The sequence below is a fragment of the Streptomyces sp. NPDC030143 genome (assembly GCF_055573695.1).
On record NZ_JBVIAY010000013.1, the window covers coordinates 1 to 56,691 of the forward strand.

45 protein-coding genes and 5 pseudogenes (1 of these 50 only partly in view) are annotated in these 56,691 nt (G+C 72.1%); 19 read left to right on the top strand and 31 right to left on the bottom strand.

Annotation, left to right across the window (positions count from 1 at the left end; translation table 11 throughout):
* Positions 1-142: 142 nt before the first annotated feature.
* The 9 genes from ACZ4YY_RS22105 to ACZ4YY_RS22145 all read right to left on the bottom strand — a co-directional run bounded on the left by ACZ4YY_RS22105 (position 143) and on the right by ACZ4YY_RS22145 (position 9,659).
* Positions 143-1,033: a VOC family protein gene (locus ACZ4YY_RS22105; protein ID WP_468292717.1), complete on the bottom strand. Its 891-nt coding sequence runs from the start codon at positions 1,031-1,033 to the stop codon at positions 143-145.
* Between the two features lie 3 nt (positions 1,034-1,036).
* Positions 1,037-2,395: a hypothetical protein gene (locus tag ACZ4YY_RS22110; protein WP_468292720.1), complete on the bottom strand. Its 1,359-nt coding sequence runs from the start codon at positions 2,393-2,395 to the stop codon at positions 1,037-1,039.
* Positions 2,392-3,468, bottom strand: a complete 1,077-nt coding sequence (locus tag ACZ4YY_RS22115; protein ID WP_468292723.1) for an NAD(P)/FAD-dependent oxidoreductase — start codon at positions 3,466-3,468, stop codon at positions 2,392-2,394. The genes ACZ4YY_RS22110 and ACZ4YY_RS22115 overlap by 4 nt, the downstream gene beginning before the upstream one ends.
* Entirely contained in the window at positions 3,465-4,796 is a 1,332-nt protein-coding gene (locus ACZ4YY_RS22120; RefSeq protein ID WP_468292726.1) for a SidA/IucD/PvdA family monooxygenase, read from the bottom strand. The genes ACZ4YY_RS22115 and ACZ4YY_RS22120 overlap by 4 nt, the downstream gene beginning before the upstream one ends.
* Positions 4,797-4,932: 136 nt before the next feature.
* Positions 4,933-5,310: an aspartate 1-decarboxylase gene (gene panD, locus ACZ4YY_RS22125; protein ID WP_468292728.1), complete on the bottom strand. Its 378-nt coding sequence runs from the start codon at positions 5,308-5,310 to the stop codon at positions 4,933-4,935.
* A 45-nt stretch (positions 5,311-5,355) separates the two neighbouring features.
* Complete coding sequence (locus ACZ4YY_RS22130) at positions 5,356-6,963, bottom strand: class I tRNA ligase family protein (RefSeq protein WP_468292731.1); 1,608 nt, start codon at positions 6,961-6,963, stop codon at positions 5,356-5,358.
* A 16-nt stretch (positions 6,964-6,979) separates the two neighbouring features.
* On the bottom strand, positions 6,980-7,318 hold the full coding sequence (locus ACZ4YY_RS22135; protein ID WP_468292734.1) for a cupin domain-containing protein: 339 nt from the start codon (positions 7,316-7,318) through the stop codon (positions 6,980-6,982).
* A gap of 76 nt (positions 7,319-7,394) precedes the next feature.
* On the bottom strand, positions 7,395-8,639 hold the full coding sequence (locus ACZ4YY_RS22140; RefSeq protein WP_468292737.1) for an FAD-dependent oxidoreductase: 1,245 nt from the start codon (positions 8,637-8,639) through the stop codon (positions 7,395-7,397).
* A 429-nt stretch (positions 8,640-9,068) separates the two neighbouring features.
* The gene (locus ACZ4YY_RS22145; RefSeq protein WP_468292740.1) at positions 9,069-9,659 is read right to left on the bottom strand and encodes a TetR family transcriptional regulator; all 591 of its coding nucleotides are present in this window, start codon (positions 9,657-9,659) and stop codon (positions 9,069-9,071) included.
* Between the two features lie 499 nt (positions 9,660-10,158).
* Between ACZ4YY_RS22145 and ACZ4YY_RS22150 the strand changes: the two are divergent.
* Positions 10,159-11,325: pseudogene (locus ACZ4YY_RS22150) on the top strand (IS701 family transposase); the annotation flags it as partial.
* Between the two features lie 142 nt (positions 11,326-11,467).
* On the opposite strand, the gene ACZ4YY_RS22155 reads toward ACZ4YY_RS22150, so the two are convergent.
* Together ACZ4YY_RS22155 and ACZ4YY_RS22160 are read right to left on the bottom strand one after the other, a co-directional pair.
* Positions 11,468-12,223, bottom strand: a complete 756-nt coding sequence (locus ACZ4YY_RS22155; protein ID WP_468293223.1) for an SDR family NAD(P)-dependent oxidoreductase — start codon at positions 12,221-12,223, stop codon at positions 11,468-11,470.
* Between the two features lie 57 nt (positions 12,224-12,280).
* Positions 12,281-12,925: a ScbR family autoregulator-binding transcription factor gene (locus tag ACZ4YY_RS22160; RefSeq protein ID WP_468292742.1), complete on the bottom strand. Its 645-nt coding sequence runs from the start codon at positions 12,923-12,925 to the stop codon at positions 12,281-12,283.
* A gap of 108 nt (positions 12,926-13,033) precedes the next feature.
* Here ACZ4YY_RS22160 and ACZ4YY_RS22165 point away from each other — a divergent pair, with 108 nt between their 5' ends.
* Complete coding sequence (locus ACZ4YY_RS22165; RefSeq protein ID WP_468292745.1) at positions 13,034-14,053, top strand: ScbA/BarX family gamma-butyrolactone biosynthesis protein; 1,020 nt, start codon at positions 13,034-13,036, stop codon at positions 14,051-14,053.
* A 240-nt stretch (positions 14,054-14,293) separates the two neighbouring features.
* Here ACZ4YY_RS22165 and ACZ4YY_RS22170 read toward each other — a convergent pair whose 3' ends face one another.
* Positions 14,294-15,808, bottom strand: coding sequence for an MFS transporter (locus tag ACZ4YY_RS22170; protein WP_468292748.1), 1,515 nt, complete (start codon positions 15,806-15,808; stop codon positions 14,294-14,296).
* 210 nt (positions 15,809-16,018) lie between these two features.
* Here ACZ4YY_RS22170 and ppk2 point away from each other — a divergent pair, with 210 nt between their 5' ends.
* Both ppk2 and ACZ4YY_RS22180 read left to right on the top strand, forming a co-directional pair.
* The gene (ppk2, locus tag ACZ4YY_RS22175) at positions 16,019-16,822 is read left to right on the top strand and encodes a polyphosphate kinase 2 (RefSeq protein WP_468292750.1); all 804 of its coding nucleotides are present in this window, start codon (positions 16,019-16,021) and stop codon (positions 16,820-16,822) included.
* 118 nt (positions 16,823-16,940) lie between these two features.
* Complete coding sequence (locus ACZ4YY_RS22180) at positions 16,941-18,287, top strand: phosphoribosyltransferase family protein (RefSeq protein WP_468292753.1); 1,347 nt, start codon at positions 16,941-16,943, stop codon at positions 18,285-18,287.
* Positions 18,288-18,696: 409 nt separating this feature from the next.
* Here the strand turns inward: ACZ4YY_RS22180 and pntB are convergent, their stop codons facing one another.
* Positions 18,697-20,133, bottom strand: coding sequence for a Re/Si-specific NAD(P)(+) transhydrogenase subunit beta (gene pntB, locus ACZ4YY_RS22185; protein WP_468292755.1), 1,437 nt, complete (start codon positions 20,131-20,133; stop codon positions 18,697-18,699).
* A gap of 6 nt (positions 20,134-20,139) precedes the next feature.
* The gene (locus tag ACZ4YY_RS22190; RefSeq protein ID WP_468292758.1) at positions 20,140-21,705 is read right to left on the bottom strand and encodes a Re/Si-specific NAD(P)(+) transhydrogenase subunit alpha; all 1,566 of its coding nucleotides are present in this window, start codon (positions 21,703-21,705) and stop codon (positions 20,140-20,142) included.
* Positions 21,706-21,893: 188 nt separating this feature from the next.
* Here ACZ4YY_RS22190 and ACZ4YY_RS22195 point away from each other — a divergent pair, with 188 nt between their 5' ends.
* From ACZ4YY_RS22195 to hypE, 8 genes are all read left to right on the top strand, one after another.
* The gene (locus ACZ4YY_RS22195) at positions 21,894-22,988 is read left to right on the top strand and encodes a hypothetical protein (RefSeq protein WP_468292761.1); all 1,095 of its coding nucleotides are present in this window, start codon (positions 21,894-21,896) and stop codon (positions 22,986-22,988) included.
* Positions 22,989-23,206: 218 nt separating this feature from the next.
* Positions 23,207-24,952 (top strand): hydrogenase maturation protein, encoded by a 1,746-nt coding sequence (locus tag ACZ4YY_RS22200; protein ID WP_468292764.1) that lies wholly within the window; start codon positions 23,207-23,209, stop codon positions 24,950-24,952.
* Complete coding sequence (locus ACZ4YY_RS22205; protein ID WP_468292767.1) at positions 24,949-25,536, top strand: hydrogenase maturation protease; 588 nt, start codon at positions 24,949-24,951, stop codon at positions 25,534-25,536. The genes ACZ4YY_RS22200 and ACZ4YY_RS22205 overlap by 4 nt, the downstream gene beginning before the upstream one ends.
* A 51-nt stretch (positions 25,537-25,587) precedes the next feature.
* Positions 25,588-26,361, top strand: coding sequence for a hydrogenase nickel incorporation protein HypB (gene hypB / locus ACZ4YY_RS22210; RefSeq protein ID WP_468292770.1), 774 nt, complete (start codon positions 25,588-25,590; stop codon positions 26,359-26,361).
* Positions 26,358-28,691 carry a carbamoyltransferase HypF gene (gene hypF, locus ACZ4YY_RS22215; protein ID WP_468292772.1) on the top strand — a complete coding sequence of 778 codons (2,334 nt, stop codon included), beginning with the start codon at positions 26,358-26,360 and terminating at the stop codon, positions 28,689-28,691. The genes hypB and hypF overlap by 4 nt, the downstream gene beginning before the upstream one ends.
* A gap of 3 nt (positions 28,692-28,694) precedes the next feature.
* Positions 28,695-29,015, top strand: a complete 321-nt coding sequence (locus ACZ4YY_RS22220) for a HypC/HybG/HupF family hydrogenase formation chaperone (protein WP_468292775.1) — start codon at positions 28,695-28,697, stop codon at positions 29,013-29,015.
* Positions 29,012-30,154 carry a hydrogenase formation protein HypD gene (hypD, locus tag ACZ4YY_RS22225; protein ID WP_468292778.1) on the top strand — a complete coding sequence of 381 codons (1,143 nt, stop codon included), beginning with the start codon at positions 29,012-29,014 and terminating at the stop codon, positions 30,152-30,154. The genes ACZ4YY_RS22220 and hypD overlap by 4 nt, the downstream gene beginning before the upstream one ends.
* Complete coding sequence (gene hypE, locus ACZ4YY_RS22230; RefSeq protein ID WP_468292780.1) at positions 30,147-31,217, top strand: hydrogenase expression/formation protein HypE; 1,071 nt, start codon at positions 30,147-30,149, stop codon at positions 31,215-31,217. Before hypD ends, hypE begins: the two co-directional genes overlap by 8 nt.
* Before the next feature lie 125 nt (positions 31,218-31,342).
* Here hypE and hypA read toward each other — a convergent pair whose 3' ends face one another.
* From hypA to ACZ4YY_RS22270, 8 genes are all read right to left on the bottom strand, one after another.
* Positions 31,343-31,699 (bottom strand): hydrogenase maturation nickel metallochaperone HypA, encoded by a 357-nt coding sequence (gene hypA / locus ACZ4YY_RS22235; RefSeq protein ID WP_468292783.1) that lies wholly within the window; start codon positions 31,697-31,699, stop codon positions 31,343-31,345.
* Positions 31,700-31,706: 7 nt separating this feature from the next.
* On the bottom strand, positions 31,707-31,907 hold the full coding sequence (locus ACZ4YY_RS22240; RefSeq protein WP_468292785.1) for a hypothetical protein: 201 nt from the start codon (positions 31,905-31,907) through the stop codon (positions 31,707-31,709).
* 43 nt (positions 31,908-31,950) lie between these two features.
* Positions 31,951-32,157, bottom strand: a complete 207-nt coding sequence (locus ACZ4YY_RS22245; protein ID WP_468292788.1) for a hypothetical protein — start codon at positions 32,155-32,157, stop codon at positions 31,951-31,953.
* A gap of 42 nt (positions 32,158-32,199) precedes the next feature.
* Positions 32,200-32,796: a DUF5947 family protein gene (locus ACZ4YY_RS22250; RefSeq protein ID WP_468292791.1), complete on the bottom strand. Its 597-nt coding sequence runs from the start codon at positions 32,794-32,796 to the stop codon at positions 32,200-32,202.
* Positions 32,793-33,341, bottom strand: coding sequence for a NifU family protein (locus ACZ4YY_RS22255; RefSeq protein ID WP_468292794.1), 549 nt, complete (start codon positions 33,339-33,341; stop codon positions 32,793-32,795). The genes ACZ4YY_RS22250 and ACZ4YY_RS22255 overlap by 4 nt, the downstream gene beginning before the upstream one ends.
* Entirely contained in the window at positions 33,334-35,127 is a 1,794-nt protein-coding gene (locus tag ACZ4YY_RS22260; RefSeq protein ID WP_468292797.1) for a nickel-dependent hydrogenase large subunit, read from the bottom strand. Before ACZ4YY_RS22260 ends, ACZ4YY_RS22255 begins: the two co-directional genes overlap by 8 nt.
* 67 nt (positions 35,128-35,194) lie before the next feature.
* Positions 35,195-36,283, bottom strand: a complete 1,089-nt coding sequence (locus ACZ4YY_RS22265) for an NADH-quinone oxidoreductase subunit B family protein (RefSeq protein WP_468292799.1) — start codon at positions 36,281-36,283, stop codon at positions 35,195-35,197.
* 1 nt (position 36,284) lies between these two features.
* Positions 36,285-37,940: a hypothetical protein gene (locus ACZ4YY_RS22270; RefSeq protein ID WP_468292801.1), complete on the bottom strand. Its 1,656-nt coding sequence runs from the start codon at positions 37,938-37,940 to the stop codon at positions 36,285-36,287.
* 561 nt (positions 37,941-38,501) lie between these two features.
* On the opposite strand from ACZ4YY_RS22270, the gene ACZ4YY_RS22275 reads away from it, so the two are divergent.
* Positions 38,502-39,689, top strand: a complete 1,188-nt coding sequence (locus ACZ4YY_RS22275; protein ID WP_468292803.1) for a cytochrome P450 — start codon at positions 38,502-38,504, stop codon at positions 39,687-39,689.
* A 199-nt stretch (positions 39,690-39,888) separates the two neighbouring features.
* On the opposite strand, the gene ACZ4YY_RS22280 is transcribed toward ACZ4YY_RS22275, so the two are convergent.
* The gene (locus ACZ4YY_RS22280; protein ID WP_468293226.1) at positions 39,889-41,073 is read right to left on the bottom strand and encodes a serine hydrolase domain-containing protein; all 1,185 of its coding nucleotides are present in this window, start codon (positions 41,071-41,073) and stop codon (positions 39,889-39,891) included.
* 189 nt (positions 41,074-41,262) lie between these two features.
* Between ACZ4YY_RS22280 and ACZ4YY_RS22285 the strand changes: the two genes are divergently transcribed.
* Together ACZ4YY_RS22285 and katG are read left to right on the top strand one after the other, a co-directional pair.
* Positions 41,263-44,208 (top strand): AfsR/SARP family transcriptional regulator, encoded by a 2,946-nt coding sequence (locus ACZ4YY_RS22285; protein ID WP_468292806.1) that lies wholly within the window; start codon positions 41,263-41,265, stop codon positions 44,206-44,208.
* 357 nt (positions 44,209-44,565) lie between these two features.
* On the top strand, positions 44,566-46,755 hold the full coding sequence (katG, locus tag ACZ4YY_RS22290; RefSeq protein ID WP_468293229.1) for a catalase/peroxidase HPI: 2,190 nt from the start codon (positions 44,566-44,568) through the stop codon (positions 46,753-46,755).
* A 199-nt stretch (positions 46,756-46,954) separates the two neighbouring features.
* On the opposite strand, the gene ACZ4YY_RS22295 is transcribed toward katG, so the two are convergent.
* The 3 genes and pseudogenes from ACZ4YY_RS22295 to ACZ4YY_RS22305 form a co-directional block, all read right to left on the bottom strand.
* Positions 46,955-48,388 (bottom strand): MFS transporter, encoded by a 1,434-nt coding sequence (locus ACZ4YY_RS22295; RefSeq protein WP_468292809.1) that lies wholly within the window; start codon positions 48,386-48,388, stop codon positions 46,955-46,957.
* A gap of 312 nt (positions 48,389-48,700) precedes the next feature.
* Positions 48,701-49,057 (bottom strand): annotated as a pseudogene (locus ACZ4YY_RS22300) (MFS transporter); the annotation flags it as partial.
* A 92-nt stretch (positions 49,058-49,149) separates the two neighbouring features.
* Positions 49,150-50,027: pseudogene (locus ACZ4YY_RS22305) on the bottom strand (pyridoxal-phosphate dependent enzyme); the annotation flags it as partial.
* Positions 50,028-50,327: 300 nt separating this feature from the next.
* Here ACZ4YY_RS22305 and ACZ4YY_RS22310 point away from each other — a divergent pair.
* Positions 50,328-50,630, top strand: coding sequence for a hypothetical protein (locus ACZ4YY_RS22310; protein WP_468292812.1), 303 nt, complete (start codon positions 50,328-50,330; stop codon positions 50,628-50,630).
* 96 nt (positions 50,631-50,726) lie between these two features.
* Entirely contained in the window at positions 50,727-51,038 is a 312-nt protein-coding gene (locus ACZ4YY_RS22315; RefSeq protein ID WP_468292815.1) for an ArsR/SmtB family transcription factor, read from the top strand.
* A 323-nt stretch (positions 51,039-51,361) separates the two neighbouring features.
* Here ACZ4YY_RS22315 and ACZ4YY_RS22320 read toward each other — a convergent pair.
* Together ACZ4YY_RS22320 and ACZ4YY_RS22325 are read right to left on the bottom strand one after the other, a co-directional pair.
* Positions 51,362-51,532 (bottom strand): annotated as a pseudogene (locus ACZ4YY_RS22320) (RICIN domain-containing protein); the annotation flags it as partial.
* Positions 51,533-51,548: 16 nt separating this feature from the next.
* Entirely contained in the window at positions 51,549-52,109 is a 561-nt protein-coding gene (locus tag ACZ4YY_RS22325) for a CGNR zinc finger domain-containing protein (protein WP_468292817.1), read from the bottom strand.
* A 203-nt stretch (positions 52,110-52,312) separates the two neighbouring features.
* Here ACZ4YY_RS22325 and ACZ4YY_RS22330 point away from each other — a divergent pair, with 203 nt between their 5' ends.
* Positions 52,313-52,936 carry a LysE family translocator gene (locus tag ACZ4YY_RS22330; protein WP_468292820.1) on the top strand — a complete coding sequence of 208 codons (624 nt, stop codon included), beginning with the start codon at positions 52,313-52,315 and terminating at the stop codon, positions 52,934-52,936.
* Here the strand turns inward: ACZ4YY_RS22330 and ACZ4YY_RS22335 are convergent.
* Complete coding sequence (locus tag ACZ4YY_RS22335; protein WP_468292823.1) at positions 52,933-53,508, bottom strand: P-loop nucleotide/nucleoside kinase family protein; 576 nt, start codon at positions 53,506-53,508, stop codon at positions 52,933-52,935. The two genes, ACZ4YY_RS22330 and ACZ4YY_RS22335, sit on opposite strands and share 4 nt — an antisense overlap.
* Positions 53,509-53,661: 153 nt before the next feature.
* On the opposite strand from ACZ4YY_RS22335, the gene ACZ4YY_RS22340 reads away from it, so the two are divergent.
* Complete coding sequence (locus ACZ4YY_RS22340) at positions 53,662-53,964, top strand: RICIN domain-containing protein (RefSeq protein ID WP_468293232.1); 303 nt, start codon at positions 53,662-53,664, stop codon at positions 53,962-53,964.
* 60 nt (positions 53,965-54,024) lie between these two features.
* On the opposite strand, the pseudogene ACZ4YY_RS22345 reads toward ACZ4YY_RS22340, so the two are convergent.
* Together ACZ4YY_RS22345 and ACZ4YY_RS22350 are read right to left on the bottom strand one after the other, a co-directional pair.
* A pseudogene (locus tag ACZ4YY_RS22345) lies at positions 54,025-54,866 on the bottom strand (transposase); the annotation flags it as partial.
* Positions 54,867-55,173: 307 nt separating this feature from the next.
* On the bottom strand, positions 55,174-56,691 hold the 3' portion of the coding sequence (locus ACZ4YY_RS22350; protein WP_468292826.1) for a cellulase family glycosylhydrolase. 237 nt of this gene lie beyond the right edge of the window; only the last 1,518 of its 1,755 coding nucleotides appear in the window; its start codon lies off the right edge, out of view — the gene reads right to left on this strand; its stop codon occupies positions 55,174-55,176.

A 56,691-nucleotide genomic window follows, 5' to 3' on the forward strand; every position in this document is an offset into this window, starting at 1 on the left:
GGTGAACCGGTCCCCGGTGAGCTGCATCCCGTCACCCGAGTCACCCGCGAACCTGATGATCACCCGATCGAGACGACGAACATCCTTCGCCCCGCGGACCGGTCCCGGCGTCGGCCCCCCGGTCCCCGTGTCGTGCGTGAGGTCAGTCATGTCGCGCTCCCGTCGGCACCTGCCCGGGCAGGCTCATCTCGGGGTCGGGCACGTCGTCCGCGCTCCACACCTCGGCCGTCAGGTCCCCGGCGAGCAGGACGGTCTTCTGTGCGCGGGAGTCGTCGGCGGGCGAGGTTCCGCGGGCGGCCGGCAGATCGTTCGCCCAGGAAGGGCCGGCCGCGGGCACGATCAGGGCGACCCGGGGTTGCGGGGCGTCCGGCGCGATCGGTGCCGGCGAGCCCACGACCAGCAGGTTCCCCACGATCGCGGTCCGTGCCCTGCCCGGCCCGTCCGCCCCGGGAGCGACGACGGCGGTGGTCTGCAGCAGCGTCTCGTAGAGCCGGACGGCGGCCGGGAACTCCCCGGCCGCCACGGCACGGCGGGCGAGCAGCCGTACGCCGGTGGGGGCGAGGTCGTCGCGGGCCGCCGGGGGGCGGGGCGCTTCGCCGTCCCAGGGGCGGTGCTCGACCAGTTCGGCGAGGGTGCCGTCGGGGTGGCGGACCCGGGCCCGGGCGCCGGGCAGGATCGGCTCCGGCGGTTCGAGGACGGTGGTGCCGGTGGCGGAGAGCCGCTCCAGCTGGGCGGAGAGCGACGGCACGATGAGGGAGTAGGACGTACGGCGCTGGATCGGGGTGAAGGCGCGGGCGCTCGCGATGAGCAGGAGGTCGCCGACGGCCGCCAGCTCCAGGCCGCCGAAGTCGGGGATGGGCATGCGCAGGTCGGCCGGTGTGCCCGACAGGCGCTCGTAGAAGGCGATGTGCTCGTCGAGGTCGGCCACGTCGATCAGGGAACGGGCCAGCAGCCGGGGCCGGGCGAGCCGGGAGGAGTCCGGGATCGTACGGAACCAGCGTTCGGGATGGGCGGGTCGCTGGGGCGCGGGCATCGTTCAGCCTCTCTTCGCTTCGTGGACCGTGGTGGACCACCACGGCCGTGCGGTCAGCCCCCACGCCGCGAACTCCTCGACGACCAGGCGGTGCAGGGAGTCGGCGTCGCCGAAGTGGGTGGGCATGCCGGTGACGGTCACGGACATCTGCCGCCCCACGCGGAACAGGCACAGTGAGGCCCGCAGCCGTGCCCTGTCCGGCATCAGGCCGGGCACGTTCATGGTGCGTACGGCCATGGAGTCGGCGGTGCGGCCGGCGAAGCGGGCGACGCGGTCCGGTGCGTCCCCGAAGTTGGACGCCACCGCGTCGGTCTGCTGGGCCCCGGGGTTCTTCAGGGCGGCGGCCTGCCGGCCGGGCAGGAGGTGCCACAGGGGTTCGGGCACGAGGGTGGCGTCGTGGGCGCCGGAGTCCCTCAACAGCTCCTTCGTCGCCTGCCGGGTGCGGTGCAGGTCCCCGTGGTGCGCCGGACCGTCGGGCAGGAGCAGCGGTACGACGACCAGGGCGTTGGCCCGTTCGTCGCCGGCGGGGCGGCGCAGGTTCATCGGGATGCCCACGCGGACGGCCTCGCCGTCGGGGCGCGGGACCCGGGAGCGGACGAGGTTGGCGGCGACCTCCAGGAACAGGCTGTTGACCGTGCCGCCGTGGCGACGGGCCTGCTCCTGCCATGCGGCCGCGTCCACCGTGACCAGGGCCGTGCTGAAGAACTGCGGTCCCGTGCCGGGCGGCCCGGGCGGCTCGGCCGGCCCGTCGGGCGGCCGGGTGCCGGCGCGGCGCAGCGCGGCGCTCAGCTGTGCGCGTCGTCGCGGGTCACGGGCCAGGCGCAGGGACCAGCCGGCCGTCTCGAGAAGGGCCCGGGCCGTCTGGCCGAGCGCCTCGGCCAGGTCGCTGTGGAGCGGCCCGCGCGGTGGGCGGGCCGGGGTGTGGGCGGCGACGGCGTTGAGCAGGCCCACTCCGTCGCTGCGGAAGTGCGGCACGGTCAGGGAGACCAGGCAGCCGTCGTGGTAGGGGGCGGCGGCCAGCCGCCACAGGGCCGGGGAGTCGCCGGCCGGCAGCGCCTTGACCTGGGTGTCGATCCACTGGGGTGCGGTGGTGTCGGTCAGCGGCCGCTGGTCGAGGTGCAGGGGGTGGGCGTTGGGGGCGGGCGTCCAGGTGCGGCGGGCGCCGGGAAGCGTCGCACGGACGGCGCGCCGACTGAGCAGCCCGCTGTCGAGACGCCGCCACTCGTCCTCCAGCGCCCGCGCGGGCACCGGCCCGGGCAGCCGCCACAGCACCTGCACGACGCGGGAGGAGCCCAGGGACACGGCGGCCTGGTGCAGCATCTCGTCGGTGGAGTTCAGGCGCCAGGTGGTCGCGTCGTTCATCGGTTCAGCACCTCGAGGAGCCGGGCGGCCGCGTCGGCGCCGGCGGCCGGAGCGAGTTTGAAGCCGCCTCCGTTCCAGCCGACGGCGGTGACCAGTCCGGCGGGGTCCGGCCAGGTCCGCACGGCGGCCGGCCCGTCGGGGGCGAAGGCGTCGTGGGCGGTGACCCCGCCGACCAGGGGTGCGTCGGCGAGCGCCGGACAGCGGTCCCTGACGACCGTGCGGACGCGGTCCGCCTCGGCGGGTGAGACGCCGTCGCGCACGGTGGCGGGGACGTCGGTGCGGTCGGAGACGACCCCGGCCAGCACGGTGTCGTAGGCACCCCATGGGCGCAGCCACGCCCCGGTGGTGCGGTCGACGACCGTGGGCAGGTCGACGGGGCCGGCGGTGCGGAACAGGCAGTAGCCGACGGCCCTGGTGCGCAGCGGCAGGGACACGCCCGCCGACGCGGCCGGTGCGGTGCTGCCGGTTCCCGCGGCGAGCAGGACGGCGTCGGCGTACACGGGGCCGGTGGAGGTGCGCACTCCGTGCACGTGTGAGGAGGAGTGCAGGACGTGGGTGACGCGGGCGGTGCGCAGGTGCAGCCGCGGGCCCGCGTCGCGGCGGATCGCCCGGGCCACGTCCGCGGCCGGGAGCCATCCGGCGTGCGGTTCGAGGACGCCGAGGAGGTGGTCGGGCACGGTGAGGCGGGGGAAGCGCCGGGTGATCTCGCGCGGTGTGAGGACGTCGGCCTCGTGGCCGTGGGCCTCCAGCGTCTTCAGTGCCCCGGCGGCGTCGGCGAGTTGCCCGTGGTCGACGAGGGTCAGGCTGCCCTGGGCGTGCAGGGCGGGCCAGGTGCCGTGCCAGCCGCGTGCCTGGTAGCGGGTGAGGCTCTCGGCGGCCCAGGCGGCGTGGGTGCCGCCGGGGTCGAAGGCGCGCACCAGGCCGCCGGAGGCGCCGGTGGCCCCGCCGGCCCCCGCGGCGTCGTCCACGACGACCACGGTGGCGCCGTGGGCGGTGAGCCGTTCGGCGGCGGCCAGGCCGATGATCCCCCCGCCCACGACCACGACGTCCGCCGCGGCGCGGGGCGCGGTCACCGCAGGGCCCGTTCGGGCGTGGGCTGCGGCGCCCGGTCGGGCAGCAGAAGGGATTCGGCGATGTCGAAGGCCCGTACGGACAGCATGGCGAGGGCGCCCGCGTCGCCCATGCCGTGACTGGCCTCGCACAGGCCGTTGAGGTACAGCTTCAGCGGCCGCGGGCTGGACTCCGGGGTCTTGAGTTCGATCCCGTAGTCGCGTCCCACGGCGGGGACGCCCTCGTCGTCCAGCGGGAGGCGGTGGGCGACGCCTTCGAGCAGCGGGTGGTAGGGCTCGTCACCCGGGCCGGTGCCGAAGTCCTTGAAGCCGGTGGCCAGGATGACGACGTCCACGTCGAGGCTGTCGTGGGTGAGGTGGTTGATGTCGCGCACCGTCAGGCGGTGGGCGGAGCCGTTCGGTGCGGTGCCGACGTCGACGACCTCGGTGAAGGGCCGCATGAGCAGGCGGTCGGAGCCGATGAGCTCGTACTCGCGCTGGATGCCGACGAGCCGGTCGATGACGTCCTGGTCGCAGGCCGCGTAGTTGATGGAGCGCAGCTCGGTGCGGAGACGTTTCTTCGCCGCGGACGGCAGTGGGTGGAAGTAGTCGACGAACTCCGGCAGGAACACCTGGCGGCTGTAGGGGCTGGTGTCCTTCAGACGGAAGCCGATGCTGCGGTGGATCGAGACGACCTCGGTGACGTTGGGGCGTTCCAGCAGGTCGAGGACGATCTCGATGGCGCTCTGGCTGGCGCCCACGACGGCCACCCGCAGCTTCTGGTCTCCCAGGGCCCTGATCGAGGAGAGGTAGCGGCTGGAGTGGAAGACGGTCCCGCCCATGCCGGCGAGGAAGGGGGGCGGGACGCGGGGGGAGCGGCCGGTGCCGATGACGACGCTCTCGGCGAGGTAGCGCCGGCCCTGTCCGGTCTCGACGCAGAACAGTTCACCGCCGTCGTCGGAGTCCTGGAGGGAGAGCTGGGTGGCGCCCTGGCCGTAGTCCACCGAGGCGGGGAGGGAGTCGGCGACCCAGGTCAGGTAGTCGGCGTACTCGCGGCGCAGCGGGAACTTGGTGTTGAGGTGGAGGTAGTCGGTCAGCGCCCCGCGTGAGGCGAGGTACTTCACGAAGGTGTGGGGGCTGTCCTGGTTGCGCGGCATGACCAGGTCGCGGAAGGGGTTGTTCTGGATGTCCGCGCCGGGCAGCAGTTGCTCGTCCTGCCACTGGAAGCGGTTCGAGCGCTCGATGAAGTGGGCGTCGCCCAGACGGCCGAGCTCGTCGAGCATCACGGCCAGGGAGAGATTCGCCGGCCCGAATCCGATGCCCAATACGGGGTGGATCTGTTGTTTCGTCACTGGTCACGCATCCTCGACTTGTCGTGCATGCAGGAACGCAGGGAGGGACGCCGGTCACCTGCCGGGCGCCGGGGGATCCCGGCGCCCGGCTGTCACTGGTGCGGGCCGTGTCTGTCGGCCGCCTCGGCGGCGGGCGTCAGGAGCCCAGCAGAGTGGTCTCGGTGATCTCGTTCGCCTCGTTGACGTGGACGACGCGCGACTTGAAGCCGACGCGCTCCTCCTCGGTCAACTGGGTGTAGCTGATGATGATGACCTTGTCGCCGGGCTGGACGAGCCGGGCGGCGGCACCGTTGATGACGATCTGTCCGGCCGGCGGCTTCGGGGAGTCGTCCAGGATCGTGTAGGTCTCGAAACGGGCGCCGTTGTTGATGTTGACGATGTGCACCAGCTCGTGGACGCCGATCTCGGCCGCCTCGAGCAGTTCCGGGGAGATGGTGATCGAGCCGACGTAGTTGAGGTTGCTGTCGGTGACGGTCGCCCGGTGGATCTTCGAGTGCATGAACGTGCGCAGCATGGCGCGACTCCTTCTGAGTGGTGTGCGGGTTCGGGCTGGGGAGGGTTACTGCGGTGCGGGGGCGGCGTGGGCGACGACCAGGCCGGTGAAGGCTCCGGTGGGCCGGTCGTCGAGTTCGGCCAGCAGGGGTGGGGCGGCCGCGGTGGTGGAGGCGCCGAACGCGCCTGCCACCTGCTCGCTCAGGTCGGGGGTGACGGGCCAGGCCAGGATGCGCAGGGTCCACAGGAACTGCAGGGCGCCGCAGACGTCGCCGGGGTCGTCGACGTCGAGGTCGGCGCAGCGCAGGGCGAGGACCTCCAGGTGGAGGGCGAGCGCTTCGGCCGCCCTGCGGATGGAGAAGGTCTCCAGGCGGTAGGCGTCCTCGAACCGTCGGCGTGAGGCGTCCAGCGCCGTCGTCCACCAGGCGGAGGGCTCCGCGTCGACGCGGCGACCGGTCAGGGCGGCGCTGAGCGTCCGGCTGATGGTCTCCAGCGGAGTGTCGAAGCGGGTGGCCAGGGTGGCGGCGGCCACCGGTTCGCTGAACTCGGACTGCTGGAGTTCGGGGCTGGTCAGGCAGAGCACGAACCGGGTGCGGTCGCGTCCGGTGCTCTCCAGGAACTCCCCGGCCCAGCGCACGTCGCCCTTGCTGGTGGAGAACTTGCGGCCCTCCAGCAGGTAGTACTGGTTGGTGAGGGTGCGGGTGCGGGGCAGGTCCACGGGGAGGCCGTGGCGGGCGGCGAGCAGCGACAGCGTGACGTAGACGAAGGCGTTGTAGAAACCGTTGTCGATGCCGATGAACTGGACCAGTTCGTCGCAGCCGGCGGGGCGGCCCTCGCGGGCGCGGCGCAGCCAGTACAGGTGGCCCGTGTAGATCTCCGGCCAGGCGTTGATGGCCTGGGGCGGGCTGTCGGGTCCGTCCCAGTCCACCGTGATCCCCCAGGAGCCGGGGTAGGTGATCGGGATGTAGGGCAGCGGCCCGGGCCCGGTGAGGGTCTGGGTGACCACGCGGTCCAGGTCGGGGCGGAGCCGGACGTCCGAGGTCCGGTACCAGTGGGTGAGCAGGGACCGGTAGCGCTCCAGGTCCAGGACCCAGATGGCGACCGGGCGGCGGGGCAGCGCCGAGGCCGAGTCGGCCACGGCCAGCAGGGCGCCCGGCAGGTTGTACAGGCCGCACGCCTCGCAGACTCCGGCCCGGGCGTGCGCCAGACAGGTGGGGCAGCGCCCGGTGACGAAGGCCTCGGCCTTGTAGGTGCCGTCGGCCGCGTCGTAGGGCAGGTCCACCTCGCGGCGTTCGAAGGCACCGTGGCGCCACAGGTGGGTGAAGAAGTCCTTGACGAACGCGGTGTAGTCGGCGTCGGGCCGCTCGAACAGGTCGACGTCGACGCCGGCCAGTTCCAGGGTCTTGGTGACGCTGTCGAAGGCGTGCCGGATCAGGGACTCGGGCTCCGTGCCCATGCGTTCGGCGGTGGTGACGACGTAGGTCTGGTTGTCGTCGGTGCTGGTGCCGAAGGCCACGTCGTGCCCGTGGATCTTCTGGGAGCGGGCGCAGACGTCGCTGGCCAGTACGGGCCCGGAGAGGTGTCCGAGGTGGAGGTCGCCGTTGGGCGTGGGAGGGGAGAAGGTGACGTTGATGCGTCGCCGACCGGTTTCGGCGCCGTGCGGGGCGGCGGTCATGACAGGCCCTCCCCCTTCACCGGGCCGGCTGGAGCCAGTAGATGCTGACGAAGGTCAGCGGGTCGCTCTCACTGGTGTTGGTGACGATGTGGCGGGTGCCGTGCGGGATGTAGACGACGTCTCCCGGCACGATCTCGCGCTCCTCGTCGCCGACCCGGGTGCGGCCCTGGCCGCTGATGAAGATGAACGTCTCGTCGGTGTCGTGGCCGTGGGGGGTGCTGGACTCCTGGGGCCGGATGGAGCACAGGGTGCTGTTCCAGGGCGGGGTGACCACGCCGTCCCACGGGTAGAGCTGGCGGATGTCGCAGCCGTTCTTGCGGATCAGTTCGTCGTCGGCCGCGGTCTTGACGTGCATGCGGTTCCTCTCGGGTCGGGTCACCCGCTGGCGGGGCGATGTCTCTTGCGTCGGGGTGCGGGGTGCTCGGGGCGCGTCAGCCGAGGGCGAACAGGCGCTCGATGACCTCGGGTTCGAAGGATTCGGCGGGGACGTGGAAGGGCCCCTTGAAGGTGGCCAGCCGTGATCCGGCGAGCACCTCGTCGGTGGGCCACACCTCGGCGTACGCCTTGCGGCGGGCCATGCCCTGGGGGGTGAACGTCATGTTCATCGTGGTGCGCACCGAGCCGGAGACCAGCAGACGGTGCATGCGCAGCGCGCGCTCGCGGGCGTAGGGCTCGAAGAGCCCTGGGTTCCAGGTGCTGCCGGAGCGCAGGCAGTCACGCACCATCCGGGCGTCGCGCAGCGCGATCGACAGGCCCTGGCCGATGACCGGGTCGCTCCAGCCGGCCGCGTCGCCGACCAGCACCGCCCCCTCAGCGCAGGGCGCGTCGGCCCAGGCGTCGTTCATCGGGTAGAAGGCGCAGGTCGCGGCGGGCACGGCCGTGGCGAACATGTGGCTGTCGGGGATGCAGTCGAACTGGAAGGCCCGCAGGAACTCCGCCTGGCGGTCCGGGCCGCCGAAGCGGCCCTTCTGGGCGGTGTCGTGCAGCAGGTACAGGCGGGCGCGGCCGCCCTCGCGGGGGAAGACGAAGTACAGCAGGTCTCCCTCGGTGCCCACCGAGGTGACGTTGACGGGCCAGTCGTGCAGGTTGTCGACGAGCATGCCGCCGCCGAGGGAGTTCGGCGGGGTCTGGGTCAGGCCGATGCCCAGTTGGCGGCGCACGGTGGACATCCGCCCGTCGGCCCCGACCACCAGGCGGCAGGGGACCTCGTACTCGAGGTCGTTGTGCTCGTACCGCACGGCGGGGTGGGGGCCGCCGGTGACCAGCACGTCGCCGACCCCGCGCACGACGGTGGCGCCCGCCTCCTGGGCCGCGCGGGACAGCGCCTCGCACGCTTCGGGGTGTCCCACGTCGAGAACCCCCCGAATTCCGGGGAGCATTTCGTCCAGGTGCAACGCCCTGGCCCGTGCCGTTTCGTGGTCGACTATCTCGTCGAATCCTATGAAACGGTCGACATAGGTTCCACCGGCTTCCAGGAGGTGTTTTTCGAGGCCCAGCTGGAGGAGTTCCTCGACTCCCCAGCAATTGATGACCTCGCCTCTCACCTTGTCCCGGTAGACGGTCTGCCGTTCGAGGAGCAGTACGTCGAATCCGTCCCCCGCCAGGGCCGCTGCCAGCGAGGATCCGGCGATGCCGCCGCCGACGACCACTGCGTCAACGCGTTCAGGTCTCGTCATCAATCCTCCTGAGGAACCTTTGGGGATTTCATCCTTGCCACCGCGGAGAGATGGGGCGAGGTGGGTAAGTGACATCCTTCGCGCACTTTGGGTCATGCCGTTCACGAGCTGCGACAAACCCCGGCCGCGCGCAGAAAAAGCCTGCCCAACACAATGCGCCGGAAATGAATTCGGGGTGTGTTCGTCCCGCACGGGGTGCGATATCGCCGTGGCGTCGCGGTCCGCCCTCGCCGGCCGCGCGTCGCGGCCCCCGTGCCCGGGCGGACCGGACCCAGGTTCACCATCCGCGCGCCGCGGCCGCAATGCCGACATGCTGAAGTCGCACGGGGCGACGGACCGGGGTCCCGCCCCGCGTCCCCGGAGACAGGGAGACGCGGGCGAGGGCCGTACGGGACGGTTCGCGCGGCTGCCGGGGGACGCGGGCGGGGGTCACACGGGACGGTCGGCGCGGATGCCGCGCAGGGCTATCCGCCACAGCTGCCACAACTGCTCGGCGGCGTCCGGCTTGCGCGCCGTGCACAGGGCGACGCGGATGTTCGTCTCGGTGGCGGTGAGCAGACACGCCGCGAGACCGGCCAGCGCGGCGGGAGACGTCCCCTCACGCAACTGGCCGTCCCGCTCGGCCCGACGGGCGAGATCGCGGACGTCCTGGAGCCAGCAGGCCGACCAGCCGGGGTGGACGCCCGGCCGCTCACGCGCCAGACGGGCCGCCGACCGCACGGCGGTGTCGTCCTCCAGCAACCGGGCCAGACGCAGGGTCAGTTCGACCACCACCTCGAGCGGCGGCCGTGCGGTGCTCCTGACATGGCCGACGACGTCCCGCACGGTCGCGCATCCGACCTCGTGCACGGCATCGGCCAGTTGGCTCTTGGTGCCGAAGTGGAAGCTCAAGGCACCGGTGGTGATGCCCGCCTTCCGGGACACCTGCACCAGCGACGTGCCGGCGTAGCCGTGGCGGTCGAACTCCGCTGCGGCTGCCCGCACAAGAGCCTGCCGCGTCCGCGCTGCTCTTTCCTGCATCTGATGCTCCGTGGCGCTAGCTGCTCGTCGGCCGCGGCGGTGGGGTCAGCCGCCGCGCTCCAGGACTGCGGTCACGCAACGAGAGCCCTGGGGTCGCAGGGCTGCGGCGTCCCGGCGCGCACCAGTGACGCCGCAGCGGCGCAGCCGACGGGCTCGAGCGATCTCGCAGGCGGGACGCACAGCGTCGCGGTCGCGCGTTCGTCGCATCAAGTCCACGTTCTCGTCATCACACACCCCATGGCCTGTTATGGCCCGTGTTTGGTGCCCTTGGAGGCGCGTTGACCGCACTTCGTCCCGCGAGACGTTGTCCGGTTCCCCATCCACAAAACATAGTTGTTCCAATTATTCTATGGGGGCAGACTCACGACCGGCCTCCCCCGACCGGCCTCCCGACCGACCCTCCGACCGACCTCTCGCCCCACCCCACGACCGACCCCGACCCACCCCGTCGTTCGCCCCGACGTTCACCCGACGGCCCACCCCCCACGGAAGGATCCACATGCCCCCGGTCCACCCGACGACGCCCGAGGCGCCCTCCGTTCCCGCCGAGTTCCACTTGTTCACCGACCGGGTGTTCGCCCACCTGCCCCGCGCGGACCAGCGTCGTTGGGGCCAGGCCTACCTGCAGGGGTTACTGACGGCGCCGGGCAAGAAGACCGTCCGGCGCCTGGCCGCCGCCGTCACCGACTCGCCGACGGCCTCGCAGTCGCTCCAGCAGTTCATCAACTCCAGCCCCTGGGAGTGGGAGCCGGTGCGGCACGAGCTGGCCCGCTGGGTCGAGGAGCGGCTCCGGCCCCGCGCCTGGACGATCGCCACCACCGTCCTGCCCAAGCGGGGGGACCATTCCTGCGGAGTGCACCGGCGCTTCGTCCCCCGCCTCGGCCAGACCATCAACTGCCAGGTCGGCATCGGACTGTTCGCCACCGACGGCCGGTCCACCGTGCCGGTCGACTGGCGGCTGCACATTCCGGAGCACTGGACGCTGCCCCGGCTGCGCCGGCGGGCCCGCATCCCGCACGAGGCCCGGCCGCTGCCCATGTGGGCCGACGCCTACGACATGGTCGACCGGCTGCGCCGGTGCACCGACGTCAGTCCGGCCCCCCTGGTCGCCGATGTGCGCGACAGCAGACAGGGAGCCGGTCTCGTCCACCTCCTGTCCCGTCGGCCCCACGACTTCATGGCCACCGTCCCCGCGGACTTCCCCGTCCTGCCCCTGCCCTCCGCCGGCGACGGCGCGCCGGCCTCGCCGACCCCGCTGAGCGCCCAGCACAGCCTGTACCGGACCGGGACGCTGCACGCGCGGACCGTCGTCGGCGGTCTGTCGCACGGCGCGCACCGGCACGCGCGCATGCTGAGCACGCTGGTCCGGCTGCCCCAGGCGGGGACGTCCCGGCCCGGGACGGGGCGCGTCCACCGCCTGTTCGCCGACCCGCACCGCCCGGCCACGCTCTGGATCACCAACATGCTGCACCGGCAGCCGACGGAGCTGTCCGCGCTGGCCGAGCACCGGGCGGACACCGACGACGCGGTGCGCGAGCTGGAGCAGTGCTTCGGCATGCTGGACTTCGAGGGCCGCTCCTATCCGGGCTGGCACCACTACATGACGCTGGTGTCCGCGGCACACGCCTTCCGGGCGCTGGCCGGTTCACCGCCCCGCTCGCCTTCCCCGGTCGGGGGCGGCCGGGCGCACCCGGGCGCCGAACGCGACAGGCCGGCCTCCGTGGCGAGCGCGGTGCCGCGTGGCACCGCACACGCTCTGGCGGGCCACGGCCGACCGGCGTAGGGACGCCGCCCGGTCCGCCCCGGTGTCAGATGGCGCCCACCCCGCCGTCGACGGCGACCGCGGCTCCGGTGACGAACGACGCGAGATCACTGCACAGCCAGGCCGCGGCGTGCGCCACCTCCGCCGGCTCGCCGAGCCGCTGCTGGATGGCCCGCTGGGGGAACGGCCCGGCGGGTGACGCCTCGAGGTCGACGTTCTCCTCCATGAGCGGGGTCCTGGTACTGCCCACGACCAGGGCGTTGACGCGGACTCCAAGGCTTCCGTAGTCGGCCGCGGCCGCCTTGGTCAGTCCCAGTACGGCGTGCTTGGCCGCGACGTAGGGGGCGACCGCTCCGGTCGCGAACCGGCCCGCCGTACTGGAGGTGTTGACGATCGCCCCGCCCGTCCCCTGCTCCAGCATCACGGGTATCTGGTGGCGCAGGCAGTTCCAGACACCCCGCACGTTCACGTCCATGATCCGGTCGTAGATCGCGTCGGGCACCTCGTGCAGGGGCAGCCCGGCACTTCCCCAGCCCGCGTTGTTGAAGGCCGCGTCGAGACGGCCGAAGTGCCGCACCGTCTCGGTCACGACGTGCCGTACGTCGTCGTCCGAGGTCACGTCACCCGGTACCGCGAGCGCGCGCGCCCCGCCGGCCACGAGTTCCTCGGCCAACTGCTCGACCAGCCCGGCCCGGCGCGCCATCAGCACCACGTGCGCCCCCTGTTCGGCGAACACCCGCGCCGCGGCGGCGCCGATGCCACTGGACGCCCCCGTGATCATGATCGTCTTCTCCGCGAGCATCATGGACGAACTCCCCCGTCGTGTGGTGTCTGCCGGCACGACGTCACACCGTCGCGCTCAGCAGGGCCTGCCTCGTTCCTCGGTCACCTCGATCTTGCCCAGCGCACCCGGGGTGGCGACAGCGGGAAGCAGGACACGCCACATGTCCATGACGCGCTGGGGCAGGTCCTGTCGTCCCGACTCCAGGTAGGCGTGCATCTGCGCCCCGGTACAGGCGTTGACGATCAGTCGCGCCACGGCGTCCACGTCCGTCGCCGCACGCACCTCCCGTCGGCGTTGGCCGGCCGCCAGGCCCTCGGCCAGCACGTCGGTCCACTGCTGGTGCGAGTTCTCGCCCCGCTCCATGAAGAACTCCTGCTCCATGACCAGCCTGGCGCCAGCCAGCAGGAAGACGTTCTGCAGCATCTGGTAGGCCCAGCTCAGCGTCATGTCCACCACGTACTGCAGTCCCGTGGACTCCAGCGGAGGGTTCACCCGCTCGGGCTGCTGCTGGACGATCTCCCGGGCCAGTTCCTCCTTGTTCCTGAAGTGGAAGTACATCGCGCCCAGGGTGACCCCGGCCCTGTCGGTGATCTTCGTCAGGCTGGTCCTGGAGAAGCCCTGTTCGGCGAAGACCTCCGCCGCCGCCCGCAGCAGTTCGGCGCGCGTGCGCAGAGCCCTCTCCTGCCGTGGTGCGGTTCGCTCGCTCGCAGCCCGTGCCATGCGCTCCCTCGGCTCTCTCGACAGAAAAAATAATCATATCTATTTTTAGGTTCTGGATGTTTCCGGACGGGGACATCACGCGAACGACGACGTTCCCGAAAGGATCACATGGTCTCCGGTACCGCCACCCCGCCCTCCGAACTGGCCCCGTACGTGGGGAAGAAGAACACCGCGGAGGTCCTCGTCACGCGGTGGTTCCCGCACGACGGCACCACGCACATCGTGCTCGCGCGCTGGCCTCGAACCCACCCCTTCTACACATTGACAGCTCGGTCGCACGGTCCGCACCTCTTCACCGAGAGCGTCCGCCAGGCACTGGCCTTGTTAGCACGTACCGCGCTGGACGTCCCCGTGTCGTACCGTCTCGGCTGGGAACGGTTCGTCTCCGACGTGTCTCCGCACGCCCTGCACACTGACGCGGAGCCCACCCCGGTGACCCTTGTGGTCACGCACGAGCCCCTCGCCCGCCGAGGGCCGGGCGCCGTCCGCCTGAACGCGTCCGTCACCGCCCTGCGCGGTCAGACCCAACTGGGCACCGCCCGGGTGCGGTACACCGCCTTCCCCCCCGCCCTCTACGACCGTCTGCGCGGCCCCTACGCCGACGCCGACCGCGCGAGCGCGAACGCACTGCCCGTCCCGCCTCCCCTGGAACCCCGCGCGGCGGGGCGCCACCGGCCGGCCGACGTCGTGCTCGCGCCCGCGGACGGGCCGAAGTCGTGGCACCTCAGAGTCGACACCGCCCATCCCGTCCTGTTCGACCACCCGCACGACCATGTGCCCGGGATGGCGATACTCGAGGCGTGCAGCCAGGCCGCCACGGCCGCCGCCCAGCCCCGCCGTACCGTCATCACCGGCTTCGACACCACGTTCTCCCGTTATGTGGAGCTCGACCGGCCGTGCCGGATCACCGCCGAGGAGATCACCCCCGCCGGCGGCGGCCGGCACCAGGTCCGGGTCACCGGATCACAGGAGGACACCCCGGCCTTCTCCACCACCGTCTCCCTCCAGTACGCCGACACCGTCGCACACCCCGGCGTGGCGGTTCCGGCGGCCGGCGAGTCCGTCCGGCCGCTTCGCTACGCGCGCGCCGACAACCGGATGTTCCGCGTTCCCCGCCCCCAGGGCTGACCCCCGGGGGGCCCGTACCGCTGGGGTACCCCCGTACGTCGAGACCCGGACGTCCGGCCGTCACCGCCGAGGACGTCGCGAACCGAGACCTGACCGAGCGTCACGGCCCGTGCGACCGGCGCTCCCTGCACGGACCGCGCCGGGCGCCCTCCATGACGGGGGCCCGGTGCCTGCTCCGGCACCGGGCCCGTCGCCGCGCCCTCCCCGTCCCCACGGGCGGGCGCGGTCATCACATGCCGCTCACATGTGGACCGTGGGGGCGGCCTCGGCGTCGACCGCCGGGACACCGCGCCGGTAGAGCAGCAGCGTGATCAGCGCGCCGGCCGCGAAGAAGGCGGCCGACCACCAGTAGGCGGTGGAGTAGGACTCCAGCGCGGCCCGCGCCTGGACGGCCTTGCTGGTGACGTCCCTGCCGTGGAGGTAGGACGTCGCCGCGCCGGCGGCGAGGGTGTTGAGCAGGGCCGTGCCGATGGAACCGCCGATCTGCTGCATGGTGTTGACGGAGGCGGAGGCGACCCCGGCGTCGTCTGCGGCGACGCCCGCGGTGGCGAGGCTCATGGCCGGGGCCATGACCAGGCCGAGGCCGAGACCGGTGATCAGCATGGCGGGCAGGACGTCCGCCGCGTAGGTGCTGTCGAGGTCGAGGGCGGTCAGCCACACCATGCCGACGGCGCCGAGAGCCATGCCGAGCGGGACGACCGTCCTCGGTCCGACGCGGGGCGTCAGCAGGCTGGTGGCGAGGGTGGCGGCCACCATGAGGACGCCGACCATCGGCAGGAAGGCCAGTCCGGTCTCGACGGCGGAGAAGCCGAGGTGGAGCTGGAGGTAGTAGGTGAGGAAGAGGAACACTCCGAACATTCCGGCACTGGAGATCAGCATGGCCGCGAAGGACGCGCCCCGGTCGCGGTCCAGCAGCACGCGCAGCGGCAGCAGCGGGTGCGCGGTCCTGGTCTGCCACCAGGTGAACCCCGCGAGCAGAACGGCGCCGGCGGCCAGGAATCCCCAGGAGCGCGGCGAGCTCCAGTCGTGCGACTCGGCCATGGAGAAGCCGTAGACGAGGGAGAAGAGACCGGCGGTGACCAGGACGGCGCCGGGGAGGTCGAGCCTGGCCCCGGGCCGGCGGGCGGTCCCCTTCAGCAGCAGCCGGCCGCCGACGAGGGGGACGACCGCGAGGGCGAGGTTGACGTAGAGGGTCCAGCGCCAGTCCAGGTACTCGGTGAGCACGCCACCCAGCAGCAGACCGACGGCCGCGCCTGACCCGGCGATCGCACCGAAGATGCCGAAGGCCTTGGCGCGTTCCCTGGCGTCGGTGAACGTGGTGGTCAGCAGGGAGAGCGCGGCGGGTGCGAGCAGCGCGCCGAAGAGACCCTGGAGGGCACGGCCCGCGACCAGGACCTCGAAGCCGGGGGCGGCACCGGCCACGGCAGAGGCGGCTGCGAAGCCGCCGACGCCCACGAGGAAGGTGACCTTGCGTCCGAAGAGGTCGGCGATCCGGCCGCCGAGCAGCAGCAGACTGCCGAAGGCGAGTGAGTAGGCGGTGACGATCCAGGTGCGGTCGCCGTCGGAGAAGCCGAGGTCCGCCTGGGCGGACGGGAGGGCGATGTTCACGATGGTCGCGTCCAGCGTGACCATCAGCTGGGCGATTCCGATCATGGCGAGAATCCACCACCGGTGACGGGGCCCGGTCTCCTCGGGCCGGGCGCCGGTCTTCGTGCTGGGCGACGCCGAGTCCGGCGATGCGGCTGTCTGGGCCATGGGCCTGCTCCCGTGGGTGTGCGCGCTGGTGCGAGGAACGACAGTTCTTGAAACGAAACCGTTTCGTACCGGAAGGGTAGGCGCACCACTCAACGAAACGCAATAGTTTCGCTGACCGGGTCGCGGGGGCGGCACGCCGTGCGCGGCGACCGGCCGCACAGTACGGTGCTGGAACGGATGCCCGGTGACGCCGTGGAGCGGAGGGGCCGCATGGCGGACAAGAAGGCGGCGGGACTGCCCCGCAAGACCTATGAGAAGGAACTGCTGCGCCTGCAGACGGAGTTGGTGAAGCTCCAGGAGTGGGTGCGCGCGGAGGGCGCCCGGCTGGTCGTCGTCTTCGAGGGGCGGGACGCGGCCGGCAAGGGCGGCACCGTCCAACGGGTCGCCGAGCACCTCAACCCGCGCGTCGCACGGATCACGGCCCTGCCCAGGCCCACCGAGCGCGAACGCACCCAGTGGTACTTCCAGCGGTACGTCGAGCACCTGCCGGCGGCCGGGGAGATCACGCTGTTCGACCGGTCCTGGTACAACCGGGCCGGCGTCGAACACGTGATGGGCTTCTGCACGCAGGAGGAGCACCGGCTCTTCCTGCGCCAGTGCCCGATCTTCGAGCGGATGCTGGTCGAGGACGGGATCCTGCTGCGCAAGTACTGGTTCTCGGTGAGCGACACCGAACAGCAGGAGCGCTTCCGGCGCCGGCTGGAGGATCCGCTGCGCCGCTGGAAGCTGTCTCCCATGGACCTCGAGTCGATCACGCACTGGGAGGCGTACTCGCGGGCCAAGGACGAGATGATGGTGCACACCGACATCGCCGAGGCGCCCTGGTACGTCGTCGAGAGCGACGACAAACGCCGCGCGCGGCTGAACATGATCGCCCACCTGCTGGACTCCGTGCCCTACCGAGAGGTGCCGCCGCCGGTCCTGGAGCTGCCGGCCCGGCCGCCGTCGACCGGCTACCAGCGACCCCCGCGCGACCTGCAGACGTATGTCCCCGACCACGCGGCGCGTCTGTGACGGACGCGGCCCGGGCGGAGTCGGCGCCGTGTGGCGGCGGCGTTCCGACGCCGGATGCGGTGCAATGGCAGTGGCGGCGTGCCGCCCTGGCGCCGCCGCCGGCCGAGGAGGTGGGCGTATGCGCTTCGAGAACCGGACGGACGCCGGTCGGCGCCTGGCCCGTCGCCTCGCGGGCCTGCGCGGCCGGGACGTGGTCGTGCTCGGGCTGCCCCGGGGCGGGGTCCCCGTGGCCCGGGAGGTGGCGCGCGAACTCGGTGCGCCGCTGGACGTGCTCGTGGTGCGCAAACTGGGCGTGCCCGGGCATCCGGAGCTGGGTTTCGGTGCCGTCGGCGAACAGGAGGTGCGCGTCCTCAACCAGGACGTGCTCGACGAGACCCGAGTGACCCCGGCGGAGCGGGAGACCGTCGAGCGGGCCGAGCGGACGGAGCTGGAGCGACGGGTGCGCCGCTATCGCCACGGGCGTCCGCCCGTCTCCCTGGACGGCCGGGCCGTCGTGGTCGTCGACGACGGACTGGCCACCGGAGCGACCGCCGAAGCCGCCTGTCACGTGGCCAGGGCGCGGGGCGCGGCCACGGTCCTCCTCGCCGTCCCCGTGGGACCGGAACAGAGTCTGCCGCGGCTGCGTCGGGTGGCGGACGAGGTGATCTGTCTGCTGCCGCTGCGGTACCTGGGATCCGTCGGCGCCTGGTACGACGACTTCTCCCAGACCGGCGACGCGGAGGTGGCCGCCCTGCTGGCCGAGGCCGGGGACCCGGGCGGGGCCGGCCCCGCCCCGCCGGGCGATGACGGGCGCGCACCCGGCCGGTCCTCGCCGACCCGGGAGGTGGAGGTGCCCGCCGGTCCGGTACGGCTGGCCGCAACCCTCACCCTGCCGGCCGCCGCGAGGGCCGTGGTGGCCTTCGCCCACGGCAGCGGCAGCGGACGGCACAGTCCGCGCAACCAGTACGTGGCGTCCGCCCTCCACCCCGCCGAGCTGGGCACCCTGCTGCTCGACCTGCTGTCCGAGGAGGAGGCGCGCGACCGGCACAACGTCTTCGACGCGTTGCTGCTGGCCCGGCGGCTGACGGCGGCGGCGCGCTGGCTGCGGGCGGACACCGGCCTGCCGGTGTGCTACTTCGGGGCGAGCACGGGCGCGGCGGCCGCCCTGGAGGCGGCGGCCGCCGACGAGGGCATCCGCGCCGTCGTCTCCCGGGGCGGCCGGCCGGATCTGGCCCGCCCCGCGGCACTGGCACAGGTCATGGCTCCGACGCTGCTCGTCGTCGGCGGTCTCGACACCCGGGTTCTCGGCCTCAACCGGCTCGCCGCCGACTGGATGCGCTGCGAGCACCGCGTCGCCGTGGTGCCCGGAGCCGGCCACCTCTTCACGGAACCGGGCACGCTGGAGACCGCCGCCGACCTGGCCCGGGCATGGTTCGTCGCCCACCTCGAACGGCCGCGGACGGCGCCGCCGACCCGCACGGCCTGAGACCCGCGCCGGCCGACCGAGGGCGGATCGTGCGGAGGACGGGAGCGGGACGACGAGACCGCCCCTGGTCGGGTCGCCCTCCTCCCGCACGGCGCTGTCCGCACCGGCGTCCCCGGCCGACCGGACCACGGAGGACGGGGCGCTGACCCGCGGGGGCCCGGGTGATCGCCACCGGCGTGACCGCGGCCAGGAGCCCGTCGGGGAGTGCGCGTCGGCGCTCACCGGCGAGCGGTGCGTCCACCGGATCGTCACCGGCCTCGCCGTCCCCGACGTCACGCAGGAGGACCTCGCGCCGACGGAGTGCGCGCCGGGCGGGAGCGCCGAAGACGTCTCCGTCTCCGCCCGTGCCGACGCGCCGCTGCTCGTCAGCGCCCTCCGGCGCCGAGGACGGCCGGCGGATCTGGCGTGGTCAGCGGCTCGTGCCGCCCACCATGGCCGGGGCCGGTGCGTCGGTGGCGTCGAGGGCGCGCAGGATGTCCTCGACCCGCTGCCTGGCGTCGCCGAAGAGCATCCTGGTGTTCTCGCGGAAGAACAGCGGGTTCTGCACACCCGCGTACCCGGCCGCCATGGACCGCTTGAAGACGACGACGTCGGCCGCCTCCCACACGTGCAGCACCGGCATCCCCGCGATGGGGCTGGCCGGATCCTCCGCGGCGGCCGGGTTGACGGTGTCGTTGGCGCCGATGACCAGGACGACCGAGGTGGCGGCGAAGTCGTCGTTGATCTCGTCCATCTCCAGGACGACGTCGTACGGCACGTTGGCCTCGGCGAGCAGCACGTTCATGTGCCCGGGCAGGCGGCCCGCGACGGGGTGGACGCCGAAGCGCACCTCGACACCCCGCTCGCGCAGCCGGCGCGCCAGCTCGGCGACCGGGTACTGGGCCTGGGCGACGGCCATGCCGTAGCCCGGCGTGATGATCACCGAGGTGGCGTCGCGGAGCAGTCCGGCGGTCTCCTCGGCGTCGGTCTCCCGGTGCTCCCCGTGCTCCCCGTCGTCGGCCGCCGGCGCCGGGGCCCCGAACCCGCCCGCGATCACCGAGAGGAAGGAGCGGTTCATGGCCCTGCACATGATGTATGACAGGTAGGCACCCGAGGAGCCGACCAGCGCGCCGGTGACGATGAGCAGGTCGTTGGCGAGCAGGAAGCCGGAGGCGGCGGCGGCCCAGCCGGAGTAGCTGTTGAGCATGGAGACGACCACCGGCATGTCACCGCCGCCGATGGAGGCGACCAGGTGCGCGCCGAGGGCGAGGGCGATCACGGTGACCGCGATGAGCAGGCCCAGGTGGGGACGCACGACGAACGCCACCGTGAGCGCGGCGAACGCGACGAGCGCGCCGACGTTGAGGACGTGCTTGCCGGGGAGCGTCAGGGGGCGGGGGTCGATGCGCGCCGACAGCTTCAGGTACGCGACGACGGACCCGGTGAAGGTCACGGCGCCGATGAACACCCCGATGACGACCTCGGCGTGATGGATGCCCAGCAGCGGACCGGTGAGCTCGGCGTCGACGTCGAGGAAGCCGTTCCAGCCGACGAACGCGGCGGCGAGGCCGACGAGGCTGTGCATGATGGCGATCAGCTCCGGCATGCCGGTCATCTCGACGACCCGGGCCCGCCACAGCCCGATGCCGGCGCCGACGACCGTGGCGAGGGCGATCAGCACCAGCCCGCTCGGGGTGAGGTCGCGGGAGGCGAGAGCGACGGTGGCGGCCAGCGCGACGACCATGCCCGCGATGCCCCAGACGACTCCCGCGCGGGACGTCCTGTGCTGTGAGAGGCCGGCCAGGCTGAGGATGAACAGCAGCGCGGCGACGACGTAGGCGGCCTGTGCGGCCGTGTCTGTGGTCATCCGTGATCAGCCCTTCGAGAACATGCCGAGCATGCGGCGGGTGACGGCGAATCCGCCGAAGATGTTGATGCTCGCCAGCAGGATCGCGGCGAACGACAGCACGGTGACGGCGGTGTTCCCGTGCCCGATCTGCAGCAGCGCGCCGACCACGACGATGCCGGAGACGGCGTTGGTGACCGACATCAGCGGGGTGTGCAGCGCGTGGTGCACGTTGCCGATGACGTAGAACCCGATGACGATCGCGAGGACGAACACCGTGAGGTGGCCGAGCAGTTCGCCCGGTGAGAAGGCGGTCACCAGGAACAGCGCGAGCGCTCCGGCACCGACGAGGGCGTACGAGGACCACGCGGGACGCGCGGGCTTCGCCGGTGCCTGCGCGGCGGGCGGGGCGCCGGCCGCCGCGCCCGTCGGAGCGGGCGCGGCGGAGACCTGCACCGGGGGCGGCGGCCAGGTCTTCTCGCCGTCGCGGACCACGGTCATCGAGCGCTGCACCACGTCGTCGAAGTCGAGGACGAGCCGCCCGTCCTTGCCGGGGGTGAGCAGTCTCATCAGATTGAGGACGTTGGTGCCGTACAGCTGTGAGGCCTGGGCGGGGAGCCTGCCGGGCAGGTCGGTGTAGCCGATGATCGTCACGTCGTTGTCGGTGACGACCGCCTTCCCGGCGACCGTCCCCTCCACGTTGCCCGCCTGGGCGGCGGCCATGTCGACGATCACGCTGCCGGGCCTCATGCGGGCGACGTCCTCGGCGGTGATCAGCTTCGGGGCCGGTCTGCCCGGGACGAGCGCGGTGGTGATGACGATGTCGACGTCGGCGGTCTGCTCGGCGTACAGCCGCGCGGCCAGCCGGTCGTAGTCGTCGGAGGTGGGCCGGGCGTACCCGTCGGAGCCGGCCTGTTGACCGGTCCGCTCGGGCCGCACGTCCAGGAACTCCCCGCCGAGCGAGCGCACCTGCTCGGCGACCTCGGGCCGGGGGTCGGTGGCGCGGACCACGGCGCCGAGGCTGCGGGCCGCGCCGATCGCCGCGAGTCCGGCCACCCCGGCGCCGGCCACCAGCACCTTGGCGGGCGGCACCTTGCCCGCGGCGGTCACCTGTCCGGTGAAGAACCGGCCGAAAGCGTGCGCGGCCTCGACCACGGCCCGGTATCCGGCGATGTTCGCCATCGAGCTGAGGACGTCCAGGGACTGGGCGCGCGAGATGCGCGGGACGGCGTCCATGGCGAGCACGGTGAGGGGCCGCCGCGCCAGCTCGTCGACCAGGTCGGGGTGGAGCGCGGGGCCGATGAGCGAGATCAGCGTCGCCCCGTCGCGCAGCCGGGCGATCTCCTCGGTCGAGGGGCTGTTGACCTTCACCACGATCTCGGCCGGCCAGGGGTCGCCGAGACACGCTCCCGCCTCCTCGTAGGCGGCGTCGGAGAAGCGCGACGACTCCCCCGCTCCCGGTTCGACGACCACCTGGTACCCGAGCGCGACGAGCCCGGCCACGGTGGCCGGCGTCGCCGCCACCCTGGTCTCGCCCGCGGTGGACTCGGCGGGGACTCCGATCCGTCGGGTCGGCGCTTGCGGTGGGACCATCGTCTTCCTCTCCCGTCTCGACGTCATGGCCGACGTCCCGGTGCCGGGCTCGTCCGCCCTGAGGTGCGCGTGCCTGCTCCTTCATCGCTGCCCGGATCCCCCGTGTTTCGACCCCGGTGGGACCACGTCGTCTCGACCCCCGCGCCATTCCCCGGGCGACGCGGCGCCGCGATTCGTAGCGTTCCCCCATGCCTCGAACCGCACCGAGCCGCGCCGACCGCCACCTGATGAACGCGGCCACGGCCTCCGGCCGTCCCGTGAGCGCCGCCCAGCTCGAACGCTGGCGCGGGCACGGTCTGCTCCCCCGCCCGCGGATCGTCCACCTGGGCCGGGCCGGCACCAGGACCGAGTACCCGCCGGGCACCGAGGAGCTGGTGCTCTGTCTCGCCCGGCACGCCGGGCCCCGCCGCAGCGCCGACGACCTGGCACTGCTGGCGTTCTTCGACGGCGCGCCCGTCCCCGAGCCCGCACTCAAACTCGCCCTCGCCCGCACCTACTTCACCGGCCGCTTCACTCATGAGGCCCGGCTGGCACGGGCGGCCGCCGCCGTTCCGGCGGAGTGGAGGAACGAGCTGTCCCCGGAGTACGAGGAGGCGGAGGCGGAGGCCCGCCTGGACCTCGAACGCGGTGGCCGGGCCATCCGGCAGATGCGGGTCAACCTGCGCCGGCTGCCCTCTCTGGCCCGGGCGTCGCGCGCGGAGGTCGACGAGCGGCTGCTCGGCGTGCTCACCGGCCTCAACCTCCCCGAACTCCCGGAGGACGACCTGCCGTTCATGGCCGACCTGGAGGCGGCACTGGCCTTGGACTCGACCGTGGCGGGGGCCGACCTGCTCCCGGTCTGGGAACTGGCCGCCGTCAGCCACGCGTCGCAGATGGCCCGCCGCGAGGAGACCTCGCCCGAGGAGCGACTGGCCCGGATCGTGAACGCCGGCCGGGACGAGCTCGACGCCCTGCGCCACGAGGTGCGCACCGCGTTCGACCAGACCTGGACGCGGGCGACGGGCGGCCGGGAGACCACGGGTGACCTGGACAGGCCGTGGGCCGCCCGTGCCGCCGCCGCCACCTTGGTGGAGTGGATGAGTGCCCGACTCGTGCACCCTGCGGGCTCGTCGCTCGCCGACCGGTACTTCATCGACAGTCTCGGCGACCTGAGGGTGCGCTGTTTCGTCGCCGCCGCCCGCCGCACGGCACAGGGGCAGGCCGACCGGACGGGAGAGGGCAGGGCGGCGTTCGCCGCCCGTACCACCGGAGCGTCCGGACGGCACCGCCGACGGGAGGCGTGACGGCCGCGATCGGCGGCGGGCCCGCGCGAGCGCCCTGCCCGGCCCGGCGCGGGGCGCTCGCCGACGGCGGCCGGCCCGTCCCCCGGCCGGGCAGCGCCACCGATCCGCCTCGAAGCCCGGGTGGACGCGATCCGGACGGAGTAGAGAGCCGACGTAGGCCGGCGAAACGCCGCCGCGGTCCTTCTCGACCCTCCCGAGAACGACGAACATGCCCCGTCATGGACATCTTGCTCGTCGCCACCGCGTTCAACAGCCTGTCCCAGCGCGTGTACGCGGAACTGTCCGCCCAGGGGCACCGCGTGGACGTCGTGCTCGCCTCGCACGGCGCCGATGCGGTCCGGGCCGCCGTACGCGAGGCGCGCCCGGAACTGATCGTCGCTCCGATGCTGAGGACGGCGCTGCCGGAGGACGTGTGGCGGGAGCACACCTGCCTGATCGTGCATCCGGGACCGCCCGGCGACCGCGGCCCGTCGTCGCTGGACTGGGCGATCGCCGAGGGGGCGTCGCGCTGGGGGGTGACGGTGCTCCAGGCGGACGCGGCGATGGACGCGGGCGACGTGTGGGCCTGCGCGTCCTTCCCGGTGCCACCGGTCGGCAAGAGCGACCTGTACCGCAACGAGGTGTCCGACGCCGCCTCGGCCGCCGTGCTGCAGGCGGTGCGGCGCTACGCCGAGGGGTCGTACAAGCCGCGGGCGCAGAACGATCCCGACGTCCGCGTGGTGTGGCGCGACTTCTTCCGCCAGGAACGGCGGCGGATCGACTGGGAGCACGACGACACCGAGACGGTGCTGCGCAGGCTGCGCGGGGCCGACTCGCAACCGGGGGTCCTGGACGAGCTCCTCGGCCGCGAGGTGTTCCTGCACGGCGGGCATCGCGAGGACCGGCTGCGCGGGCGACCCGGCGAGCTGCTGGCGACGCGGGCCGGCGCGGTGTGCCGGGCCACCCGGGACGGCGCGGTGTGGATCCCGGAGCTGCGTCCCCGCAAGAGCTCCGGCGACCCGGCGCCGTTCCGCCGCCCCGCGGCATCCGTGCTGGCGACCTGGCCGGCTCCGTCCGGTGCCGCGGGGAGGGCTCCGGGCTCCGAGGGCGGTCCGCACCGGCTGCCGGAGGACGCCGTGCCGTTCGAGCTGCCCGCGGACCGGGACACCTGGACCGACATCCGCTACCGGCAGGAGGGTGAGGTCGGCTTCCTGGCGTTCTCCTTCCCCGGCGGGGCGATGAGCACCGACCACTGCCGCAGGCTGCTCGCCGCCTACCGCCACGCCCTTGCCCGCCCGACCTCGGTGCTGGTGCTCGGCGGCTGCCGCGACTTCTTCTCCAACGGCATCCACCTGAACGTCATCGAGGCGGCCGCCGACCCCGCGGGCGAGTCCTGGGCCAACCTCAACGCCATGAACGACCTGGTCGAGGCGGTGCTGCGGACCACCGACCGCCTGGTGGTGGCGGCGCTCGGGGGCAACGCGGCGGCCGGCGGCGTCATGCTCGCCCTCGCCGCCGACCAGGTCTGGTGCCGCACGGGCGTCGTCCTCAACCCGCACTACCGGCGCATGGGCCTGTACGGGTCGGAGTACTGGACGTACTCGCTGCCCCGCCGCGTCGGGGACGAGACGGCCCGGCGGCTGACGACCGAGGCGTTGCCGGTGAGCGCCACGACCGCCGCGCGGATCGGACTCGTGGACCGTCTGGTGCCGGTCCCGGCCGCCGCGTTCGCCACCGAGGTCGCGCACCGGGCCGTCGCCCTCGCCGACGACACCGGCCTCCCGCGGCGGATCGCCGCGAAGGCCGCCGCACGCAGGGCGGACGAGGAGCGGCGGCCGCTCGCCGAGTACCGGCGCGACGAACTCGCCCGCATGCGGGCCGTCTTCTTCGATCCCCGGGCCCCGTACCACGCGCTGCGGTCCGCCTTCGTCCGCAAGCTGCCGAGCGGCTCCGCCACTCCCGTGGCCGCCGGGGGTGCGCGATGACGGCGCGACTGCTGGTGGCGGGCGTCGGGAACATCTTCCTCGGGGACGACGCCTTCGGCCCCGAGGTGATCCGCGCCCTCGAGCGGCGCCCGCTGCCGCCGCAGGTGCGGGTGCGGGACTTCGGCATCCGCGGGATGGACCTGGCGTACACGCTGCTGGACGGCTACGACACGGCCGTGCTGGTCGACGCCGCCGTGCGCGGACACCGGCCGGGCACCCTGTCGCTGATCGAGCCGGACCTGCCCGACGGTGCCACGGGTGCCGCCCCGCCCGAGGCGCACGGCATGGACCCGGCGAAGGTGCTGGCCCTGGCCGCCCACCTGGGCGACGAGCCGCTGCCGCGCGTCCTCGTCCTCGCCTGCGAGCCCGGGGTGCTGCCGCGCGGCGACGAGGACATCGCCCCGGGGATCGGCCCCGCCGTGCGGGACGCGGTCGGGCGGGCCGTCACGGCGCTGCACACTCTGGTTCCCGAGCTGCTCGCCGACCCCCGCGCCACCCCCTCGTTGAGCCGCCCGGACGAATCCACCGCCCTGTCGGCAGCCGGGCTCCCGCACACGGTGAGCGGCGGCGGCGAGGATCGGTGACGGACCGGCTCCCCGGTCCGTCACCCCTACCGACCGCAAGGAGCAGCGCCCATGTGCGAGTCCGTGGACGAGCTCACCCAGGCCGTCCTGGCGAAGAACGACGGCCTGGCGGCGAGCCTGCGCGAGGACCTGGCCCGCCGCGGAGTGAGCGTGGTCAACCTTCTGTCGAGCCCGGGCAGCGGCAAGACGGAACTGCTCGGTCGTGTGCTGGCACTGGCGGTGCGGCGGCGCGTCCCGGTGGCCGCTCTCACCGCCGACCTGGCGACCGAGAACGACGCCGACCGGCTCGCCCGTTCGGGGGCGCCGGTCAAGCAGCTGCTGACCGACGGACTGTGTCATCTGGAGGCCCGCCAGCTCCGCGGCCATGTGGAGACCTGGCTGCCGCGGGACACCGAGCTGCTGTTCGTGGAGAACGTCGGCAACCTGGTCTGCCCCGCGGCCTACGACCTCGGTGAGAGCCTGCGGATCGTGCTCATGGCGGTGACGGAGGGCGAGGACAAACCGCTGAAGTACCCCACCGCCTTCGGCTCCGCCCATCTGGTGGTGCTCACCAAGACCGACCTGGCCGGGCCGGCCGGCTTCGACGAGGCCGCCTTCACCGCCCATGTGCAGCGGGTCAACCCCGAGGTGGAGATCGTGCGGTCCTGCGCACGCAGCGGCGACGGCGTGGACACCGTCCTGGAGCGCGTGCTCGCCGTGCGGGACGGGGGACCCGTCCACCGGCCCCCGCTCGCCCCGCACCCCCACACGCACTCGCACTCGCACTCGCACTCGCATGTCCACGAGGACGCCGGTCCCGGTCTCGCGGCCGGCCGCGTCTCGTGACGGCGCCTCTCGCGCAGGCGGTGCGCCGCCGTGTCACCGTGCGCGGCACGGTGCAGGGCGTCGGATTCCGTCCGTTCGTCCACCGCCTGGCCACCGACCTCGCGCTGGCGGGGTACGTGAGCAACACGGCGAGCGGGGTGCTCATCGAGGTGGAGGGGCCGGCCGACGGGGTCGCCCGCTTCTGCGACCGGCTCGCCGCGGAGCCCCCGCCGCTCGCGGCCGTCACCGGCGTCGGCGTCGAGGACCTGCCGGCCACGGGCGCCGACGACGCGTTCACGATCCGCTGCACCGAAGGGTCCCCGGGCCGCACCCAGCTCCCGCCCGACACGGCGACCTGCGCCGACTGTCTGCGGGAGCTGGCCGACCCCGTCGACCGCCGCCACCGGCACCCGTTCGTGACGTGCACCCACTGCGGCCCCCGCTTCACCGTCACCACGGCGATGCCGTACGACCGGGCGGTCACCACCATGGCCGACTTCCCGATGTGCCCCGCCTGCGCGCGGGAGTACGGCGAACCCGGCGACCGCCGCTTCCACGCCCAGCCCGTGGCCTGCCCCGACTGCGGTCCCCGGCTGCGGCTGGTGACCGCCTCCGGCGGCGGGGTCCGACCCGCCCGGGACGCCGACGCCCTCGCGGCGGCCCGGGCGCTGCTGGCCGCCGGTCGGATCGTCGCCGTCAAGGGCCTCGGCGGTTACCACCTGGCGTGCGACGCCACCGACGCCCGGGCCGTCGACGCGCTGCGCACCCGCAAGGCGCGCGGCGGCAGACCGTTCGCGGTGATGTGCGCGGATCTCGACGCGGTGCGGCGGATCGCCGTGCTCTCCCCCGCCGAGCAGGCCGCCCTCACCGGCCCCCGGCGTCCCATCGTCCTGCTGCGGCGGGACGCGCGGCGGGAGGTCCTGGCGCCCGGCGTCTGCGCGGGCAGCCCGCACCTCGGTGTGATGCTGCCGTACACCCCCCTGCACACCCTGCTGTTCGGGCTGCCCGGTGATCCGCCGGGTCCGCGCGCGCTGGTGATGACGAGCGGCAACCGCTCGGGGGAGCCGATCGTCACGGACGACGCGGAGGCGCTGACCCGGCTCAACGGGCTCGCCGACGCCTGGCTCGCCCACGACCGGGCCATCGCCTCGCCGTGCGACGACTCCGTGCTGCGGGTGCGCCGCGACGGCACCGAGCAGGTGCTGCGCCGCTCCCGGGGGTACGTGCCCCGACCGCTGCGCCTGCCCGTCGAGGTGCGGCCCGCGCTCGCCGTCGGGGGCGACCTGAAGAACGCCCTGTGCCTCGGCACGGGCGACCAGGCCTGGTTCGGCCCGCACATCGGCGACCTGGGCGATCTGGCCGGCCTGGAGGCCGCCCGGCGGGCCGAGGCGCGGATGCGGGCACTGACCGGCGTGGACCCCGAGCTCGTCGCCGCCGACCTCCACCCCGGGTACCACTCCGTGCGGTGGGCTCGTCTGCGGGCGGCCGAACTGCCCGGGCGCACCCCCGTGTCGGTCCAGCACCATCACGCGCACATCGTCTCGGCGATGGCCGAGCACGGACTCGACGGCACCACTCCCGTGATCGGCGTCGCGTTCGACGGCACGGGCTACGGCGACGACGGCACCGTCTGGGGCGGTGAGATCCTGCTCGCCGACTACACGGGCTACCGGCGCTTCGCCCACCTCACCCCCGCCCCGCTGCCCGGCGGGGACGCGGGGGTGGCCAACCCGTGCCGTCTGGCACTGGCCCGGCTGTGGGCCGCGGGGGTGCGCTGGGACGCGGACCTGCCCTGTGTCGCCGCCTGCGGGGCCGACGAACTGACGGCACTTCGACGGCAGTTGACGCGTGGGGTGGCCTGTGTGGCGACCTCCAGCATGGGCCGGCTCTTCGACGCGGTGTCGTCCCTCGTCGGCGTGTGCCACCGCGCGGGGTACGAGGCCCAGGCCGCGCTGGAACTAGAGGCCGCGGCCGCCGCGGCCTGGGACGCCGACCGCGCCGCCTACGCCTTCGGGACCGCCGCCGGCGCGTGCGACCCGGCGCCCGTGCTGGGCGCGCTGGTCACCGATCTCCGGCGCGGCACCCCGGCGGCCGTGCTCGCCGCGCGTTTCCACCGGGGCGTGGCACGGGCCGTCGCGGAGATCTGCCGGCGTGCCCGCCACGCCACCGGACTGACCACCGTCGCCCTGAGCGGCGGCGTCTTCGCCAACGCGCTGCTGGAGGAGGAGTGCGCGGCGCTGCTCGGCGGCGACGGCTTCGCCGTTCTGCGCCACGGCGAGGTCCCGCCCAACGACGGCGGGTTGGCCCTCGGCCAGCTGATGGCCGCGGCGCACCGACGACAGGAGGAGTGACCCATGTGTTTGGCAGTGCCCGGCAAGGTCGTGGCCATCGACGACAGCGCCGACCCGCTCACCGGGCTGATCGACTTCGGCGGCGTGCAGAAACGGGCGTGTCTGGAGTACGTGTCCGACGTGCGGGTGGGTGAGTACGTCATCGTGCACGTCGGGTTCGCGCTCCAGCGTCTGGACGAGGAGTCGGCCCTGGCCTCGCTGAAGCTGTTCGAGGAACTGGGGCTGCTGGAGGAGGAGTTCGGGGACGCCTGGGAGCAGGCGGCCAGGGAGGCGGGAGGCGCCGCGGTGGCGGAGCCCCAGGACAGCGGGAGTGACGCACGATGAGGTACATCGACGAGTTCAACGACCCGCAGCTGGCCCGGCGGCTGCTGGACGAGATCCGTGCCACCGCCACCCGGCCATGGGCCCTGATGGAGGTGTGCGGCGGGCAGACCCACTCGATCATCCGGCACGGCATCGACCAACTGCTGCCCGACGAGGTGGAGTTGATCCACGGACCGGGCTGTCCCGTGTGCGTCACCCCGCTGGAGGTCATCGACAAGGCGCTGGATATCGCCGCCCGTCCCGGCGTGATCTTCTGTTCCTTCGGGGACATGCTGCGGGTGCCGGGCACCGACCGCGACCTGTTCCGGGTCAAGGGCGAGGGCGGCGACGTCCGCGTGGTCTACTCGCCGCTCGACGCCCTGGAGCTGGCCCGCCGCCACCCCGACCGGGAGGTCGTCTTCTTCGCCATCGGCTTCGAGACCACCGCCCCCGCCAACGCGATGGCCGTGCACCAGGCGCGCCGCCTCGGCCTGACCAACTTCAGCCTCCTGGTGTCGCACGTGCGGGTGCCCCCGGCCATCGAGGCCATCATGACCGCTCCCGCCTGCCGGGTGCAGGGCTTCCTGGCAGCCGGGCACGTGTGCAGCGTGATGGGCACGGCCGAGTACCCGCGGCTCGCCGAGGAGTACGGCGTGCCGATCGTGGTGACCGGCTTCGAACCGCTGGACATCCTCGAGGGCATCCGCCGGGCGGTGCGTCAGCTGGAGCGCGGTGAGCACCGGGTCGAGAACGCCTACGCGCGTGCCGTGCGCGAGGACGGCAATCCGGCCGCGATGCGCATGATCGAGGAGGTGTTCGAGGTCACCGACCGGGCCTGGCGCGGCATCGGGCCCATTCCGCTGAGCGGCTGGCGGCTGACCGACGCGTTCCGCGCGTACGACGCCGAGCACCGGTTCGGCGTCAGCGGCATCCGTACCGAGGAGCCCGCCGCATGCCGCAGCGGAGAAGTGCTCCAGGGGCTGATCAAGCCGACCGAGTGCGCGGCGTTCGGCACCACCTGCACCCCGCGCACCCCGCTCGGCGCCACCATGGTCTCCAGCGAGGGCGCCTGCGCGGCCTACTACCTGTACCGCCGGATGAACGCCGCGACACCGCAGGCCGCCCCGGCCGCGCGGGAGGAGATGAACCCCGTTGCCTGAACGACTCGCCGCCACGGTCGACCCGGCCGACTGGACCTGCCCCGCCCCCCTGCGCGACCAACCGGTGGTGGTGATGGGGCACGGCGGAGGCGGAGCTCTCTCGGCGGAGCTGATGGAACACGTCTTCGCCCCCGCCTACGGCAACGCCACCCTCGCCGCGCTCACCGACTCCGCCGTCCTCGACCTCGGCGGCGCGCGGCTGGCGTTCTCCACCGACTCCCATGTCGTCAGGCCGCTGTTCTTCCCCGGCGGCAGCCTCGGCGACCTCGCGGTCAACGGCACCGTCAACGACCTGGCGATGAGCGGTGCCCGGCCGGCGTACCTCTCCGCCGCCTTCGTGCTGGAGGAGGGCGTGGAGCTGTCCGTCGTCGAACGGATCGCCCGCGCCATGGGCGCGGCGGCCGAGGCGGCCGGGGTCACGATCGCCACCGGTGACACCAAGGTGGTGGAGTCCGGTCACGGCGACGGGGTGTACGTCACCACCGCCGGAGTGGGGCTGGTGCCCGACGGTGTGGACATCCGGCCCCAGCGTGCGCGGCCCGGTGACGTCATCGTCGTCAGCGGGCCCATCGGCCTGCACGGTGTGGCCGTGATGAGCCTGCGGGAGGGCCTGGAGTTCGGCGTGGAGGTCGCCAGCGACACCGCTCCGCTGGCGGACCTGGTGGCGGCCATGCTCGCCGTCACCCGCGACCTCCACGTGCTGCGCGATCCCACGCGGGGCGGCCTGGCCGCGTCCCTCAACGAGATCGCCCGCGCCTCCGGCACCGGTGTGCGGCTGCGGGAGCGTGCCGTTCCGGTGCCGGACGCGGTGGCGAACGCCTGCGGGTTCCTCGGACTCGACCCGCTCTACGTGGCCAACGAGGGCCGGCTGGTCGCCTTCGTGCCCCCGGCGGTGGCCGAGGAGGTCCTCGCGGCGATGCGCGCCCATCCGCAGGGCGCGGGGGCGACGGTGATCGGCGAGTGCGTCGCCGACCATCCGGGCATGGTCGTGGTCTCCACCGGGCTCGGCGGCACCAGGATCGTGGACCTGCCGCTCGGGGAGCAGTTGCCGCGCATCTGCTGAGCGCCGCGGCACATCCGCAGATCACGGCGTCGGCTCGCTCGCGGCGATGCGGCCGGGGGCGCGCCGATCCGGATGCGGGCGCGGGGGGGCCCCGCCGACCGACACGTCGACGGGGCCCCCTCGCGCTAGGCCGGGGCCGGTACCGGCTCGATCCCGGTGATCTCCAGTTCCCGGCCGGTGCGCAGCTCGGTGGACGGGCGGTCGCAGCGCGGGCACCAGAAGAACGGCGGCATGCCCACCGCGAACTCCTCGGCGCACGGGTCGCAGTAGGCCTGTGCGGGAACCTGTTCGACCACGAGCCGTGCCGCCGCGAGGGCGGTGCCGTCACGGGCCACCTCGAAGGCGAAGCTCAGGGCGTCGGGAACGACCCCGGCCAGCTCGCCGACCCGGACAGTCACCGCGGAGACGGCGTCCGTCCCGCCCGTCCGGGCCAGCTCGTCGGCCCGCTCGATGATCGCGGTCGCGATCGACAACTCGTGCACGGCCGGCTCACGGGTACCGGTGGCCCGCGCGGAAACCGCCGGCCATCCGCCAGAGCCGTGCTTCCCGGCGCAGGCTCGGGAACTCCCAGAACAGCAGCGCCAGTGCCAGGCCGCCCACCAGGGCGGCCTCGGCCTTCAGCACCCGCCGCCCGCTCATACCGGTCGCGCTGCCTCCGGCAGCCGACCATCGTGCTCGTTCGATCCTCATGTCGGCGACTCCCTGCTGTCTCTCATCGACTCCCCGCCGTTCCTCATCCGGGCGAGATGTTCGGCATGGTCTCCACGAGGGCGTCATGCCGCTTCCAGTGGATCCCGGTGGAGCGGCGCGCGTCGGCGGTGCCGTCCTCGTGGTGTCCCTTCTGATCCTCGCGCGGTCCCTTGTTGCCCTGGTGCATGCCGGCGACGTGCCGGGGCGTGTCGGGCTTCGCCTGGGGCCGGCCCACTCTGATGCTGCCCATGGGGTGCTCTCCTTCCTCGCCTCCGACCTGCGGAGTGCGTGGCTACGGCCGCTCGGTGAGGTCCTCGAAGAACTGCTCGACGGCCGGCCAGATCCGGCCACCGCCGGACAGGCCGCGCCACTCCCGGCGGACCACGGCGACCATGCGGTAACAGTCGTCGATCGGGACGATCCAGTGGTGGTCGAGGCCGTGGACGGTGTTCACCAGCAGTGCCTCCACCTCGGGTTCCACGGTCGCGAGCTGCGCAACCGCGCCGGACAGCTCCTGCCAGGCCGACGCGTCCACCTCCCACCGCATGGCTCCCGCGGGGCTGGGGCCCTGGGCGGTGACGGTGCCGTCCGCCCGGGGCACGAAGAAGACCAGGCCGACCGGTACGCCGAGCACGGCCGTGTCGACCTTCGGCAGCCGGACCCGGCGCCGGGGCACGAGCCGGTACTGGCCGTCCCCCGCCGCCGCGTCGGCGAACAGCACCGAGCAGGGGCCGCAGGCGCAGCGCACCTCCTCCTGGCCGGTGGCGTACAGGTGGGCGTGCTCGTCGGCGACCGGTGCGGCGCACAGGTCGCACACCTCCCGCTCGTCCGCCGCCGTGCGGTCGGCCGAGGAGCGGATGAGGCGGGCCAGTGCCCCCTCGGTGGTCACGGTGCGCTCCGGTGCGTCAGCGTGGCCAGCGGGACGAAGGCCGGGGCCGTCTCGGTCAGGGGTTCCACCCCCGTCAGCTCGGGCGCCGCGGCGAGCACCGCAGCGCGGACGGCGTCGGTGACCTCGGCGCCTTTGCTGCCGCAGCCGGACCCGCACCCGCCGCCTTTCGCCAGACGGACCCGGGCGACCTGCCCCTCCACCCCGGCCCACTCCACGTCGCCGCCGCGTTCGCGCACGGCGGGCCGCAGCCGTTCGACCGCGCGGGCCGCCCGGCGTTCGGCGGGCTCGGGGTGGATGTCGTGCAGCACCAGCAGGTGGCCCACGAGTTCGTCGTCGGCCAGGCGCTCGACCAGTGGCCCGTCGGCGTGGTCGAGGACCCGGGCGAGTGCCTCGCCGTAGACCTCGGTCAGCAGCCGTACCGCATCGGTCGCGGAGCGGGTGGTGGGGCCGGGCGCGGACTGGAGGCCCTCCAGCAGGTCGTCGAGCCGGGCGAGCCGGGCCTCCACCTCCGGGTCAGCCAGCCGTGCGGTGCCGGCCTCAGCCATGGTTGGCCCCGTACGTCGGCGAGTGCAGGGTGGTCAGCGTCTTGCCCTTGCCGACGTACATGTGCACTCCGCACGGCAGGCACGGGTCGAAGCTGCGGACCGTGCGCATGATGTCGACGCCCTTGAAGTCGTCCGGCCCGTTCTCCTCGAAAATGGGCTGGCCCTGGACGGCGTCCTCGTAGGGTCCCGGGGTGCCGTAGATGTCGCGGGGGCTGGCGTTCCAGGGGGTGGGCGGGTAGGGGTGGTAGTTGGCGATCTTCTTGTCCTTGATCACCAGGTGGTGCGAGAGGACGCCGCGCACCGCCTCGTGGAAGCCGCAGCCGATCGCCTCGTCGGGCACCTCGTAGTTCTCGAACACCTTGGTCTCGCCGGCGCGCACCATGCCCATGGCCTCTTCCAGGAACTGCAGGGCCATCGCGGCGGCGTAGGCGACGAAGTACGGCCGGGCGCGGTCGCGTTCGATGGTGTTGCTCCACTGCGGGATGCGCCACTCCAGGGTCGTCTCCGGCAGTTTCTCGCCCTTGGGGAGCGAGATGCGCACGCTGGTGCCGGTGGCCTTGACGTAGGGGGTGTCGACCAGGCCGCTCAGCGCGGTCGTCCACAGCCGGGCGAGGGGGCCGCCGCCGGTGTCGAGGGCGAGGTGCTGGTCGGTCCGCTTGTCGTACCACCGCGGGCTCATCACCCAGCTGTACTTGTCGTCGAAGTCGCGCTTCTGCGGCACCGGGACGGTCGTCTGGTTCCACGGGTGGCGCATGTCGACGGGGTTGCCGAGCGGGTCGTGGGTGACGAAGGGCTGCTCGTTGACCCAGTCCTCGTAGTACGAGCTGCCGAGCATGATGCGCAGGCCCAGGTTGATGTCGACGAGGTTGTTGGTGACCAGTTCGCCGTCGACGACGATGCCCGGGGTGACGTACATCGCCTTGCCCCAGGAGTTCATCGTCTCGTAGCGGTAGTCGACGACCTTGGGGTCCTGGAAGGCGCCCCAGCAGCCCAGCAGGACGCGGCGGCGGCCGACCTCCTCGTAGCCGGGCAGCGCCTCGTAGAAGAAGTCGAAGACGTCGTCGTTCATGGCGACGGCCTTCTTCACGAAGTCGATGACCCGCATGAGCCGGCTGAGGTAGTCGGTGAAGGCGGTCGGCTGCGGCATCGTGCCGACACCGCCGGGGTACAGCGTGGACGGGTGGACATGCCGCCCCTCCATCAGGCAGAACATCTCGCGGGTGACCCGGCTGACCTTCAGGGCCTCCTTGTAGACCTCGCCCTCGAAGGGGTTGAAGGCCCGCATGATGTCGGCGATCGTGCGGTAGCCGTGGATGTCGCCGTGGGGGGCCTCGGTGCGTTCGGCGCGGGCCAGCACCCCGGGGTTGGTGGCCTTGACCATCGCCTCGCAGAAGTCCACGAAGACCAGGTTGTCCTGGAAGATCGTGTGGTCGAACATGTACTCGGCCGCTTCGCCGAGGTTGACGATGTGCTCGGCCAGCGGGGGCGGTTTGACGCCGTAGGCCATCTGCTGGGCGTAGTCGGAGCAGGTGGTGTGGTTGTCGCCGCAGATGCCGCAGATCCGGGACGTGATGAAGCCCGCGTCGCGCGGGTCCTTCCCCTTCATGAACACCGAGTAGCCGCGGAACAGCGACGAGGTGCTGTGGCATTCGACGACTTCCCGGTTGGCGAAGTCGATCTTCGTGTAGATGCCCAGGTTCCCGATGATGCGGGTGATCGGATCCCAGGACATGTCCACGAGCTGTGGCGGCTTGCGGTCCGTGGGCCGGGCCTCGGTGGTGGTCATCTGCGGTACTGCCCCTCGCTGTCGGTGTTCCGTGGGTGGTGGGTGCCGGGGTGCGGGTCGCGCGGCATCAGGGCCGCCAGCGCGGGTCGTAGCCGCTGGTCAGCTTCCGCTTGTTGTGGCGCCACCGGGGCTCGTGGTTGACCAGCTCGTTGGTCATGCCGCGCAGCCTGCGGATGACGGCCCCGTACGGTTTGATGACCAGGGACGACAGGGTGCTGCCGGGGGGCTCGTCCATGAACGGCATGAACGCGTCGGGGAAGCCGGGCATCGTGCAGCCGATGCAGATGCCGCCGACGTTCGGGCAGCCGCCGAGGCCACCCATCCAGCCGCGCTTGGGCACGTTGCAGTTCACGACGGGTCCCCAACAGCCGGTCTTCACCAGGCACTTGGGGGAGTTGTAGTCCTTGGCGAAGTTGGCCTGCTCGTAGTACGAGCCGCGGTCGCAGCCCTCGTGCACCGTCTTGCCGAACAGCCACTGCGGGCGCAGCATGTGGTCCAGCGGGGGCGGCGGAGCGGAGCCGGCCGCGTGGTAGAGGACCCAGACGAGGGTCTCCATGAAGTTCTCGGGCTGGATCGGGCAGCCGGGAACGTTGACGATCGGCAGGCCGCCCAGGGAGGTGAAGTCCCACCCCAGGTAGTCGGCGAGGCCCATGCAGCCGGTCGGGTTGCCGGCCATCGCGTGGATGCCGCCGAAGGTGGCGCAGGTGCCGGCGGCGACCACCGCCCAGGCCTTGGGGGCCAGCTGGTCGATCCACCAGTTCAGGGTCTGCGGTTCGCCGGTCTCGGGGTCGTTGCCGAAGGACGTCCAGTAGCCGTCGCCCTCGATGATGTTCTGGTTGGGGACCGAGCCCTCGATGACGAGGATGAACGGGGCCAGCTCGCCGCGTACCGCGGCCCGGTAGGGGGCGAGGAAGTCCTCGCCGCCCAGACTCGGTGAGAGCACCTTGTTGACCAGGTTCACCTTCGGCAGGCCCGGGATCAGGCCGAGCACCAGGTCCTCGATGGAGGGCTGGTCGGCGGCGGTCAGCGACACGGTGTCGCCGTCGCAGCTCATGCCCTCGGAGATCCAGAGGATGTGGATCTCGTCGAAGCCCTGCCGGTCCTCGGCGCGGCTGGGTTCTTTGCTCACTTCGGCGGTACTGCTGTCTGTCGTCATGTCATCGGCCTCCGCTGCAGTGGGTCTCGGAGTCGGTCGTGTGCCGCGCGGGAACTGCGGCGGGAGCCGGTGTCAGCGGCTCGTCCGGGGATCCGGCGGGCTCGAGTGGCTCGAGCTCGTCGGGCCGGAAGTAGTGGAAGCGGCCGTACCAGGTGTGCAGTTCGGACGCGGGATCGTCGTCGAGGGTCACGGCGAGGTGCACGCTGCCGTCCACGTCGTGGAAGACGGCGGCGACCTCGGCGGTCCGCCCCGCCAGGAACATGTCCTGGGCGTCGGCACCCCGTGCGCGCGGCCGCAGCAGCACGCGCCGGCCGCGGCCGACGGCCACACCGCCGACGACCACCGTGTCCGCGACCGGGGACAACCCGTCGTCTCCCCCTTCCCGCCACCACGCGGGGCGGCCGGGGTCGGCGGGGCGCATGCCGTCGGCGGAGTCGGGAGCACCGGGGGCGGGGGCAGCGCCCGATGCGCGGGTGGCGGCGCCGCGAGCGGCGGCGGGGGTGGGCGCACCGGTGGTGTGGCCGTCGTCGGCGGGCGGCGACGTCACCGGGGCAAGGGAGCGGACCGCGCCGTGCAGGCGGGCGAAGACCTCCGGGGGCATGCTGTCGACTCGGTCGAGGATCGCCGCGGCCCGTGGGTCGGTGGCGCGGGCCTCGTGTTTCTCCTCGTCGGTCAGCAGCATCGTCCGCAACGTCAGGATCTCGTCGATCTCCGCCGCGTCGTGCAGGTCACCGGGGCTCTCCGGAGCGACCTGGGGGTGGTCGGGCAGGATGATCGGCGCCGACAGCAGGACCCGGGCGGGTCCGCCGTCCTCGCCGCCGAGGACGGGGAAGGTGAACTCGTTCCGGCAGGCGCTCGCGTGGGCGCGCAGACCGGCGGGCGGGTCGATCAGCGAGACGAACTCCACGCCCTCACCGCCGACGAGCGTGTGGGTGGCGATGAGCGCGGCGCGCAGCGCCTCGTCGCGGGAGGCACGCGGGTCCGGCGCGGTTCCGGTGTTCGTGGTGCGCACGCGGAGCCGGTACAGGTCCGGCGCGAGCCGTTCGGCGGTGACGGCGGTGCTCGCCCGCACCTCCTCGCGGCGCCGCACCACGCGCCCGGCGCGTCCCGGCAGCGGCTCGACGTCCTCGCCGGCCGCCGACCCCACCGCGACGGTGTGCTCCGCCCGCAGGAGGTCGTCCAGCGGGACCGCGAGGTCCACCTCGCGCGGCACCGCCTCGTCGAAGGTGAGGTGCACCGTGCCGTCGTCGGTCCGCAGCGACTCGACGGCGCGGTGCCCGCCGTCCCGGCCGGACTCCTCGACCTGCTTGCGCTGCATCTGCAGGTACCGGACCCTCACGCGCACGGAAGCGCCGGGCCCCCGGGTCCGCAGCAGACACTCGGTCTGCTGGTACCAGGAGTCGGCGGAACCGGACAGACCGGGGACGACAGGGCCGTCCGACTCCACCCAGTCTCGGGGGAACAGCACCCCGAACTGCCAGCGGACCCGGTTCTTGGCGGAGGACCGACGGTAGGGGTAGAGGAGGTAACCCTCGTACAGGACGGCGTCCGCGACGGCGCTCACCAGCTCGACATCGCCCGGGGACGAGTCCGGCGGCCGCGTGCCGCCGCTCACGGCAGCGCACGTCGTGCCCCGCTCCACCCGTCCCTGCGCCATCCCTGCCTCCTCGTCTCCGGCTCCCTGTGCGGCCGATCTCTTCCACCACGTTCACACCGCTCACCCACTCTCGCCTCCTCCGGCGCATCCTCAGTGGGCCGTTCAGGTGGTGACGCGGGTGACGGTCCCGTGCCGAGGGCGCCGCGCGGGAGCACGGCGGGCCGGCCGCCCCCGTGCAGGACCACGCGCACCCGGGCCGCCCCGCGTCGGGCCGGCGGCAGCGGCGCCGGGATCGCGGACGCGACGGGCGCGCACTCCCGTGCGGGTCATGTCGTCACCGCGGGTCGTGTCGGCAGTTGCGGCGACGACCGGCACGGGCCGCTCCGGCCAAGCCGCGAGCCGGGCCGCAGCGCCCCGGGGGGCGAAGTGCGGGGAGCGGTTTTGCGACGACGTTCCCGGAGCAAGATCAGAAAGATGTTCGGCGAACAGGGAAGCGAAGGTGGGAGACATGACCTCCCCCACCGGCGTGGCCGTGGTCGCCGCGAACGCCAGATCCGGGCCGGCCGGGCCGGCCGTCGGCCGTGCATCTCGGTCTCGCCGGACCCCGCTGAGGAGGAACCCGTGGCCGTCGCACCCACGACAGAGATCGACATGTTCGCCACCTCGGACCAGCGCACGCGCTACGAGCAGTACCGACACCTGCGGGAGCTGGGTGCCGTCGTCCGGCTGCGCGATCCGGACGTGTACGCGGTCACGCGGTACGACGAGGTGAAGGCCGCGCTGGCCGATCACGGCACCTTCGTCTCCGGCGAGGGCGTGGGCTTCAATCCCGCCGTGAACCAGATCATGCGGGGCGTCACGCTCGTCAGCGACCCGCCGGAACACGGCCTGCTGCGTTCCGTCGTCGGGGCCGGCCTGCGGCCGGGCGCCCTGCGCGGCCGCCGGGAGGAGATCGCCCGCAAGGCGCGCGACCTCGTCGCCGACGTCGTCGCCCGGGGCGAGATCGACGGCGTCGCCGAGCTGGCCCAGGCGCTGCCGATGCTGGTCATACCCGACCTGCTCGGACTGCCCGACCGCAACCGTGAGCACCTCTACGCGTGGGGACAGGTCGGCAACGACCTTCTGGGCCCGGTCACGGAACGCACCCCGCACAACATGGAGATGACGCAGCGCCTGTTCGCGTTCGCCCACGAGCTCGCGCAGAACAGGGAGCTCGCACCGGGAAGCCCCGGAGCCGCCATGCTCGAGGCCGCCGATCAGGGTGTCATCCCCAAGGAGAAGTGCCCGCTGCTTCTCGTCGACTTCATCGGCCCGTCGCTGGAGACGACGGCCGCGGTGATCGGCCATCTGCTCGTCGTCTTCGCCGAGCGTCCGGACCAGTGGGCCGCTCTGCGCGCCGAGCCCGGGCTCGTGGGCTCGACAGTCAACGAACTCCTCCGGTTCGAGAGTCCGGTGCGGGGCCTCACCCGCGTCGCGGCCAGGGACACGGAGCTCGCGGGGGTGGCGATCCCGCAGGGTGCCCGGGTGTGGGCCCTGTTCGCCTCCGCCAACCGCGACGAGCGCAAGTGGGAGCGCGCGGACGAGTTCGACGTCCGGCGCAACCCGGTCGACCACCTCGGGTTCGGACACGGCGCGCACAACTGCGTCGGCCAGGGCGTCGCCCGTCTCGAGTTGCACTCCCTGATCCACGCGCTTCTCGATCGCGTCGAGCGCGTGGAGTTCACCGGTGAGCCGGTGATCGCGGAGAACACCCTGCTGAACACCTACGCCGAGGTCCCCGTCCGACTCGTCGCGCGCCGCACGGCCTGAGGGCTCCGAACAAGAGGGGAGGCCGATCAGGTCGCGGCGTCCGGTGCGTGCGATCGCAAGGGCCGCCGTCCTCGTGGACCCGGCGAGGCGTCCCGTCGGGCGCTCCGCGCGGGTCGGTACCGGGGAGCGCGGTTGGCGGAAGGGTGCCCCGACCGACGTCAGGGCACCGCACCGGCGGGGAAGGCGTACCGGCCCGACGTCAGCCGGTCGCCGAAGCGGGCGGGCAGAACTCGGCAGAGACGACGTTCTTGCCGCCGCCGACCCAGTCGCCGTTGAAGTTCAGGGCGATCATGTGCCGGCCGTCCTTGGTGCCGAAGGCCTGTGTCGAGGAGCCGTGGATACCGCCGGAGTGGCCGAACACCTTGATCCCGCAGCTCGTCTCGTACTCGATGAGACCCAGGCCGTAGCGCTGGCGCGGCAGGTTGCCCTCGGTCGAGACCATCGTCGTCATCTGCCGGAGCTGCGCGGGGCGCAGCAGTCTGCCGCTGAGGAGGGCGGTGTAGAAGCGGTTGAGGTCGGCGGAGTTGGTGACCATCTCGCCCGCCGCCCAGGCCCAGGAGGGGTTGAGCTCGGTCACGTCGTAGGTCTTCCCCGGGTCCTCCGTGAAGGTGGAGTAGTGCCGGGTGGGCGCGGGCACGTGCGGGTCGGTGCCGGGGAAGTACGTGGCGCGCAGGGCGAGCGGCCCGGTGATGCGCCGCCCGATCTCCTCGGCGTAGGGCCTGCCGGTCAGCTTCTCGATGATCAGCCCCAGCAGGAGGTAGTTGGTGTTGGAGTACTTCCAGGAGGTGCCGGGCTCGAACTGAGGCGGGTTGCGCAGGGCGAGGGCGATGACCTGCTGCGGGGTCCAGTCGTCGTACCGGGACTCGAGGAAGTCGATGCCCAGCACCTTCTTCGAGAACGCGGCGTCCTCGGTGAAGTTGAAGATGCCGCTGGTGTGGTTCATCAGCTGACGGACCGTGATCCTCGTGCCGTCGTGGCCGTTGCCCCGCACCAGGCCGGGCAGATAGTGGTCGACGGTGGCGTCGAGATCGGCCCTCCCTTCCGCCTGGAGCTGGAGCATGACGGTCGCCACCAGCGTCTTGGTGACGCTCCCCGCGCGAAACCGGTCGCCGTTGCCGCGGGTCCGCTGCGTGGAGAGGTCGGCGACGCCCGAGGCGCCCTTCCACACCCCGTGGGTGTCGCGCACCTCGGCCACCACCCCCGGCACGCCCGCGGCGACGGCCGCGTCCATGGCGGCCCGGGTGGCAGCGTGCCGGGACTCCCGCGTCTTGGCGGCGGTGGCCGTGCCGTCGGCCGCGGCCGCCGGGGTCGTGAGCACGGCTGCTCCTGCCGCTGCGATCGCTGTCACGCCCACCAGCGTCGTCCGTATCCGGCGTGTCGACATGTGCACCAGCCCTTCCTCGTGTGCGGGACGGGCATCGTGCCGACCGCGTCCAACCGGCCGCCAACACCGCGCCAACGGCGATGAGGTGACCGCTTTGAACCCTGACCGGTGCTGAACAAAAATGATGTTCTTCGGTCGACGCCGGACATGCGGTGTTCTGGGGCACGACGCCAGGGGGAAGGGGGGGCGGTGAGGTTCGCGGTACTGGGATCACTCACGGCGGTCGACGACGACGGTGTGGCCGTCGCCCTCGGCGGGCCGAAGCCCCGCTCGCTGCTCGCCGCGCTGCTGCTGGAGCCCAACCGCACGGTGCCGCTGGACACGGTGATGACGGTGCTGTGGGGCGAGGGGCCACCGCCGACGGCCACCGCCTCGCTGCACAACCACGTCGCCCGGCTGCGGCGAAGCCTGCGCGACGTCGGCGGCACGCGCCTGCGCACCATGCCCCACGGTCTCTCGATGCGGGTGCGAGAGGGCGAGTTGGACCGTGAGGTGTTCGAAGAGCGGGTACGTCGAGCGCGGGAGGCCCGCCGACGGGAGGACTGGGGGGCGGTGGAGCAGGCGGCCGGTGCCGCCCTGGCCCTGTGGCACGGCACACCGTTCGCCGATGTGCCCGCCCTCACCGACCACCCCGTCGTGTCGTTCCTCCAGGAGCAACGGTTGCAGGCACTCGAATGCCGCTTCGAGGCTCTGCTGCGCCTGGACCGCCTCGACGGGCTCGCCGCCGAACTGGGCGTCCTCGTCAAGGAGCATCCGTTCCGGGAAGCGCTGCACCGGCAGCTGATCCTCGTCCTCGGCCGCACGGACCGCCGGGCCGAGGCGCTGGCGCTCTTCCGCTCGCTGCGCCGGACCCTGGTCGAGGAACTCGGGGTGGAGCCCGGACCCGCCGTCCAGGACGCCCACCGTGAGGTGCTCCGCAGCGCCCCGCACCGCGCGTCACCCCTCGCCACGACCGGCACCCCGGCGGTTCCCGCGGCGCGGACGCCCCCGAGGCCGGCGCAGCTTCCGGCGCCGCCCGGCGACTTCGTCGGCCGTGCCGAGCACATCGCCGGGATCCGCGGCGCGCTGGGGTCCGGCCGCGACCGCACCGCGCTCGCCGTGATCAGCGGAATGCCGGGCGTCGGGAAGACGGGCCTCGCCCTGCACGTCGCGGAAGGGCTCAGGCACGAGTTCCCCGACGGTCAGCTCTACCTGAACCTGCACGGGGCCACACCCGGCGTGGCCCCCCTCGAACCCGCCGACGCCCTCGCCGTCCTCCTGCACGGCCTCGGCGTGGACGCCCGGCGGATCCCGGGCGACGTGGGCGCCGCCTCCGCGCTGCTGCGCTCCGTGCTCGCCCCCACCCGAACGCTGCTCGTCCTCGACGACGCGGCGTCGGTGAGTCAGGTACGTCCGCTGCTGCCGGCCGGGCCCGGCTGCGCCGTACTGCTGACCAGCAGACGGCGGCTGGCCGCCCTGGAGGCCTCCACGCACGTCCGGCTCGAGCCGCTCTCACCACGGGACGGCGCCCTCCTGCTGGAGCGGGCCTCGGGCCGGTCCTGGGCCGCGTCCGACGCCGGACCGGTCGACCGGCTCGTGGCCCTGTGCGGCCACCTGCCCCTGGCGCTGCGGATCTCCGCGGCCCGGCTGAGGAGCCGGCGGACCCTGCCGGTGGAGGCACTGGTGGAACGCCTCGCCCGGCAGGAGGACCGCCTGGACCACCTCGAACTGGAGGACCTCAGCGTGCGCCGCTCCCTGGTGGCGGCCCATGAGGCGCTCGAGGGCTCGGGCGACCCGCACGACGGTGACGCCGCTGCGGCCCTGGTCCTCATCGGTGCGCTGGACCTGCCCGAGTACGGGGCACCCCTGCTGGCCACCGCCATGGACCGCACGGAGCGGAGCGCCGAGAAGACCCTGGACCGCCTGGCGGAGGTGGCGCTGCTCCAGGAGGTGTGCTGGGGCCGATACGCCCCGCACGACCTGGTCCGTGACTTCGCCCGGGAACTCGCCGGGCGGCCCGGTGAGCAGGCCCGGAACGCGGAAGCCGTCGAACGGGCCCTGGGCTGGTACGAGGAGCGGCTGGCGCACTGTGCCGCGGCCCTGCGGCCGAACCCCGGGCGGGCGCTCGAGCACCTACGGCACCCCGGAGCCGGGACCGGGACGGTCTTCGCCGACACCGCGGCGGCGCTGGCCTGGGGTGACGCGGAAGCGGCGAACCTGCTGTTCCTGGCGGGCTCCGGTGCGGGCGGGCGCCTGGGCCCGACGCGCACCCTGGACCTGATCCACTCCCTGTTCCCCTACCTGCACGACCGCGGCCGGGCGCGGGACCTCGAACGCCTGACGCGGCACGCCGTCACCCTGGCCAGGTCCAGCGGCAACACCGCGGCCGAAGGGCGGGCGCTGGGCCATCTCGCCTCCGCGCACTACTCGGCCGGACACGTCCGGCAGGCCCTGCTGATCCTCGACGAAGCGGTGGAGCTCAGCGAGCACCTTGCCGACGACATGGCCCGGATGCGTCACCTCGGCAACCGGGCCGCACTGCTGCGTGAGCTCGGCCGGGCCGCCGATGCCCGGGCGACGTTGGCACGGTGTCTCGCCCTGCGCCCGGACCACCTCACCCCCGGCGAGGAGGCGTTGCTCCTCGGGCACCAGGGGTACGTGGCCGAGCTCACCGACCTGCGCTCGGCCGTCGCGTACCACCTGCGCAGCAGGGAACTCGCGCGGAAGGCCGGCAGCGTCGTGATCGAGCAGGTCGCCCTGTGCAACACGGGCCGTGCGCTCCTGGGCCTCGGCGAGCCCGCCGGGGCCCTGCGGAGCTTCGAGGAGGCGTTGCGCGTCATGGCGGGCGGCACGGCGCACTGGAACGCGGAGCGGGAGACGCGCCTCGGCCGGGCCCAGGCCCTGCGCGCGCTGGGCCGCGTCGGGGAGGCCCGGGACGCGTGCGCCGCGCTGCTCGGGGAGGCCGCCGCGCGCGGCGACTCCTACGGTCGGGGTCTGGCCGAGCACGAGTTCGGGCACGTCCTGCGAGCGCTCGGAGACGATGGGGCGGCGCGTGGCCGATGGAGCAGCGCGCTGTCCGCCCTGGAGGGAACGGACGCGCGGATACTCACCGACCTGCGTGCCCTGACGGAACCGCCGGGCGCGGCCGGGGGCTGACCCGGCCCGAGGGCGGCGCCGGCGACGGGTGGCGGTACGAGTTCCCGGCCGTTTCCTCGACGGTTCGTCGTCGGGAGGGGCCGGGACCGTCGTCGGGAGCCAGGACCGTCGTCGGGAGCCGGGACCGTCGTCGGGAGGGGCCGGGACCCTCGTTCGGAAGATGCCGGGACCGGATTCGGCGTGTTCCGGAAGCCACCGGGAAAGCCGAGAGGGCGCCTCTTCTCGTATGTTTGTCATGCGGGGGTGCTCTGCGTGTTTCGTAGCGGTGCGGTGTGGCGTGCGCGACCATACGGACGCCGACACATCACCATCATCGGCATTGTGCGTGAGAACACCGAGACAGAAAGAAGGACGTCCGTGTCCGGCAGCGAAAGCGAAAACCCGGCAATCGACTCCCCGACTCCCGCACCGACTCGGCCCAGAACGATCCGGGACTGGTGGCCGAATCAGCTGGACCTCCAGATTCTCCACCAGCACTCGTCCCGCTCCAATCCGATGGACGCCGACTTCGACTACGCGAGGGAGTTCGCGACTCTCGACCTCGACGCGCTGAAGCGGGACCTCTTCGAGGTCATGACGACGTCACAGGACTGGTGGCCTGCCGACTACGGCCACTACGGGCCGCTCTTCATCCGGATGAGCTGGCACGCCGCGGGAACGTACCGTGTCACCGACGGCCGGGGCGGCGGCGGCAGCGGCGCGCAGCGCTTCGCGCCCCTCAACAGCTGGCCGGACAACGCGAGCCTCGACAAGGCGCGCCGTTTGCTCTGGCCGGTCAAGCAGAAGTACGGCCAGAAAATCTCCTGGGCCGACCTTCTGGTCTTCGCCGGAAACTGCGCCATGGAATCGATGGGGTTCATGACGTTCGGGTTCGGCTTCGGACGAGAGGACATCTGGGAACCCGAGGAAATCTTCTGGGGACCCGAGGACACCTGGCTCGGAGATGAGCGCTACAGCGGTGACAGGGAACTCGCCGCTCCCTTCGGTGCCGTGCAGATGGGACTCATCTACGTCAATCCGGAGGGGCCCGACGGCAACCCGGATCCGATGGCCGCCGCCAGGGATATTCGCGAGACATTCGGACGCATGGCGATGAACGACGAGGAGACGGTCGCGCTCATCGTCGGCGGCCACACCTTCGGCAAGTGTCACGGCGCCGTCGATCCCCGGTACATCGGTCCGGAACCCGAGGCCGGCGCCCTCGAGCAGCAGGGCCTCGGCTGGCGGAACACCTACGGCAGCGGCAAGGGCCCCGACACACTCACCAGCGGGCTCGAGGGCGCGTGGACCTCCCAACCGACCAGGTGGGACAACGGGTACCTGGACAACCTGTTCCGGTACGACTGGGAGCTGACGACGAGCCCCGCCGGTGCCAAGCAGTGGACGCCCACGGATCCGGCGGCACAGGGCACGGTGCCCGATGCGCATGATCCGTCGAAGCGGCACGCGCCCATGATGCTGACGACGGACCTCGCGCTGAAGCTGGACCCGGTCTACGGCCCGATCGCGAAGAGCTTCCACGACGACCCGGACAAGCTCGCGGAAGCGTTCGCCAAGGCGTGGTACAAGCTGTTGCACCGCGACATGGGGCCCGTCGCGCGCTACCTCGGCCCGTGGGTTCCGGAACCTCAGCTGTGGCAGGATCCCGTCCCCGAGGTGGATCACGAGCTCGTCGGGGCCGAGGACATCGCTGCTCTCAAGAGCAGCATCCTCGCCTCGGGACTGTCCGTCTCCCAGCTGGTCACGACCGCCTGGGCGGCGGCAGCGAGCTTCCGCGGCACCGACAAGCGCGGCGGGGCCAACGGGGCACGGATTCGGCTCGCGCCGCAGAGGGACTGGGAGGTCAACCACCTGCCCGAGGTGGCCGAGACGGTGCAGAGGCTGGAGCGGATCCGGCAGGACTTCGACCTCTCCCATGCCGGCGGCACGAAGGTCTCGCTCGCCGACCTGATCGTCCTGGGCGGGTGCGCGGCCGTCGAGCGGGCTGCGAAGGACGCCGGGTACGACGTCACCGTCCCGTTCGCACCGGGGCGCACGGACGCCTCGCAGGAACAGACCGACGTGGAGTCGTTCGCCGTGCTCGAGCCCAAGGCCGACGGGTTCCGCAACTACCTGCGTGCGGGAGAGAAGCTGTCGCCGGAAACCCTCCTGCTGGACCGCGCCAACCTGTTGACGCTGACCGCTCCCGAGATGACGGTGCTGATCGGCGGCATGCGGGTGCTGAACACCGGTTTCAGGCGAACCCCGCACGGCGTCTTCACCCACCGGCCGGAGACGCTGACCAACGACTTCTTCGTCAACCTGCTCGACATGGGCACGGAGTGGAAGGCATCGGCTTCGGACGAGAACGTGTTCGAAGGCCGGGACCGCGCCACGGGCGAGCTGAAATGGACCGCCACCGCGGTCGACCTCGTCTTCGGTTCGCACTCCCAGCTCCGGGCCGTCGCGGAGGTCTACGCGTCGCGGGACGCGGGAGGGAAGCTCGTGCGCGACTTCGTGGCCGCGTGGGACAAGGTGATGAACCTCGATCGGTTCGACCTCTCCTGAATCCGAGGCCAGGCCCGGCCGTGGCGCGGATCGCTCGGAGTCCCCGCAGCGCTCGTGCGCACGGGCCCGCAGGGACCTCCGGACCCTCGGCCGACCGTTCGGCCACACGGCCGGGGCCGCCGGAACGACGATCCGGCGGCCCCGGCACACATCCGGCGCCGCGGCAGGGGTCGGCACGCTCCGCAGGGCGGGCGTCGGTTCAGTGCACGTGCGGACCAGCGGTCTTCGGTGGCCTGCCCCGCGGTACGAGCCCCAGGGCCACGGCCGCGCCGACGCCGGCCGTCACCGCGCACACCGTGAACGCGTCGGTGAAGCCGCCGGCCGTGCCCCGCTCGATTCCGGAGGCCGCGACGGTGGAGACGACCGCCACACCGATCGAACCACCGACCTCGTGGAAGGTGTTGACGACACCGGACGCCAGCCCCGCCTCCCGGGCTTCGACCATGGCGAGCGCCGTGGTGGTGGCGGTCACGAACACCGCGCCGATACCGAAGGAGGCGACCACGAAGCCCGGCAGCAGCAGGGTGTACACGCTGCCGGTGTCCGACAGCCGGGTCAGCGGCGCCGTTCCGGCAGCCGCCAGCAGCAGGCCCGCGACGGCCGTGGTGCGGCTGCCGATCCTCCCCACGAGGCGGGAGCCCAGATGCGCCCCGACGCCGGTGGCGACGGCCGTGGGGAGGAAGAGGAGGCCGGTCCTCGTGGGGCTGAGGCCGCGCAGGTGCTGGAGGTAGACCGAACCGAGGAAGAAGAAGGCGATCAGCAGGGCTGTGGCCACCAGCATCAGGAACGCTCCGGCGAGGACGGGCCGCCGGGTGAACATGCGCAGGTCCATCAGAGGGGCTCGGCCGACCCGTTCGGCGACGGTGAACAGGGCGTACGCGATCAGCGCGCCGGCCAGCGGCAGCAGCGTCGCGGGGTCCGCCCACCCCGAGTCACCCGCCTCCACCAGCCCGTAGATCAGTGCGCCGGTGCCCGTGGTGACCAGCAGTGCGCCGGGGACGTCGAGGCGGGCGGGCCGCGGCGGCCGGGCCGCGACGACCGCGGGGACGGCGGCGAGGACCAGGAGGCCGACGGGTACGTTGACGTAGAAGACCCACTGCCAGCCCGGCCCGTCGGTGAGCAGGCCGCCGAGCAGGACCCCGGCCGCGGCGCCGGATCCGCCTGTCGCCGCCCACACGCCGAGGGCCTTGGCGCGTTCGGCGCCGTGGAACGTGGTCGTGACGATCGACAGCGCGGAGGGGGACAGCAGGGCGGCGCCGACGCCCTGTGCGATGCGGCCGCCGAGCAGGACCGGGGCGGTGCCCGCCAGACCGGTGACCAGCGACGCCGCGGTGAACAGGGCGAGTCCCGCGAGAAGGGTGCGGCGGGCACCGAACGCGTCGGCGAGACGGCCGCCGAGCAGCATCAGGCCGCCGAAACACAGGGTGTACGCGGTGACGACCCAGGTGAGCGTCGCCCGGCCGAGGCGGAGATCGGCTGCCATGTCGGGGAGGGCGACGTTCACCACGGTGACGTCCAGGATCAGCATGAACTGGGCCAGACAGATCAGCGCCAGGGCGGTCCAGCGGCGGGGGTCGGGGGCCGGGTGGGCGGGTTCCGGCGTGTGAGGGGCGCCGACTGCGGAGTGGGACATGACGGGTCCTTGCGGCAAGGGGGGCGTACGGGCGGATGCCACGACGAGCGGGGCCCCGACGCGGAGCTCGGGGAACGAGGACCGTCCACCGTGACGCCGGGACGCCACGCCCCGAACTGTACAGTTCAGTTCATTTGAACTCAACCGTACAGTTCATTTGAGCTGACCTCGGCCCGCGAGCGTGGAAGACGTCAAGCGGCCTCCGAGCGGGCGCCGGGCCGCGCTCCGGCGCGCACCGCGTGCACCCCGGCGGGCACCGTTCGGTGCTCGCCCCGCCCGCAGCCCCTCGGCCCGGGCCGGCGATGAGACCGTTGCGGCCCGGGGCCCGTGGACCGGAGCCTCCAGCCGGCCGGTGGCGTGCAGGCCGTACCGGGCGGCCGCGCAGGCGAGGCCGAGCACGGTCAGGGAGATCCACGGCAGCGCCGGCATGCCGGCGGCGCGGGCCGCGTCGAGCGCGGCACCGGTGAGCAGGCTGCCGAGGGTGATGCCGATACCGCAGACGGTGTTGTAGAGCCCGTAGTGCGTGGCGACGAGACGGTCACCGCAGAGACGGACGATGGGGTCCATCTCGAAGGGGTAGGCGATCATCTCCCCCACGGCCAGGAGCAGTGCGGCGAGCGTCGGGGGCACCGCTGCGAGCAGCCACAGCCCCACCCCGGGCCCCGGTATCAGCATGTAGAAGCCGAGGTTGATGGTGAACTGATTCGCCATCAGCAACCGGACACTGCGCTCGTACGAGCGGACCTGCGTGAACAGCCCGGTCACCGGTCCCCCTCCTGTGCGTCGCGGTCGTGACCGGCGTTGTCCTCGACAGCGTCGTGCGGCCGGTCCCGCAGGGTGAGGGGATCGGCCACGGTGGTGCACCGGGTCCAGCGCGTGACCTCCTTCTCGTCCAGGCTGCCGATCACGTCCGGTTCGGCGGCGGGCGGCGGGTCCGACAAGCCGTGGGCGGCGCAGTAGTCGTCGTCGTACACCGTGCCCAGCTAGCGCTGCGGTCGGTCGGGGAAGATCGCCGCGATCCTGGCGTCCGCCGGCATCGTCCGGGCGAACCAGCCGGCCACGAGAGCCACCGCGCCCACGCTCCGGCCCCCGGTGGCGTAGCGGGAGGCGGCCAGCAGACGGCAGGTGGACACCGCCTCGGCCGGTGCCACCCAGTGCACCTCGGGGAAGTTCTCGTACGTGACGTTGCGTGGGTAGAAGCTGGATCCCAGACCCCGCATGAGCCGGGGCCGGGCGGGCGGGCCGAAGATCGTCGAGTCGATCGTGTCCACCCCGACGACCGTCAGCTCCGGGTAGAGCTGCCGCAGCACGCGGGAGACGCCCGCGGAGTGGCCGCCGGTACCGACACTGCACACCAACACGTCGATGTGGCCCCCCCGGAGGCCAGTTCCAGGGCCAGCGGGGTGTAGGCGGCGACGTGGTCCGGGTTGTTGTACTGGTCCGGGCACCAGGAGCCGGGATGCCGCTCCATCAGCCGCTGCACGCGTTCGCGGCGGGCCTGCTGCCGGCCGCCCGTGGGATGCGCTTCGCAGACGACGTTGACCTGGGCGCCGTGCGCGGTCAGCAACCGGGCCATGGACGACTCCAGCCCCGGATCGGTGACCAGGGTGACCGGGTGGCCGTACACCATGCCGGCGGCACGTCGAGCAGTCAGCGGTGGTCGAACAGTCGGCGATGACCGGAACGGCGTACGCGCTGCGGGGCGCGTCGACGAACGGGTGGGGTGACGGGTGCGCGGGTCCGGCGCCTGCCACGACCCGTTCCACAAGGCATTACCGCTCCTTGATCCGGCGTTGACCTTCCGGGACGGAAGATCGAAGCGGAGGTCCGCGACGGTCCATCCACACGATGCATGCATGAATCGCTATATGTTAATGTCGCCATGCGAGCGCCCCGCAGGAGAGCCACGGGCAGCCGCGAGCACGAGCAAGGAGATCCCATGACCAGCGCCACCGATCACCGCACCCACGAGGACCACACGCACACCCACGGCGAGGGCTGCGGTCACGTCGCCTTCCCGCACGGCGACCACACCGACTACGCCCACGACGGCCACATCCACCGCGCACACGAGGACCACGTCGACGAGTGCACGCCGGCCGGCCACGCCGTCCACGGGGAGCACGACCACCAGCACGGCGAGGACTGCGGCCACGTGGCCGTACCGCACGGCGACCACACCGACTACGTGCACGACGGCCACCGTCACGCCGCCCACGAGGGGCACTGGGACGACCACTGACCTCACCCTCGACCCGGTGCGGCGCGCCGCGGCGCCGCACCGACGGGGCAACCGTCTCGCCGGCCGGGAGTCATTACCACATGCTAATGTGTGCATATGACAACGGCTTTCCCTCCTCCGGCGGAGACGCCGGCCCAGGACCTGCAGGCGGCGAGTGAGTTGCTGCGCGCACTGGCCTCGCCGGTACGACTGGGCATCGTGCGCGAGCTGTCCGGCGGCGGGAAGTACGTCCACGAGCTGGTGGACGCCCTCGGAGTGAGTCAGCCACTGGTCTCCCAGCACCTGAGGGTGCTGCGCACCTCCCGGATCGTCACCGCCCGGCGTCAGGCCCGCGAGACGCAGTACAGCCTCACCGACGACCACGTGGCGCACATCGTGCTGGACGCCATCCGGCACGCACAGGAGTAGCACCGACGACACGGCGGCAGCTCGACGGCCGCCCGGCCCACCCGCCGGGCGGCCGTTGCCGCACGGTCGTCATCGAGGGCGGGCCGTGAACCGCCGGCCGGCCCCGGCCCGGCGCCCGCCCACCAGCCGGGAGAGCTCGGCTCACGCGCCGTTCGAGCGACCGCGAACGCGCGCGGCAGCCACCGCACCGAAGGCGAAGTCAACGCCTCCACGGCCGAGCGCACCCGTGCCGCCGCGGGGCGCGCCTCCCGGCTCGCAGGCGCCCGCCGACGCGGACCGCAGGCTTGCCACCGGAGTGGTGCCGGTCCAGCGACCGGGCTGGACGTCCACAGCAGGTTGGTGCTCTGCTGCCACGTCCCCTGCTTGGTCACGGCCCCTGCGGCGACCATCCCACCGCCGTCGAGGACCAGTCCCGTGCCGCGGTTGGCGATCGAGTACTGGCCTTGGCCGCGGTGGATGATCTGCCACTGCTGGGTGCTGCTGCCGTCCCAGGCCTAGTCGGTAAAAGCTTTAGCTATTGCGCTTGTTGGCGAGGAAGCGCGCCTTCTTCTCGCGATTTCCACACGTATTCATGTCGCACCATTTCCGTGTGCCGCCTCGGCTGGTGTCCAAGAAAGCGGCTCGGCACGTGGGTGATGCGCACAAGGAGATCTTTCCGTCTCGTTCTCCCGCAAGGAGACTGATCGCATCGGCGGCGATCACGCTGAGCGCGTCTTCCACGGAAGAAGAGCTCAGCCGCCATTTCCGGTCGCCCTCGGACGTCAAGATCGCCGAGGCCAGGCCCTGAGTGCTGCAGTCATTGATGACCTGGACGGCTGGAGAGGGAAGCGGGTTCTTGTGTGCAACGGCGGTGGCAGCTGCATGAATCGATTCCCGCAGCCTTTGAGCCCGGTCGAGCTGGGACTGAGTGCAGGAATCGACCGCGAGTCCACTGACTGCCAACCAGTCCACGAGCCGAGAGGGCACAGGAATTCGCTCCAGCGTTTCACCGTACCGCTCCGACCGGGTTCCCGTGAAACTGGTCGCCAGTACTTTACCCAGGCGAAATTCAGGGAAATAAACAATAACCACGGAACCATCTTAGCCGGTTGCCACCTGAAGCGCAAACATGTTAGAACCGTCATAGGCGGTTCTGCGTCGGCTCAGTGGCCCCATCAGGCTCTCCCAGGTCTGCAGCAGGTTTAGGCCACCGACTCGGGGCGACTCGGCGCGGATCGATCTTGTCGGCGTCGGGGGCTCCCGGCATGCCAAGCCAAAGCCGGAGGTAGTTGACGATGGTGGATTTAGCGGTACTGCCGAGCTACATTGCGGTGATCCTGCTCTTTCTCGCTCCACCCGGGCCCGACATGGCCTACATGCTCGCAGTGGGTCTTGAAGGTGGTCGCCTGTCCGCGCTGAGAGCCATCCTCGGCATAGGGACAGGTATGAGTGTCTATGCCGCCGCCGTCGTTGCCGGGATGGGGGAGATCGCCGGATCGCACCCATCGGTGCTTGATGCGGTGAGAATACTGGGCGCAGCGTATCTGCTGTGGTTGGCGTACGTGACAATGCGAAGTGCGCGTCGCGCGATCAACGGACACGGCGATATCGCGACAGGCAGGTGGTACCTGCGAGGGGTGCTGGTCAGCCTGACGAATCCGAAAATAATCCTCTTTTACCTCGCGGTGCTCCCGCAGTTCATAGGAAGTGCAGAGAATCCCAAATTACAGATGGCCGTTCTCGGTGCAATCAACGTCCTGATGGAGATAATTCTCTACGGGTGCATCGGAGTGTTGTCGGGATTTTTTCATGCACGACTCACCGGCTCAACAAAAGCGACGGCTGTGCTGAATTATGCCGCGTGCGCGGTTTATGTTGTGCTGGCAGGGGCAATCACTGTCGAGATTCTCCTGGCCTAATACTCCAGCCGTAGATCGTGATCCACGGTCTGTGCCGATTGGGTTGACCAGTCGGTTGCCGCGATGGCATCGCGTGCGATGTCGGTTACGGAGCGGCCGTCGGTGGATACCCGTGCGACCCATGGGGGCGCGGTGGCTTCCAGATGTTGGGCCATGGCGGTGCTTCGGGTGACGTGGGCGTCGAGTTGGCTGCCGATCTCTCGGGTGCCGAGGCGCTGCCGGGCGGTTGTGTCGTCGGCGGTCAGGAGTACCGCGGTGATGCGGGGTGTGCCGCCCATGGCGCGGGCGATCAGGTCGAGCTCCAGAACGGAGACGGTGTTGGTGTAGATCAGCCTGCGGTATCCCAGAGCGGCGTAGTTGCGCCAAAGCGCGGCGAGGTTCGCCTCGGTCATCCTTGTGCGGGCAGGGTCGTCGGGCGGGGCGGGGAATGCCTGGTCCAGGTTGTCGCCCTCGACCAGGCAGTGGGCGATGCGCAGGGCCTGGAGTTGCGCGGAGATCTCCCAGCCGACCGTGGTCTTGCCGACCCCGGCGCGGCCACCGATGAGCAGTGCTTCGTATGCGGCGGCCGGCACAGGTGGTCTCCTTGCGTTCGCAGGGCAGATGACGTCTGAGGCGACATGGGTGCGGCGACCGTTGATCACCGGTGTGTGAAGACAAACGATCATGCAGTGGCCGCAGGTCACAGCGTAGACCCTGCTCGCTGGCAGGAGGCGTTCGACGGCCTGATGGGCCGGATCGCCGGTCGGTTCGCGCGGGTCGAACCCCGTCGGCGGGTACGGACGTTGGTGCTCGGCCTGCTGTCGGACCTGCCGCGCAAGAACTGCTGGACCATCACCGAGTGGGCCGGGGAGGCGACTCCGGACGGCATGCGGCATCTGCTACGGCGGGCCAAGTGGGTCAGCCTCGTCAACCGGGAGTCGGGCCTGGCGATGGACGTCTGGGAGTACTCGAACGCCGACGGCGCCCGCATCTCTCAGTGGACCTACAGCGGCAACCCCGACCAGCGCTTCACCCGCCGCCGCGTCTGAGCGTCTCATAGCGATTGATCGCCGTGCTTTCCTCATGACCACGCTCTTCCACCATCCATTTCAGCCACGAATTGAGGTGCTTTGACTTGACTGCACCAATGGCAGTGGTCCCGAAGACTCCTTCGTTCGCTGTTGCGCAGTGCCTGGTTTGCGGACGGTGTGCACGTCGTGGCGTGGGGTGGGTCGGGTGTTCTTGTGGCCGAGTGGTCGTCCCGGGCCGGGCGGGAGGGTTTCGGTGCCTGGGCGGGGCAGGCCACCTGCGGGCGGAGGTGCCGAAAGTCGCGGCGGACGCGGGCCGGGGTGAGCCTGTTCGGCGGGCTCGGCTTCTCCCACGGTCGGCGCAGGTCGGCCGCCAGCGGACGGGCCAGCCGCAGCTGGGTGTAGACGGCGAAGATCAGCAAGGTATACCGGTCAGCCGCCTCAGGAGTGCGGATCTTCGGGCAGGTCCAGCCAAGCGTCTGCTTGAACAGCCGGAACGTGTGCTCGATGTCGAAGCGTCGCAGGAAGGCCTGCCAGAGCATGTCAATTTGGGTGTCGGCGGCATCGGTGCCCGACCACCACAGCCACACCGGCTTCGGGGTCGCGCCACTGGGCAGGTATTCGACCTGCAGACGGATCACAGTGCCCTCGATGACCGGCAGAGCGCCCAGCTGGGAGACCCACGCAGAGCGAGTGGGTCAGCCTGGGGTGGAGCCGGTCCCAGGCCCTGGCGGTGGCAGTGCCGTACAAACGCGTCTTGGACACCGTCGTCGCATCAGGAGTGTTCCAGGTGGCAGGGTCGCCGAGGACGAACTCGCCGCCGTGGCGGGGCGGACGGCCCGGGTACCCGGCTCTCGGGGCGGGGCCGCCCGGCGCAGAACACAGTCCGAGCGCATTTGGCCCAGCACCTGCACTGGCAAGTCCGATTCGGGCGGGCACCTGTGCCGATCCAGCGGAGGGAGGCCGCGAACACGTCGATGAGGTCGCGGGGCGCTCCGCGGTGACCACGGCTGGTTCGCCTCCCTCGACGGCAGACCCTCAGCCACAGCGATCCTTGGATGCGGTGCGTGAGGGAGGTGTCGTATGTCGAGGAGACTCGGCTCGTCAGGGTCGGCGATCGGTGTGCGCCGTGGGTGCAACGAGCGATCCGGGAGAGCACGGGCCCGGCGAAGGGCTGACCGGGCAGGAAGAGAGCCCCGGGTGCCAGGGGACACCCGGGGCGGGGAATGGTCAGGCGACGGTTCCGGTCACCGAGCCTGAGTTCTTCGTCACCTTGTACGTCACGGTGGCTCCGCTCCAGAAGTGGAAGACGAGCGTCGCCTGGGTGTTGTCACGCAGTGAGTTGACGAACTTGGAGGTGAGGAGAAGACCGTTGCCCGGGTAGTCGGGAGAGAATGCCTCGTTGAACTCCTGGTAGGGAGTCCAGTCGGTCGGGCCGGCGTTGCTGCCGTCGGCGTACTTGGCCTCCATGGTGGCCAGTTGGTCACCGCGGTATTGGGTGGGGATGGTCAGACCGCCGGCGTCACCGGTCGCGTCGGAGAGCACCGGCCTGTCATACGTGGTCACGTAGATCTTCCAGGGCAGACCTCGGGAGAAACGGGCCTCGATCGTCGCGTTGACTCCGTAGGCGCGGTCGCCGGCGAGCCGGGTCAGCGCGGTGGCTGTGAGCGTGAGCTGGTTGCCGGAGACGGTGTAGTCCCGGCCCCGGACGAGCTTTTTGCCGCCCTGCCACACGCCGCGGAAGGTGGTGCCGTTCGGGTTCAGGGTGAGTGTCCTGGCGGTGATCGCACTCGACTTCGCCAGGAAGACACGGTCCGAGGAGGCGGTGCCCGAGCGGGTGGTCCAGCTCGACTTGATCTGGTCGATCAGCTCGGGCTCACGCCACTGCAGCGTGGAGCGGTTCAGGAAGTTGTAGGCGTCCCACAGGGCCGTGGTCACCCCGGAGATGCGGGCCTCGTATCCGAACATCTCGAAGTACTTCAGTGCCTCGCCACGTTCGACACGCGGCGCGCGTTGGAAGTGGTCTGGGTACGACAACAGGCCGTACTCACCCAGGTAGACGGGGATTCCCTTGGAGACGAGGGTGTCGCGGAGCCGGGCGAAGTTGTCGGTCAGGTCCTTCTGCGCGGTGGCGTCGAACTGGGTGCCGCCGGCGATGTTCACGCTGAACGGGTACCAGCTGTAGTAGTGCACGGTGGCCACGAGGTGGGGGTCGTTCAGCGACTTCATCTCGCTCACCAGGGCGTCCAGGAAGACCTGGCCGGAATTGGTGTGCAGGCTGGGCAGGACGAGCAGACGGGTCGCGTTGTTGCCGCCGGACTGGCGCACCACGGTGTGGAACGCGGTGTTCAGTTCGTCGTTGTACTGGATGCCCTGGGCGTCGGTGGTGTTGTTGAACTGCGGCTCGTTGTTGCTCTCGAAGAGCAGGCTGCTCGGTGAGTCCCTGAACGTGGCGGCGATCTGGGTCCAGGTGGCCTTGAAGCGGGCCAGGACTCCGTCATGGTCGGTGGGCATGTCGGCGATCCACTGCCACGAGTCGTGATGGACGTTGATCACGACGTAGAGACCGTCAGCCAGCGCCCAGTCGACCACCTGCTTGACGCGCTTCATCCACGTCTCGTCGATCGTGTAGGGGGCGGTGGAGGACTGGTGGCCGCTCCAGGTGACGGGGATGCGGACGCTGCGGAAACCCTGGGCCTTGATGGTGTCGAACAGGGCCTTGGTCGCCGGCGGGTTGCCCCAGGACGT

Excerpts from the sequence above, each read along its gene's own strand:
- ACZ4YY_RS22105 (WP_468292717.1), bottom strand. The coding sequence starts at position 1,033 with ATGCCCGCGCCCCAGCGACCCGCCCATCCCGAACGCTGGTTCCGTACG.
- ACZ4YY_RS22110 (WP_468292720.1), bottom strand. The coding sequence starts at position 2,395 with ATGAACGACGCGACCACCTGGCGCCTGAACTCCACCGACGAGATGCTG.
- panD (WP_468292728.1), bottom strand. The coding sequence starts at position 5,310 with ATGCTGCGCACGTTCATGCACTCGAAGATCCACCGGGCGACCGTCACC.
- ACZ4YY_RS22130 (WP_468292731.1), bottom strand. The coding sequence starts at position 6,963 with ATGACCGCCGCCCCGCACGGCGCCGAAACCGGTCGGCGACGCATCAAC.
- ACZ4YY_RS22135 (WP_468292734.1), bottom strand. The coding sequence starts at position 7,318 with ATGCACGTCAAGACCGCGGCCGACGACGAACTGATCCGCAAGAACGGC.
- ACZ4YY_RS22140 (WP_468292737.1), bottom strand. The coding sequence starts at position 8,639 with ATGACGAGACCTGAACGCGTTGACGCAGTGGTCGTCGGCGGCGGCATC.
- ACZ4YY_RS22145 (WP_468292740.1), bottom strand. The coding sequence starts at position 9,659 with ATGCAGGAAAGAGCAGCGCGGACGCGGCAGGCTCTTGTGCGGGCAGCC.
- ACZ4YY_RS22155 (WP_468293223.1), bottom strand. The coding sequence starts at position 12,223 with ATGCTCGCGGAGAAGACGATCATGATCACGGGGGCGTCCAGTGGCATC.
- ACZ4YY_RS22160 (WP_468292742.1), bottom strand. The coding sequence starts at position 12,925 with ATGGCACGGGCTGCGAGCGAGCGAACCGCACCACGGCAGGAGAGGGCT.
- ACZ4YY_RS22165 (WP_468292745.1), top strand. The coding sequence starts at position 13,034 with ATGGTCTCCGGTACCGCCACCCCGCCCTCCGAACTGGCCCCGTACGTG.
- ACZ4YY_RS22170 (WP_468292748.1), bottom strand. The coding sequence starts at position 15,808 with ATGGCCCAGACAGCCGCATCGCCGGACTCGGCGTCGCCCAGCACGAAG.
- ppk2 (WP_468292750.1), top strand. The coding sequence starts at position 16,019 with ATGGCGGACAAGAAGGCGGCGGGACTGCCCCGCAAGACCTATGAGAAG.
- ACZ4YY_RS22180 (WP_468292753.1), top strand. The coding sequence starts at position 16,941 with ATGCGCTTCGAGAACCGGACGGACGCCGGTCGGCGCCTGGCCCGTCGC.
- pntB (WP_468292755.1), bottom strand. The coding sequence starts at position 20,133 with ATGACCACAGACACGGCCGCACAGGCCGCCTACGTCGTCGCCGCGCTG.
- ACZ4YY_RS22190 (WP_468292758.1), bottom strand. The coding sequence starts at position 21,705 with ATGGTCCCACCGCAAGCGCCGACCCGACGGATCGGAGTCCCCGCCGAG.
- ACZ4YY_RS22195 (WP_468292761.1), top strand. The coding sequence starts at position 21,894 with ATGCCTCGAACCGCACCGAGCCGCGCCGACCGCCACCTGATGAACGCG.
- ACZ4YY_RS22200 (WP_468292764.1), top strand. The coding sequence starts at position 23,207 with ATGGACATCTTGCTCGTCGCCACCGCGTTCAACAGCCTGTCCCAGCGC.
- ACZ4YY_RS22205 (WP_468292767.1), top strand. The coding sequence starts at position 24,949 with ATGACGGCGCGACTGCTGGTGGCGGGCGTCGGGAACATCTTCCTCGGG.
- hypB (WP_468292770.1), top strand. The coding sequence starts at position 25,588 with ATGTGCGAGTCCGTGGACGAGCTCACCCAGGCCGTCCTGGCGAAGAAC.
- ACZ4YY_RS22220 (WP_468292775.1), top strand. The coding sequence starts at position 28,695 with ATGTGTTTGGCAGTGCCCGGCAAGGTCGTGGCCATCGACGACAGCGCC.
- hypD (WP_468292778.1), top strand. The coding sequence starts at position 29,012 with ATGAGGTACATCGACGAGTTCAACGACCCGCAGCTGGCCCGGCGGCTG.
- ACZ4YY_RS22240 (WP_468292785.1), bottom strand. The coding sequence starts at position 31,907 with ATGAGGATCGAACGAGCACGATGGTCGGCTGCCGGAGGCAGCGCGACC.
- ACZ4YY_RS22245 (WP_468292788.1), bottom strand. The coding sequence starts at position 32,157 with ATGGGCAGCATCAGAGTGGGCCGGCCCCAGGCGAAGCCCGACACGCCC.
- ACZ4YY_RS22255 (WP_468292794.1), bottom strand. The coding sequence starts at position 33,341 with ATGGCTGAGGCCGGCACCGCACGGCTGGCTGACCCGGAGGTGGAGGCC.
- ACZ4YY_RS22260 (WP_468292797.1), bottom strand. The coding sequence starts at position 35,127 with ATGACCACCACCGAGGCCCGGCCCACGGACCGCAAGCCGCCACAGCTC.
- ACZ4YY_RS22265 (WP_468292799.1), bottom strand. The coding sequence starts at position 36,283 with ATGACGACAGACAGCAGTACCGCCGAAGTGAGCAAAGAACCCAGCCGC.
- ACZ4YY_RS22270 (WP_468292801.1), bottom strand. The coding sequence starts at position 37,940 with ATGGCGCAGGGACGGGTGGAGCGGGGCACGACGTGCGCTGCCGTGAGC.
- ACZ4YY_RS22280 (WP_468293226.1), bottom strand. The coding sequence starts at position 41,073 with ATGTCGACACGCCGGATACGGACGACGCTGGTGGGCGTGACAGCGATC.
- ACZ4YY_RS22295 (WP_468292809.1), bottom strand. The coding sequence starts at position 48,388 with ATGTCCCACTCCGCAGTCGGCGCCCCTCACACGCCGGAACCCGCCCAC.
- ACZ4YY_RS22310 (WP_468292812.1), top strand. The coding sequence starts at position 50,328 with ATGACCAGCGCCACCGATCACCGCACCCACGAGGACCACACGCACACC.
- ACZ4YY_RS22315 (WP_468292815.1), top strand. The coding sequence starts at position 50,727 with ATGACAACGGCTTTCCCTCCTCCGGCGGAGACGCCGGCCCAGGACCTG.
- ACZ4YY_RS22330 (WP_468292820.1), top strand. The coding sequence starts at position 52,313 with ATGGTGGATTTAGCGGTACTGCCGAGCTACATTGCGGTGATCCTGCTC.
- ACZ4YY_RS22340 (WP_468293232.1), top strand. The coding sequence starts at position 53,662 with ATGGGCCGGATCGCCGGTCGGTTCGCGCGGGTCGAACCCCGTCGGCGG.